This is a genomic window from Amycolatopsis sp. NPDC104863 (assembly GCF_055582965.1).
The window spans coordinates 76,132-121,855 of the sequence record NZ_JBVJOW010000009.1; the positions used below are offsets into that span (position 1 = coordinate 76,132).

The 45,724-nt window shown below is 70.4% G+C and carries 32 protein-coding genes (1 of these 32 cut by a window edge); 21 read left to right on the forward strand and 11 right to left on the reverse strand.

Features of this window, described 5'->3' with window-relative positions:
* Positions 1-4,410 carry the 3' portion of a ricin-type beta-trefoil lectin domain protein gene (locus tag ACZ63J_RS38980; protein ID WP_465407684.1) on the forward strand. It extends 69 nt beyond the left edge of the window, so only the last 4,410 of its 4,479 coding nucleotides appear in the window; the start codon falls outside the window, past its left edge; it ends in the stop codon at positions 4,408-4,410.
* Between the two features lie 1,160 nt (positions 4,411-5,570).
* Here ACZ63J_RS38980 and ACZ63J_RS38985 read toward each other — a convergent pair.
* Complete coding sequence (locus ACZ63J_RS38985; protein ID WP_465439856.1) at positions 5,571-8,468, reverse strand: tetratricopeptide repeat protein; 2,898 nt, start codon at positions 8,466-8,468, stop codon at positions 5,571-5,573.
* Positions 8,469-9,293: 825 nt separating this feature from the next.
* Between ACZ63J_RS38985 and ACZ63J_RS38990 the strand changes: the two genes are divergently transcribed.
* Entirely contained in the window at positions 9,294-9,842 is a 549-nt protein-coding gene (locus ACZ63J_RS38990) for a YbaB/EbfC family nucleoid-associated protein (RefSeq protein ID WP_465407688.1), read from the forward strand.
* Positions 9,843-9,856: 14 nt separating this feature from the next.
* Here ACZ63J_RS38990 and ACZ63J_RS38995 read toward each other — a convergent pair whose 3' ends face one another.
* Entirely contained in the window at positions 9,857-10,711 is an 855-nt protein-coding gene (locus ACZ63J_RS38995; RefSeq protein ID WP_465407690.1) for a hypothetical protein, read from the reverse strand.
* Positions 10,705-11,229, reverse strand: coding sequence for a hypothetical protein (locus ACZ63J_RS39000; RefSeq protein WP_465407692.1), 525 nt, complete (start codon positions 11,227-11,229; stop codon positions 10,705-10,707). The genes ACZ63J_RS38995 and ACZ63J_RS39000 overlap by 7 nt, the downstream gene beginning before the upstream one ends.
* A 265-nt stretch (positions 11,230-11,494) precedes the next feature.
* On the opposite strand from ACZ63J_RS39000, the gene ACZ63J_RS39005 reads away from it, so the two are divergent.
* Positions 11,495-14,521: an AfsR/SARP family transcriptional regulator gene (locus tag ACZ63J_RS39005; RefSeq protein WP_465407694.1), complete on the forward strand. Its 3,027-nt coding sequence runs from the start codon at positions 11,495-11,497 to the stop codon at positions 14,519-14,521.
* A gap of 275 nt (positions 14,522-14,796) precedes the next feature.
* Here ACZ63J_RS39005 and ACZ63J_RS39010 read toward each other — a convergent pair whose 3' ends face one another.
* On the reverse strand, positions 14,797-15,036 hold the full coding sequence (locus tag ACZ63J_RS39010; RefSeq protein ID WP_465407696.1) for a hypothetical protein: 240 nt from the start codon (positions 15,034-15,036) through the stop codon (positions 14,797-14,799).
* A 335-nt stretch (positions 15,037-15,371) separates the two neighbouring features.
* Positions 15,372-16,433: an FkbM family methyltransferase gene (locus ACZ63J_RS39015; protein ID WP_465407698.1), complete on the reverse strand. Its 1,062-nt coding sequence runs from the start codon at positions 16,431-16,433 to the stop codon at positions 15,372-15,374.
* Positions 16,434-16,558: 125 nt separating this feature from the next.
* Between ACZ63J_RS39015 and ACZ63J_RS39020 the strand changes: the two genes are divergently transcribed.
* Both ACZ63J_RS39020 and ACZ63J_RS39025 read left to right on the forward strand, forming a co-directional pair.
* Positions 16,559-17,059 carry a SigE family RNA polymerase sigma factor gene (locus ACZ63J_RS39020; protein WP_465334958.1) on the forward strand — a complete coding sequence of 167 codons (501 nt, stop codon included), beginning with the start codon at positions 16,559-16,561 and terminating at the stop codon, positions 17,057-17,059.
* Entirely contained in the window at positions 17,059-18,102 is a 1,044-nt protein-coding gene (locus tag ACZ63J_RS39025; protein WP_465407700.1) for a hypothetical protein, read from the forward strand. Before ACZ63J_RS39020 ends, ACZ63J_RS39025 begins: the two co-directional genes overlap by 1 nt.
* 5 nt (positions 18,103-18,107) lie before the next feature.
* Here ACZ63J_RS39025 and ACZ63J_RS39030 read toward each other — a convergent pair whose 3' ends face one another.
* Positions 18,108-19,121, reverse strand: a complete 1,014-nt coding sequence (locus ACZ63J_RS39030; RefSeq protein WP_465407702.1) for a LacI family DNA-binding transcriptional regulator — start codon at positions 19,119-19,121, stop codon at positions 18,108-18,110.
* A 119-nt stretch (positions 19,122-19,240) separates the two neighbouring features.
* Here ACZ63J_RS39030 and ACZ63J_RS39035 point away from each other — a divergent pair, with 119 nt between their 5' ends.
* Positions 19,241-20,533, forward strand: a complete 1,293-nt coding sequence (locus ACZ63J_RS39035) for a polysaccharide lyase family 7 protein (protein WP_465407704.1) — start codon at positions 19,241-19,243, stop codon at positions 20,531-20,533.
* Positions 20,534-20,536: 3 nt separating this feature from the next.
* Here ACZ63J_RS39035 and ACZ63J_RS39040 read toward each other — a convergent pair whose 3' ends face one another.
* The 4 genes from ACZ63J_RS39040 to ACZ63J_RS39055 form a co-directional block, all read right to left on the reverse strand.
* On the reverse strand, positions 20,537-21,958 hold the full coding sequence (locus ACZ63J_RS39040; protein ID WP_465407706.1) for a M1 family metallopeptidase: 1,422 nt from the start codon (positions 21,956-21,958) through the stop codon (positions 20,537-20,539).
* 73 nt (positions 21,959-22,031) lie between these two features.
* A complete protein-coding gene (locus tag ACZ63J_RS39045; RefSeq protein ID WP_465407708.1) occupies positions 22,032-23,237 on the reverse strand; it encodes an RNA polymerase sigma factor in 1,206 nt (401 codons plus the stop codon).
* Positions 23,234-23,587 (reverse strand): YciI family protein, encoded by a 354-nt coding sequence (locus ACZ63J_RS39050; protein WP_465310207.1) that lies wholly within the window; start codon positions 23,585-23,587, stop codon positions 23,234-23,236. Before ACZ63J_RS39050 ends, ACZ63J_RS39045 begins: the two co-directional genes overlap by 4 nt.
* A 23-nt stretch (positions 23,588-23,610) precedes the next feature.
* Positions 23,611-24,327 (reverse strand): dihydrofolate reductase family protein, encoded by a 717-nt coding sequence (locus ACZ63J_RS39055; RefSeq protein ID WP_465407711.1) that lies wholly within the window; start codon positions 24,325-24,327, stop codon positions 23,611-23,613.
* A gap of 255 nt (positions 24,328-24,582) precedes the next feature.
* Here ACZ63J_RS39055 and ACZ63J_RS39060 point away from each other — a divergent pair, with 255 nt between their 5' ends.
* Positions 24,583-25,635, forward strand: coding sequence for a hypothetical protein (locus tag ACZ63J_RS39060; RefSeq protein ID WP_465407713.1), 1,053 nt, complete (start codon positions 24,583-24,585; stop codon positions 25,633-25,635).
* A 57-nt stretch (positions 25,636-25,692) separates the two neighbouring features.
* A complete protein-coding gene (locus tag ACZ63J_RS39065; RefSeq protein WP_465407715.1) occupies positions 25,693-27,405 on the forward strand; it encodes a beta strand repeat-containing protein in 1,713 nt (570 codons plus the stop codon).
* 81 nt (positions 27,406-27,486) lie between these two features.
* Here ACZ63J_RS39065 and ACZ63J_RS39070 read toward each other — a convergent pair whose 3' ends face one another.
* The gene (locus ACZ63J_RS39070) at positions 27,487-28,167 is read right to left on the reverse strand and encodes a maleylpyruvate isomerase family mycothiol-dependent enzyme (protein WP_465407717.1); all 681 of its coding nucleotides are present in this window, start codon (positions 28,165-28,167) and stop codon (positions 27,487-27,489) included.
* Positions 28,168-28,267: 100 nt separating this feature from the next.
* On the opposite strand from ACZ63J_RS39070, the gene ACZ63J_RS39075 reads away from it, so the two are divergent.
* From ACZ63J_RS39075 to ACZ63J_RS39135, 13 genes are all read left to right on the forward strand, one after another.
* Positions 28,268-28,639, forward strand: a complete 372-nt coding sequence (locus ACZ63J_RS39075) for a hypothetical protein (RefSeq protein WP_465309623.1) — start codon at positions 28,268-28,270, stop codon at positions 28,637-28,639.
* A gap of 4 nt (positions 28,640-28,643) precedes the next feature.
* Positions 28,644-30,413: a hypothetical protein gene (locus ACZ63J_RS39080; protein ID WP_465407719.1), complete on the forward strand. Its 1,770-nt coding sequence runs from the start codon at positions 28,644-28,646 to the stop codon at positions 30,411-30,413.
* 18 nt (positions 30,414-30,431) lie between these two features.
* The gene (locus ACZ63J_RS39085; RefSeq protein WP_465407720.1) at positions 30,432-31,244 is read left to right on the forward strand and encodes a hypothetical protein; all 813 of its coding nucleotides are present in this window, start codon (positions 30,432-30,434) and stop codon (positions 31,242-31,244) included.
* A 106-nt stretch (positions 31,245-31,350) separates the two neighbouring features.
* Complete coding sequence (locus ACZ63J_RS39090; RefSeq protein WP_465335509.1) at positions 31,351-32,523, forward strand: ROK family transcriptional regulator; 1,173 nt, start codon at positions 31,351-31,353, stop codon at positions 32,521-32,523.
* 350 nt (positions 32,524-32,873) lie between these two features.
* Positions 32,874-34,034 (forward strand): ROK family protein, encoded by a 1,161-nt coding sequence (locus ACZ63J_RS39095; protein ID WP_465408969.1) that lies wholly within the window; start codon positions 32,874-32,876, stop codon positions 34,032-34,034.
* Entirely contained in the window at positions 34,031-35,533 is a 1,503-nt protein-coding gene (locus ACZ63J_RS39100) for a sugar ABC transporter ATP-binding protein (protein WP_465334983.1), read from the forward strand. Before ACZ63J_RS39095 ends, ACZ63J_RS39100 begins: the two co-directional genes overlap by 4 nt.
* The gene (locus ACZ63J_RS39105) at positions 35,530-36,528 is read left to right on the forward strand and encodes an ABC transporter permease (protein ID WP_465309635.1); all 999 of its coding nucleotides are present in this window, start codon (positions 35,530-35,532) and stop codon (positions 36,526-36,528) included. Before ACZ63J_RS39100 ends, ACZ63J_RS39105 begins: the two co-directional genes overlap by 4 nt.
* Before the next feature lie 20 nt (positions 36,529-36,548).
* A complete protein-coding gene (locus ACZ63J_RS39110) occupies positions 36,549-37,604 on the forward strand; it encodes a substrate-binding domain-containing protein (RefSeq protein ID WP_465408971.1) in 1,056 nt (351 codons plus the stop codon).
* A 34-nt stretch (positions 37,605-37,638) separates the two neighbouring features.
* Positions 37,639-38,787, forward strand: coding sequence for a Gfo/Idh/MocA family protein (locus tag ACZ63J_RS39115; protein WP_465408973.1), 1,149 nt, complete (start codon positions 37,639-37,641; stop codon positions 38,785-38,787).
* Positions 38,784-39,788 carry a sugar phosphate isomerase/epimerase family protein gene (locus ACZ63J_RS39120; RefSeq protein WP_465408975.1) on the forward strand — a complete coding sequence of 335 codons (1,005 nt, stop codon included), beginning with the start codon at positions 38,784-38,786 and terminating at the stop codon, positions 39,786-39,788. Before ACZ63J_RS39115 ends, ACZ63J_RS39120 begins: the two co-directional genes overlap by 4 nt.
* A gap of 9 nt (positions 39,789-39,797) precedes the next feature.
* Entirely contained in the window at positions 39,798-40,652 is an 855-nt protein-coding gene (locus ACZ63J_RS39125) for a TIM barrel protein (protein WP_465408977.1), read from the forward strand.
* 19 nt (positions 40,653-40,671) lie between these two features.
* Positions 40,672-41,652, forward strand: a complete 981-nt coding sequence (locus tag ACZ63J_RS39130; protein WP_465334992.1) for a multicopper oxidase domain-containing protein — start codon at positions 40,672-40,674, stop codon at positions 41,650-41,652.
* Positions 41,653-41,665: 13 nt separating this feature from the next.
* Positions 41,666-45,613: a ThuA domain-containing protein gene (locus ACZ63J_RS39135; RefSeq protein ID WP_465408979.1), complete on the forward strand. Its 3,948-nt coding sequence runs from the start codon at positions 41,666-41,668 to the stop codon at positions 45,611-45,613.
* The last annotated feature ends 111 nt before the right edge of the window (positions 45,614-45,724 follow it).

The window sequence follows — 45,724 nt, forward strand, 5'->3', positions numbered from 1 at the left end:
CCCGCGCAGGCGGCCGCGCCGCCCTCCGCGCCGGTCGCGCCGGCGCTCGCCGCGCCGCGGCCACAGCAGTCCGTGCCGAAGACGCCGGGCGGGGACCTCGTGGTCTTCGCCGATGGCGCTCCCGACGCCGTCGCCAAGGCGGCGGCCGCGGCGGGCGGGCGGGTCGTCACCGCGCGCGGTGACCGCACTGAACTGACCCTGCCCGCGGCGAAGCTCGCCGCGCTCGCCGGGCGACCGGGCGTGACCGGCCTTCGCCAGCCCGACCGAGCGGTGCCGATGGAGATCGACCCGCAGGGCCTGCAGGCCTCCGGCGCCCGGACGTGGCTGGCCACCGCGGGTGCGAAGAAGGGCGACGGCGTCAAGATCGGCGTCATCGACCCCGGATTCGACCAGCTCGCCGACTCACAGGCCGCCGGTGCGCTGCCCGCGGGCGCGTCGCTCACGGTGCACAGGAACACCTGTGCCGACGGCGGCGAGACCACCCCGCACGGCACGTCGATCGCCGAGGTCGAGCACGCGATGGCGCCGAACGCGCAGCTCTACCTTGTGTGCGCGGGCACGTCGATGGAGTTCGGGCCGGCCGCGGACTGGCTGCGGGACCAGCACGTGGACGTGATCGTCGCCGCGCTGGGCTTCTTCGGCTCCGGCCGTGGCGACGGCACCGGCGTGGCGGGCAGTCCCGCCGACGTCGTCCGGCAGAGCAGCCAGTCCGGCATCTTCTGGTCGGTCGCGGCGGGCAACACCGCCACCACCCACTACGCCGGCCCGGCGCGGACCGCGGGCGACGGCTTCGTGACGTTCAACGGATCCGGCACCGAGGGTGCCGGGTTCTCGGTGCCGGGCGGGGCGAAGGCGACCATCGGCGTGCGCTGGGACGACTGGCCGTCCACGAAGCAGCAGCTGGACCTTTACATCTCGACCGAACCGTCGCCGCCGAAGAGCCCGTCCGACCTCGGTGTCGTCGCGTTCGCGAGCAACAGCCAGAAGACCGCGGGCGGCGAGCCGACCGTCGAGGCGACCGTGAGCGCGCCGGCCGACAACGCCGTGCACGGGTACTACGCCTACCTCAAGAACGTCAGCACGATGCAGACCACACGGTTCGACCTGTTCGCGAGCGGGCTCGTCGGCGGACTGCAGGGCTACACCTCCGCCGGCAGCATCACCGAGCCCGCGACGTCACCGTGGGTCGTGACGGCCGGCGCCGTCGACGCGGTGTCCGGCGGGTTCGAGGCGCAGTACAGCGCGCAGGGCCCGACGATCGACGGGCGGATGAAGCCCGACCTCGTCGGCCAGGACAACGTGTCCACGCAGACGACCTATGACGGCGGGGGCTTCACCGGGACCTCGGTCGCGGCCGCGCACCTCGGCGCCGCCGCGGCGTTGCTGAAGTCGCAGTACCCCGCGCTGGACAGCGTCCGGTTGCGGGATGAACTGCTGAGGCGGATTCCCGCGGTGTCGGCGCACTCGGACAACCAGTGGGGCCACGGCCCGCTCTGGGTCGGCTCGCCCACGGCCGCGGCCGGCGCCGCCGGGCAGGGCTACGGCGCGCTCGACCCGAGCGACCGCCAGGACGCCGGGTACCAGGCGCCCGGTTCGGTGACGGGCACGAAGATCGCCAAGATCCCGGCTGACGCGACCGCCGTCGAGGTCACGGTGACCGCGCGCAGCGCCCCGGAGATGAACCACGACGTCGACGCGCCCAGCTCGGTCGACGTGCTGCCGGCAGGCCCCGCCGGTGCCACGACGAGGGCGACCACGCTCGCCGTGCCGGCCGGGCAGCGGTTCACCTCGGTCACGCAGGTCCTCACGCTCGGCCCGGACCAGTCGCTGCAGCTGCGGGTCGGCGGTGGCTGGGTGTTCGCGCTCCTGGACGTACGCGGGTACTTCAGCCCCTCGTCGGCGACCGGCTACACCCCGCTGGCGACACCGGTGCGGGCACTCGACACGCGCGTCCCCAATCCCGTGCGGCAGAACGCGGTGCATGGCGGGGAAACCGTGACTCTGCCGATGCGCGGCGCCAACGGCGTGCCGTCGGGCGCGACCGCCGTCGCGGTGGACGTGACCACCGTCGAGTCGACGCAGGAGACCGCGATCGACGCCTACGGGCAGAACGATGCGGGCACGACGTTGGTCACCGCGCAAAGCGGGCAGCGGCGCAGCAACACCGCGATCGTGCCGATCGGGAACGACGGGGCGATCCACCTGAAGAACCAGAACGCCGGCACCACCCAGCTCGTCGTCGACCTGGCCGGCTGGTTCGCCGGGGGAACGGGCGCGCGGTACGTCCCGCTGCCGGTGCCGGAACGGATCGCCGACACGACGACGGGCACCGGCGTGCGCCCGAGCCCGCTCGCCGCCGGCGAGGTGGCCGGGATCGCGGTCGCGGGCGTGGCGGGCATCCCGGCCGAGGCCACCGGCGCGGTGCTCACCACGACGCTGAAGGACGACAACGTCGACACCGAGCTCTCGGCCTACCCGGAGGAAGCGCGGTGGACACCGTCGACCGCGCTGGCGGCCCGTCAAGGCGAACCGGCGGCGACGACGGTGCTGACCGGGCTCGGCGCGAGCGGCCGGCTGGACCTGCGGTCCGAGCGCACCCGCGCGGACGTGACCGTCGACGCCTGGGGCTACTTCACGGGCGGCGCGAAGGTCACTGCCCCGGCGAACGACTGCACCGAACCCACCGGTGAGGCGGGCTACACCGCGGCGTTCGACGGGCGTGCCGAGTCCGGTCTCGAGGGCTGGCAATCGACCGGCACCGCCGCGACGGCGTCAGGCTGCGTGCTGCAGACGGGCACCGGCAACACCGATCTGACGTGGTACGCCCGGCACCACCTCGGCAACGACTACACGCTGAAGCTCGATTGGCGCGCGGACACGGCGAACGCGGTGTCGAACGTCGTGCTGGGGTTCGCCAACCCCGGCACGAACGCCAACCCGCCGGGTGCCGTGTCGATCCGCATCGCTCCGGGCGGCACCGGCGCGCAGGCCACCGGCGCGGTCAACGGCCAAGCGTCCGCCGGCACCGGGGCGAATCCGGTGGGGCAGTGGAACACCTTCGAGATCAAGGTGTCCTGGAACATGGTCCTCGTGTCGCTCAACGGCACTCGGATCAACGGCTACGTCTCGCCCGACCCGTCGGCGCTGGCCGCGGCCACCTATCTCGGCGTGTCCAACAGCGGGACCGGGGATGCGGTGAAGTTCCGCGACATCCGGATCCGGCGTGACGAGCCGGTCGCTTCCGGTGCCGTGACGAGCGTCGGCGGCGCCTGCCTGGACCTGCGCAACTACGACATCACGCAGCTGTCACTGTGGACCTACACCTGCAACGGGACGCCGGCGCAGACCTTCAGCCGTCCCGGTGACGGCACGCTGCAGGTGGCCAGCCGCTGCGTGGACGCCGCAGGCAGCACCGTGGGATCGCCGGTCCGCCTGGCCCCCTGCTCGGGAAGCACCGCGCAGCAATGGGTCGCCCGCGACGACGGGTCGCTCATCGGTGCCGGGTCCGGGCGATGCCTGTCCGCGGAGAACGCGTCGCCCCAGGCGGGCGTGACCTTGCAGGACTGCGCGTCCGGCAGCAGCTCGACGCAGGGGTGGCGGTTGCCCGGCCAGCACGGCATCGTGGGGGCGATCGTCGCGGCTGGCGGTCGATGTGTCGACCTGCCGAACAACGACCCGACGCAGGACTCGGTGTTCCTGCACGACTGCAACCGCACCCCCGCCCAGCAGTGGCTGGCGATCGGCGATGGAACCCTCCGTGTCGGGGGCAAGTGCCTGGACTCCGGCGGCGATGCGCAGACCGGCGCGGTACCGGCCGGCCACGGGGTGCCGCAGCTGGCGTGCACGGGCGGCGTCACGCAGCAGTGGGTGACCGGAGCGGCCGGCTCGCTCGTGAACCCGGTGTCGGGGTTCTGCCTCACCGCGGTCGGGGACGGCAACGGCGCCGGGATCACCGTGGACACCTGTGATGGCCGACCGCACCAGCGGTGGCGTCAGGGTGAACAGGATCTGCAGCGCGGCTCGATCGTCGGCATCGGCGGCAAGTGCGTCGACGTGGCGGGCAACACCCCGGACAGCTCGGGGGTCTGGCTGTGGACCTGCTACGGCCCGCCGGGCCAGGCGTGGAGCACCGATGGCGACGGCACGTTCCGGGCCTTCGGCAAGTGCCTCGACGTGGCGAGCGCGGCTCCGTCGAGCGCGACGACGCTGATGCCGTGCGACGGGGGAAGTGTGACACAGCGATGGGTGCAACAGCCGACCGGCTACCTCGTCAACGTCGGTTCACAGCTTGTCCTGGACGATGACGGGCTGAGCACGGCCGACGGAAACAGGCTGATGATCCATGGCGGAAACGGCGGTGTGAACCAGAAATGGTCGACCCCGCTGGAGGCCGGTCTCGCGGGGGCGTGAGTGGTGCGGGTGGTTCCGGTCCCGGAACCACCCGCACATCTCGGCGCATGTCGCATCCGCGCGGTTCAGCGGCCGGCAGGATGCGCTGGTCTGGGTCGACGTTGAACGCATGAACCTCGCCGCCGCAGTAACTCTCGCCCGCCACGACGACCTGGATTTGCATCTCGCAGCCGAGCTGGGCGCATATTTGGAATCGTGGCCCTACTTGGTCGACCGTCTGGCCGTCGCCGGGCAGTTCCTCGCAACTGCCCGGCACGTCAACATCTCCCGCACCCTCGCCGATGCTTGGAATCAACTTGGGGGCGCATTGCGAGCGGTGCAGGGTTCGAGGAGGCCGCGGGGATCTTCTGCACCGGGCCGAAGACCTCGAGTCGGAGATCGGAGTCTGCGACGCCTGCGCGGATTGCTGCTTCGACCACGAGCGCCGCACACCGGAGAGCGTCACTGCGTTGCTGCCGATCTGTGGCAGGTCGAATGCCACCAGATTCGGGTGCAGGACATCGAACAGTCCTTGCGCAGCCAAACCCGCAACCGCGGCTCCTGGGGGCGGCCGGTCGGCTGGGAGGCCACGCTGCCGGTCGGTCCGCTGGCGCGCACCGACACGATTCCGGCGGAACCGGCAGGGCCGATCCCCCCCCCCGCTGCGGCAGCACTTTTTCCGGGCCGAGGTTCTCGGGATGTCGTTGGCCGGGTGGGACGATCTGATGGGGTTGGTCGCCGTGGTGTGTCCGGAGTTCGTCGGCCAACCGGATCCCGGGGCGCCGAGGCCGAAGCTGACGCCGGAGACGATTCGCCGGTGGATCGTGGCGGCTGCGGACGCTCTGGAGAGCATCGGGTTCGTCGTCGACGACCCGGCATCACCGTGCGCACCGTCGGTGCCTTGCAGCGCTGGCTCGACACCACGTCAGCGGAAGCTCCGTCGGAGCCGGTCTGCTGACCTGTCAGCCCGCCGCCGTGATGGCGGTGGACACCAGCGTCCTCGCCGCCCCGCGTGAGTCGGCTGAATCCCGCCGACGACCTACCTTGAACAATTTTTTGTCAGCGGTCTGTGCGACGTGGCACGACCTGCGGCACCCGGGGGTGTCCTCGTCACGGGTTCCTCGGGGCGCTCAGCGCCATCGCCATTCATGACACGACTCCCGCGATGAACTATGCCATCGTTAACTGCCGGCCTCCGGATCTTGATGTCCCTGGAGCCTGCTGATGCCGTCGTTCGGCACATCACTACGAGAGGTTTCCGTGCGAGATCGGCTTGCGTCAGCTGCCCGGCGCGACCAGAACTCGGCCTCGTCGCCGTCGCCTCGCATGTGCCGTAGCAGGCCGAGGTTGCGCATCGCGTCAGGATGGCCGGCATCGGCTGCCCGCCGGTACCAGCGTTCCGCTTCGGTGACGTCGCCGCGCTCATTCACCACAACCCCGAGGTTGAACATGGCGCCGAGGTGCCCCGCATCGGCGGCTTGCCGCCACCAACTCTCGGACTCGGCGACGGCGTCACCCCGCTCGCGCAGTAACACTCCGAGGTTGTACATCGCGTGGAGGTCGCCGGCATTGGCTGCCTGGCGCGACCAATGCTCGGCTTCGGCGGTGCGCCCTTGTGCGTGCAGCACGATCACGAGATTGTGGATCGCGTCGGGCTGGCCGGCATCGGCTGCCTGTCGCCACCAGCGTTCCGCCTCGGCGATGTCGCCGCGTTCCTTCGCCACAACCCCGAGGTTGAACATCGCCTTGAGATGGCCGGCATCGGCTGCCTGGCGCCACAAGCCTTCTGCCTCGGCGACGTTGCCGCGCTCATTCACCACAACCCCGAGGTCAAACGTCGCGTCGAGATCGCCGGCATCTGACGCCTGGCGCCACCAGCGCTCGGCTCCGACCATGTCTCCCCGCCCATGACGTAGCACGCCGAGTTCATACATCGCGTCAGGCTGGCCGGCATCGGCTGCCTGTCGCCACCAGCGTTCCGCCTCGGCGACGTCGCCGTGCTCACTCAACGAAAGCCCGAGGTTGAACATCGCCTCAAGGTGGCCGGCATTGGCTGCCTTGCGATACCAGTGCTCGGCCTCGTCGGTGCTTCCCTGCTCGCCCAGGAGGACGCCAAGGTTGTAGGTCGCCTCGAGGTGGTCGGCCTCAGCTGCCTCGCGGTACCAGCGTTCGGCTCCTGCAGTGTCGCTGCGCCCCTTCAACAGCGCGCCGAGGTTGAACATCGCGCCGAGGTAAAGGTCATCGGCTGACTGGGAAGGCGAATACTCCATCTCTACAGCGGTCTCCCGCTCGTCCGGACGAACAACAAGACCAGATATCCCGTGACATTGTCGGGTACTGACTACCTGGCGGTACCAGTGCTCGGCCTCGGTGGTGACACCGCGATTGCCGAGCAGCACGCCGAGTTGGAATATCGCGCGGAGATCGCCGGCGTTGGCGGCTTGTCGGTACCAGTGTTCGGCTTCGTCGGTGTCGCCGTGGTCCTTCAGCAAACCGCCCAGGTTGGACATCGCGCGGAGATGACCGGCGTTGGCGGCTTGTCGGTACCAGTGTTCGGCTTCGTCGGTGTTGCCGAGTTCCCGCAGCAGGACGCCGAGGTTGTACATCGCACCGAGATCGCCGGCGTTGGCGGCTTGTCGGTACCAGTGTTCGGCCTCCTCGATGTCACCGCGTTCCTTCAGCAGGACACCGAGGTTGGACATCGCACGGAGGTGACCGCGGTGTGCGGCTTGGCGGCACCAGTGCTCGGCCTGGGCGTCGTCTCGGTGCTCCGGCGGGAGGGCGCCAAGATTGGACATGGCATCGACCTGGCCTTCTTGGGCCGCCTTTCTCCAGGCTGCGCCCGCGACATCCGGCAGCTGGTGAATCATGGCTTGGTACCCGATCGAAGTCAGCTCGTCGGCTGCCGCCTCGTCGATGACCAGTTGCCAGGAGGCGGTGGGGACGTTTCGGTCGGTCGCTGTGGCGAGGTGATCAAGGGCGAGGTCATACACCCGGTAGGTTCTGTCGACCGGTTCCAGCAGGGCCACTGTCGGGTTGATTTCTCGGGTCGCCCAGTCGAGCGCAGCTCGAAGTTTTTCGTCGTCGTCGAGTTCGGCGCGTCGCCGCCCGGCCAGCCGAGCTCGCGCGAGCGGGGGCAGGAGCTGGGCTGGAACGGGCCGGGTGAGGCCCATGGCCGACCAGTCAGCCGCGCCTGCGACCAGGGCGTAGCCGAGAGGGTTGGCGCTCTCGCCGATGGTGAGCTGGTCACGGACATGCTGGGCGGCGCCGACGTATTCGCCGATTCCGGTACGCGTGATCCGTTCGCGAATGTCGTTATCGGGCACGGCGCGGCGGAGATCGGCCTCGGCGGGCCGGTCGCGGTCGCGGTCGAGCAGCACCAGTGTGAACAGGCGTAGCACGTCCCACTCGGGAGGGCGGAGCTGGTCTGTGGGCTGGAATCGGTCCCATTCGTGGGCCCGCAGGGTGGCCACGATCCAGTTCGCGGCGCTCAGCTGCTGGATGAGCCCGGCGGTCACACCGCCGCCGGTGAAGAAGCGGTCCAGATCGTCGAGCCAGATCACATGCTCGGTGGCGGTGATGTCGGCCTTGTCGAGGTCAGCCAGCGCGGTCGGGGTGTCCGGCAGCAGCAACGGCGTCTCTGGCAGGACCCGGCCGAGAGCGGCGACGGCGAGCCGGGTCTTGCCGACCATCGACGGACCAACGATCAGCACCGGCCTGCGGGCCCGCAGATGCTCGCCGACCTCGTTTTCCTTGGCCGCCCGCGGCAGGTAGGGGATGTCGACCACAGCGGGATGTACGCGGAGATCGTCCAAGTTCACCGCGGTGACCGGTCGACCGGTCGTGCGGACGCTCCGGCGCACCACGACCGCGTCGGCGGTGCGCTGGTCACGCGAGCGCTGCCACAGCGGTCCCAGCCCGCCGGCGACCGCGGCCAAGGCGGCAGCGCCGCCGACGACCCACCACGCAGCGCCGGGCCATTTCTGCGCCAGAGCTAGCCCGCCGGCCAAGACCAGCAGGCCGGACAAAACGGTGACTACGAGCCACTGCCTGCGCCGTCGAAGCCTGCCCCTGCCCACGGCACCCTCCTCCGGCCTTGCCCAACCAGTCGCCCAGATACGGCTCAGCGTAACGACGTTTGTCGCCATTCGCGGCGCCTCGATGCCGCCCGTCTGGCTGCCAGCGAGCCACTGAGTCGCTCCAGGCGAGAGGAACACCTCGGCTCGTCCGACCGGGCCGGGCACGATCCAGTCAGTAACGCCGGGGCCGTGATTGCCTGTGCGCGCCCCGGTGCCGAGGAGCGCAAGGCGCGGCCTGCGGCTCTGCCGTGTCCGCATGGAGGCAAGTACGGGGAATGAAGCATTTTTCGACTTCGAGCTGGGTAATTTCTGCGCCCCCGGTCGCTTCCCGCAGGTGGACTGACGCTCGAAACAGGTTCTTGCCGGCCGGAGGTCGTTCTTACCCGGGCGGGGGGGGGGGATACCCCCGGCCGCTCGCGGCGTCGATTCGCGGCGGTTCGGAGCCGATCCCGATGATCGGCCGGTGGCGCCGCCTGTTCGGCTGGCCACGAGCCGTCTCACGATCGCTCTGTTCCTGGCGCCTCTGGTCTGGAATCCCGGTGGTACCTGTAGTGAGCGATTCGTGTGGCTCGGGTGCGATCGTCGGACCGTACGCCACTGTGAGATCGCAGGTGGTCGGGTCCCGAAAGCGGGGGAGTCGTGATAGGGCAAGCGGTGTCGAGCTGCTTGCCACTGTCAGCGCGGAGTAACGGTAAGTGCCCATCGGCGCGAGCTTCGATCAGCTACGCTGACCTGCGTGGGGTCACCAGCATGCGACCACCGGTGATGGCCGCAGGTCCTGACCTCGCAAACTGCGTGTCGGGAACGTGGGGAGGCGACACCGACGTGGTGTTCAACGCGGACGTGATGCGGCAGCAAGCCGCAGATCTCGATGAGGAACTCGAGCGGGTCCGGTTCACCGGCCAGTCCCGCGACGGTGCGGTGACCGCGATCGTGAGCGGCCACGGCAGGCTCATGGACCTGAAGATCAGTACCGCCGCGGTGCGCGGCCCCCACCCGCAGACCGTCGGGCCCGACGTCGTCGCGGCGGTGGCGGCCGCCCGCCGGCAAGCCAGCACTGTCGCCGCCGCGAAGATGCGCGCGGTCCTGGACAAGGATCAGGTGTGGCAGCCCGCTCCGGCCCCGCCACCAGGCCGCGTCGCCGTCAACCACTGGGTCGGGCCCGTCCACGACGAGCGTGCGCAACCCGGCCCAGCCTCGCCGTCGGCGTCCGCGCGACCCCGGTGGCGGCGACAGGCCGCAGTCGAGCAGCAGCTCGGTGACCGAGCCCCCGAAGCAGTGGCGGACGACGATCGGCAGCCGGTCGAGCTCGGAGACGTTCGCCCCGCCGTCGAGCCGTGCGCTCTGGTTGAACGTCTCCGGCTATTCGTCTGAACCGGACCTCGTTGTCAGCGCCGGCTTGCGCCGCCGCCTCGTGTCTGAAGCGCCGGCACCCGGCGGTCCCGCAGCAGCGCGCTCACGCACAACAACCCGATCATCGTCATTCCGAAGCTGACCAAACCGAGCACCACGGCGATGGCGACGTGCAGTGCCACGCCCACGAGGATCGCCCATCCCCGAATCCGGTCGCTCGCGAACGCGGACAACGCCAGCAGCGCTTCGGCCGCCATCGCGCCCCACGTCATCGCCGGAACGACGGCTTCGAGCAAGGCTGCCGTCGACGGCGTCGCACCGAAGTAGGGGTCTTGGAGAACGAAGTGCATCGCGTCGCCGTCACGCCACGCCGCCTCGATCAGCTTGGTCACCAACGTTTGCAAGTAGACCGAGACGACCAATGCGCGAACCAGGAGATGGCCGGCCGCGGCTGCACCGCGCCAGCGGGGCGCCATCGGTGCCGATGGCTTCGCCCAGTGCCACGTCCGATCGTCGCCGAGCAGGATCGGGATCAGCAGCAGGGTGGCCACCTTCACGATCTGCTCGCCGCCGTTGGGCGTCACCAGCACCGCGCCGAGACTGAACGCCACGTACCAGTGCGGAACGCACGTCCATCGAGGCCGGAAGCCGATGACCACCGAGGCCAGCACGACGATGGCCGGGTATCTCGCCGCTTCCTGCCATTCACTGCCGGGCCCCAGACACCACAGGGAGACGGCGGACAGGCCGCCGCAGCGTTCGTTGATCCCGGGAAACAGGTCGTGGTCGGAGGTGAGCACCAGGGTGAGCAACTCGCCCAGCGCAAGCAGTGACCGGCCCGTTCCGAGCGTCGGCGTCCTGGGCTCGAAATCGAGCAGGCCCTTCAGCACCTCAGGTCGACCGAAGCCACACGACGGATCTGCCGCGCTTCACCGGCTGACACGTGTTCGAGCGCCAGGAGGAAGTGTCCACAGGCCTGTGGTAGTTGGCTGGGAACCGGTGTGACGGGCGTCGATTCGAGCAGTCGTGCGCATGACAGGAGGTCGTCGGCGACGCAGTCCCGCCACGTGGCGGGCGGGATTTCCTGCGCAGTGGCGCGTAATCGCGCGTAGTCGCCGTAGATCGAACGGTTCAGCCCCCATTGGCGCTCGACCGCCGGCGGAAGCAACGACACGAGCGGTTCGCCCGGCAACCGGTACAGCACAATATATTCGCGATCACTCTCCCCGGTGTAGAAGTGCCACCGCATCGGCCACAGGAGTTCCGCGACGTCCTGACGGGCGCGGACCGCTTTGCCCACGACGCCTTCCGGCAGGTAGGTGACTGCCAGCGCCGCGACGAACACGAGCAGGGCAGCGGCGGTGAAGCCGAATCCGCGTCGTGCCGCTTCGTCGTCGGACCGCGTCACCTGATGGGAGGCGGGTCGCCGGCTTGGGTGAATTCGGTCGATCCGGTGTGAGGATCGACCGGGCCGGAGGCAGAGTCGGGCACCAGAAGTACCAGGACCAGCACTACCAGGAGTCCGAGCAGCCCGCCGAGCGCGCAGTAGACTTTCAACGCCCCTCCTCCCCGATGGTGCAGGTGAATAACAGACAAGCGTACGGAATTTACCGTGTCAATACGTCGCCACGGCGAGATTCACTCGGTAGAGATGCGGGCGGGAGTGGTCGATCGTGCGTTTCGCGGTGCTCGGGTCACTGGAACTGCGCTCCGCGAGCTCGGTGGCGCCCCTCGGCGGTGAACGCCAGCGCAAACTGCTCGCGGTACTGCTGCTCAACGCGAACTCGGTGGTAACCCACGACCGGCTGATCGACGAGCTGTGGCCGGAGCCGCCGTCCACCGCGCGGCGGCAGGTTGCCAACGCGGCATCCGGCGTCCGGCGGGTAGTCGGCGAGTGCCTGGTCACCACACCCCACGGCTACCTGGTTCGCGCCTCCGACGACGAGTTGGACTTGACGGTCTTCCGCACGCTGCTGCGCGACGCGGTGTCCCAGCCCCCGGACGTGGCGGCAAGGTTACTGGGCGACGCGCTGAAGCTGTGGCGTGGGCCGCTGCTCGACGGCCTCGACTCCCCGACGATCAACGCCGTCCGCAGCGGTCTGGCCGAACAGCGGCTGACCGCGGTGGAGCGCTACGCCGAGGCGGCAGCGGAGGTCCTCGACGCCGAGGTCGTCATCGGTGAGCTCGTCGCGTTGGTCGCGGAGTATCCGCTGCGGGAATCGCTGCGAGCGACCTTGACACGGGCCTTGCGCCGCGCCGGCAGGCACGCCGACGCGCTCGAGGTTTTCGAAGAGGGAAAGCGGCTGCTCGCCGAACAGCTGGGTGTCGACCCCGGCCCCGTGCTGCGCGCGGCACACGCCGAGGTCCTGCAGGCGGATCAAGCCCCGGACCCGGACCCGGTACCGCCGAGCGCAGTTCTGCCGCCGGAGAACGCGCACTTCGTTGGCCGTGACGCGATCATCGACCGGGTGTTGTCGCTCGTGCCGTCGGCCTCGCCCGGCCACGCGCGAGTGATCGTGCTGGAAGGCATGGGCGGCGTCGGCAAGACGTCGCTGGCCGTCCGGGTGGCCGCTCTTGTGCGTGACCGCTACCCGGACGGTGTCCGATTCCTGGATCTGCGCGGATTCACCGACGGGGAGGCCCCGACGCCGATCCAGGTCGCGCTCGAGACCCTGCTCTGGCAAAGCGGCGTGCCCGCGAACCGCGTCGCCGCAGACCCGGAGGCCAGGCTCGGGCAATGGCGCAAGGTTGCCGAGGGCAAGCGGCTGCTCTTGGTACTGGACAACGCCGCCAGCGCGGCGCAGGCCCGGCCTCTCCTGACCGGAGGTTCCGGTTCACTCGTGCTGGTCACCAGCAGGCGGCACCTCGTGGAACTGGCCGACGCCGTCCCGGTTCCCGTCGACGTGCTGGAACCGCGAGAGGCGGCCGAGCTCTTCCGCCGAGTCGCAGCCGACGGCCGGGCAGACGCGGAGCCGGAGGTGACCGAAGCCGTGGCGCGGCTCTGCGGCCACCTGCCGCTCGCCATCCGGATCGCGGCGGCCCGATTCCGTCGGCGCCCGGGATGGACGATGGCCCACCTGGCCGACCAGCTCAGCGACCGGCGAGGGCGCGAGCGCACGTTCTCCGTCGACGACAGCGGTGTGTCCGCCACGATCACCTTGTCCTACCGGGACCTGTCACCCCGGACGCAACGCGTGTTCCGGCTGCTCGGTGTCGTGCCAGGCCCGGACTTCGACTCCGGCGCCGTGGCGGCGATGGCTGCCGTGCCGGTGGCGGAGGCACAGGACGCCCTCGAGTCCCTGTTCGAGCGCAGCCTTGTGCTCGAGCGCGGACGGGACCGCTACGCCTGCCACGACCTGGTTCGCGACTACGTGCGGGCGAAGTCAGCCGATGAGGACACCGAAGCCGACCGTCGAGCGGCCTTCGGACGGTTGTCCGGCTACTACGCGCGGATGGCCAGGGCACAGTGTTCCGCCCTGGCCGCGGGACGGCCGATGCCCCACATCGAGCTCGACGAGACGGCGAGTCCGGTAACGGATCCCGCGACTCCTTTCGAGGCAGTCGCCCGCCTGCGCGCGGACTACGCCAACCTGGTCGCGGCGACCGAATACGCGAGTGAGCGCGGCTGGTGGGAGCACGCCTGGCCGCTGCCCTGCCTGCTCTTGCCCTACTTCATCTCGATCGGCCAGCGGACCGGTGTCGGCGCGCTGGCCGAACGGGCGGTGTCCGCCGCGCGTCACCTGCGGGACTCGCGCGCCGAAGCGTATGCCCTGCTCACCAGCGCCTTTGCCCTAGGCGAACAAGGACGTCACGATGAGGTGCGCGAGCTGATCGAGTCGGCGATCCGGCTCAGCAAGGCGAGCGGAGACCTCTCGCTCGCCGCGGTGGCACGCCGGGATCTGGGCGGATCGGCGCTGGAGGCAGGCAGGCTCGACGAGGCCGAGCAGCAGTTTCTCGAAGCCCGGAAGTTGGCCGCGGCCGCAGGTGACAAGGGGAGTGAAGTCGGCGCTACCGGAGATCTTGCGCTCACGCTGGCCCAGGCTGGACGCCACGGCGAGGCCCGGCTGCTGTTCGAGGCGGCTCTTCGGCACCACCGCAGCGAGAAGGCGACGGGCAGCGAGGCCGTCACCCTGATCAATCTGGGCTGGCTGCATCATCTGGACGGCGAGGACACCTTGGGGCTGGCGGCGTTGCAGCGAGCGTTGCCCCTGAGCCGCGTCTCCGGATACGTCCGGGCCGAGGTCACCGCGTTGGCGTGGCTGGCGGTCACCCACCGTCGGCTCGGCGATCTCGGGGAGGCGATCGCCGCCGGGTTGCAGGCGTGCGAAGCCGCCGGGAAGTCGGAGATGCAGGAATCCGAATGCGAGGCCCTCAATGGCCTCGGCGAGGCCTATGTGGCCGCGGGCAGGCTCGAGGACGCGGCGCCCGCCTTCGAACGCGCGGAGCGGATCGCTTCGACCGGTGACCTTCCGATGGCGCTGGCGCGGGCTTGGGAGGGGTTCGCGCACGTCGCGGCAGGCCGGGGCGACCACGAACGGGCGGCCCGCCTCTGGGAGCGTGCGCTGAACCTCTACCCGCGGACCACCCCGGACGCGGACCAGCCGCGGGCGCATCTCGCGGCGCCGGGTGACCCAGGTGTGCGTTGTTCTCGGTGCCAGACGCGGCCGGCCGAAGTTCGTCGGAGCGTCGACCAGCACTGACCGAGCCCCGGAGTCGGATGTCGAACGGATGTTGTTTCGATGAAGCCGGCTGGGAGGGTCGTCGTAGCAGCGTGTACCACGCTCACGGCACCGACCACGCGAGCGGAAATCGCCCGCCCAGACTCCCCTGGGGGGACCATGGTGACTCAGTTCATCCAAGAAAATTGAGCCCCCGTGATCGAAGGCGCGGGTTCGTCACCGGCCTGGCGGCCTGGTGCCCGGGGCGGGTGTAGGTCATGTCCGGCACCACGATCGCCGTGTCGCCGACCGTCCATTCACGACGGACAATGTGGCGGAGCTCCGCGATGGTCCGTGCCGCCGTCGAGGTCGGTCGAGATCGGCGGCGAGCCGAGGAACGCAGTGGTCAGGACTACGGCCAGATGTTCCCTGGAACGCACCTTGAGCCGGGCTGCCCCTTCGACGCCGAGGGCGCCGATAACTTCGCCGACCGCGGCCCACACCGTCTGGTGCGCGATCGCGACAACGTGGCTACCAGCGGGGTCTTTGTCCGTCATCGCTGCAGCATGCCACCCGAGATCGGCGGCGACCGCAGGGCGGACGCGGGCGTGCATGTTTGTCGAACTAGGGGCGATTTAAGGGCGATATTGCAGGTCGAACGAGGTCGATTGACATCGACCGAGAGCATGAGCGATTGCAAACATCCCAGCTAGATCGACTGACATCGACTCGAAACGACTCGAACCAATAATCCGGAGGGCTCTTGGTTCGAGTCCAAGCGGGGGAGCAAAAGCCCAGGCCAATGGCCTGGGCTTCTTTGTGTCCGGGCACCGAAACCCCAGACGGTCCAGAAACTGTCCAGATTCACGAGCCCGTCACCGGCGGCTCATCCCTAGCTCGGCTTCGGGTTTGCCGCGCTGCGTGACGTTGTCAGCTCGTCGCGTTCGGCGGTGGTGCGGGCCAGTTCTTGCTCGAGATGCTTCGCGTACTCGTCGGCGGACTTCCAGGCTTGCTCGGCGTTGTCCCTTGCCGACAGGGCGGCGGCGAGGTCGTGTTCCAGTTCGCCGAACAGGGACTCGCGGTAACGAGCGTGGCTGACGGGGACGGTGAAGTCCTTGTCACGCGGGTCGAAAGAGACGGCGATCAAGCCGTCCCCGCTGAAGGACTCGCCGACGCTGTGTTCGGCGATGATGTGGGCGCCGGCGTCGAGCAGGGAGTGCAGGGCCTTCTGGTGGGTGAGCGGGTCGCCGGAGATTGCGTGGTGGTGGGTCGACACGACCAGGAAACGCACGCGGCCGGCTTCGAGGTCACCTCGGGCGCGCTCGAGCAGCAGCGTCTCCGCGCCCTGGACGTCGGCCAGGACGAGGTCGACTCGGGCCAGATCGGCTTCGTGCATCAGGGAAGCTAGGTCGTGCTGGGCGACTGGGTAGGTCTGTCCGTCGCTTTCGGCTTTGAAGTCCAGGTGTCCGCCGGGTTCGCCGATTGCGGCCTGGACGAACCGGACGCGGTCCTGGTAGCCGTTGAGTACTGCGTTGCGGCGGCCGACGTCGAGGTACGCGGGGTCGGGCTCGAGCGCGACGACGCGGCCGGTCGGAAAGGCGTGGCAGAACCAGAGGCCGTAGTACGTCCAGAAGCTGCCGAACTCGATCATGGCCGGTGTGCCGCCGTCGCCGGCCAGGCGTTCGATGATCCGGTGGAAGACCAGCTCTTCCTGGGGTTCGTGATGGCCGCGCAGCGCGCGGATGATCTCGGTCATCCAGCCGCCGTAGTAGCCGCCTTCCTCGACGAGCAGGCCGTTGTGCATGACCTGGACCCGGCCGCCGTTGTGGTCGCGGGTCCGGCCGGCGTCCTCGACCTTGGCGATGTCGTCGGCGTCCGTGCAGCCGGCCGTGGCCAGCATCCGGCGGCCCAGCGCGGGATCGAACCCTGTGATGTCCGGAACCAGCCGCTCCACGAAACCTCCAAGAAAGTAACCGCGGATCGAACCTTAGATCTTGCCGGCCGGGTCGCCTCAGCGGCCTGGCGAGAAAGTTCTGCGTGGAGGTACACGGATCGTGCACCGCGGCAGTCTTCCTAGTGATGGCTGACTACGAGGACTTCGTCCGGGCGCACCTGCCGCGGCTGCTGCGCTACGCGACGATGCTGGCCGGGGAGCGGGAACAGGCCGCCGACCTGGTGCAGGACGTGCTGGTCAAGGTGTACCGGCGGTGGTCGCGGATCAGCGACGCCGAGCACCCCGACCGCTACGTCCTGCGGATGGTCACCAACGACTACCTGTCCTGGCGGCGCAGCCGGTCAGCGCGGCTGATCGCCGTGGGCGACCCGCCGGACGAGGCGCGGCCGGACGACTTCGCGTCGGACCACGCGGCGCGCGAGGACATGTGGCAGCGCCTCGCGCGGCTGCCCCGGCGGCAGCGCGCGGTGGTGGTGCTCCGGTACTACGAGCAGCTCGCCGACGCCGACATCGCGGACCTGCTCGGCTGCGCCCAGGCGACCGTGCGGGCCCACGCCCGCAAAGCCCTGACGACCCTGCGACACGGCCTGAGCACCGACCGGATGGCCCAGGCGAAGGAGAGCTGATGGACCTCGAGAACCTGATCAAGGACACCTTCACCGCCCACGAGCAGGACGCCCCCGACAGCGACCAGGTCCTGGCGGCCACGCGGCAGCGCCTCGACCGCGGGCGCGCCGTGGTGAGCCGTCCGCTCGCGGCCGGCGCCGGGGTGGTCCTGCTCGTCCTGGCCGCGGTTGCCGTCGTCGCGCTGAACCGGCCCTCGCACGACAACCAGGTCGCGACGGGCGCCAGCCCGAGCAGCGGTCCGGTCGCCGTCGAGGCGCCGGCCAAGGCGGGCGTCGCGGAGCTGGCCATGCCCTACTCGCTCGGCTGGCTGCCGCCGGGCAAGGTCGACTACCTCGCGCGCCGGATCAACATCGGTGGCAGCGCGGCGAACCCCGACAAGCCGGTGTACGGCGGCGAGTACATGCTGACCGTCACGTCCGGGCCCCAGGTCCTGTTCGTGGACGTGCAGGAAATGCGGATGATGCCGGTCAAGCAGGCCGCCTTCAAGTCCGGTCCGGGGCAGCCCGTCACCATCGGCGGGCGGGCCGGCGTGGAGAGCTCGCGCTCCGGCGGCCCGGGCGGCTACGAGGTGTACCTGACCCACCCCGACGGCGGCTCGCTGTACGTCAACGTGGCCGCGCAGCCGGGCAGCACGGCGTCGGCGCAGCAGCTGGCCGACGCGGGCCGCCGCGTCGCGGGGAGCGTCGCCTTCCCCGGCGCCACCACCGTCACCCCGGCGTTCGGCCTCGGCAAGCTGCCCGACGGCCTGCGGATGTGCGCGTTCGACGTCGAGCAGGACGGCCCGGGCGGTGTGCGCACGAACTACTCACTGGGCACGTGCAGCGTCCTGCCGCCGGTCCAGGTGCGCAGTGACGAGGCCGGCCAGGTGCGCGGCACCGCGGGGAAACCGGTCCAGGGACACGCGACCCGCTACCTGGACGAGAACGGTTACCGCACGCTCTGGATCCTCAAGGCGGTTCACGACGCGCCGATCGCCGTCGCGGGCTCCAGCGCGCAGGCGGAGCTGTACGCCATCGCCGAGCACCTCGTCCTGCCCCGCTGACGGCTTCACGCCACGTTCGGTCCGGTCGAGCCGCGGATGACGAGCTCGGGGCGGAAGAGCTGGGACTCGGGTGCTTCCCCTTCGACCCGGGCGCGGAGGTGGGTGAAAGCGGTCGCGGCCATCCGGGCGACCGGCTGGCGCACGGTCGTGAGCGGCGGCGCGGCCAGGTCGGCGAGCATGATGTCGTCGAAGCCGGTGACCGAGACGTCGGCGCCGACTTCGAGGCCGGCGTCGCGGATGCCTGCGCAGACTCCGAGCGCGCAGAGGTCGTTGATCGCGACGATCGCCGTCGGTGGTGTGGGTTCGGCCAGGAGCTCGGCGGCGGCCGCGCGGCCGAGGCCGGCCATGTCCGTGTCGCCGTAGGAGCGGCCGTCCCACACCGTGCTTTCCGACACGGCCTCGTCGAGTGCGGTGCGGAACCCGCGGAGGCGTTCGGTCCGGTTGACGCTGCCCAGCGACCCCGAGACGAACGCGAGCCGGCGGTGGCCCAGGCCGAGCAGGTGCCGGGTGGCCAGACCCGTGCCCATCGCGTTGTCCACCGCGATGTTCACCAGGCCCGGCGGGTCGTCGGCCTGCGCGGTGCGGTCGAAGGCGACCACCTGCATGCCGCGCTCGGTCAAGGGCGTCACGTGGGCTAGGGAGGGGAGCGCCGAGCAGAGCACCACACCCCGGACGCCGTCGTCCCACAGTTCCTCGAGGTAGGTGCGCTCGCGTTCGGGGTCGCGCTCGCTGTTGCACAGCAGGACGTGGTAACCCGCGGCCAGCGCGGCGCCTTCCAGGTGCCGGGCGAAAGTGCCCCAGAAGGGGTTCGCCACCGACGGGACGATCAGGCCGGCCACCTGGGTGCGCCCGGTGCGCAGCTGCCGGGCCGCGCGGTTCGGGCGGTACCCCAGCCGGGTGATCGCGTGCTCGATCCGGGTCCGGGTGCCGGCCTGCATGCGGCTCGTGCGGCCGTTGAGGTAGTTGGACACCGTGCTCGGCGAGACGCCGGCTTCCTCGGCCACCTGGTAGATCGTCACCACATCGTCAGTGTATCGATCTACCCGCAAACATACTGCTCTTGACGGTGATCAATTTCCGACTTAGCGTGTTTTCCGATCAACTTGGTAAATCGATGCACCACGTGATCGGGGGAACGATGAAGCTTCGAGCCATCCTGACGGGGTCGTGTGTGACGGCCGCGTGCCTGTCCGGGGTCGCCGGCGGAACGGCCGCCGCGGCGCAGTGCCAGTACCCCGCCCAGGTGCTGGACCTGGCGAACTGGAAGGAGACGCTGCCGATCGGGTCGGCCGGCAGCCCCACCGAAGTCAAGCAGCCCGCGCTGGCCACCTACGCGCGCTCGCCGTGGTTCACCACGACGCCGTCGTGTGACGGCGTCCAGTTCCGTGCCGCGGTCAACGGCGTGACGACGAGCGGGTCGAAGAACCCGCGGTCCGAGCTGCGCGAGATGACGAACAACGGGCGGGACAACGCCTCCTGGTCGTCGACGTCGGGCACGCACACGATGACGATCTCGCAGTCGATCACGAACCTGCCGGCCGGGCGGCCGTACGTCGTGGCCGGGCAGATCCACGACGCCGACGACGACGTGGCGGTGTTCCGGCTCGAAGGCAGCAAGCTGTACGTCACCAACGGGGACGACAGCCACTACCAGCTCGTCACGTCCGACTACGCGCTCGGCACGACGTTCGAGGCCAAGTTCGTCGTGGCCGGCGGCAAGATCCGGGCCTACTACAACGGCGTCCTGAAGGCGACCATCTCGAAGAAGTTCTCGGGCGCCTACTTCAAGGCCGGCGCCTACACCCAGGCGAACTGCGACACCACGTCTCCGTGTGACGACGGCAATTTCGGCCAGGTCGTGCTCCACCGCGTCACCGTCACCCACGAGAAGGCCGACGTCGCGACCGCGGGGAGCCAGGGCAGCTGCACCGCGCCGGACGGCCTGAAGCTGAAAGACCAGGACTACGAAGACGACCAGCTCCCGTGGCAGCGCAAGAACGGCGAGGAGGTCGTCGTCTACTTCGCCACCCAGGGCCTGCCCGCCGAGTACCTCGACGACGTGAAGCAGGGTGTCGCGTCGTGGGACCGCAGCCCGTGCGTCCAGCCGCGGCTCACCGAAACCTGCGCGACGGGGACGAACTGCGTCACGATCGGCCTCAAGGGCTCTGACAAGGATGACGACGACGGCAACTTCGACGCCGTGGAAAAGGGAAAGTTCACCGTCGGCGGTCACATCACGTACTACACCAAGCCGCTCGCCGAGGAAGGCCCCGTCGCCACGCTCAACGTCGTCAAGCACGAGATGGGCCACGCCATCGGCCTGCGCCACCGTGCGACCAAAGGTGTCCTGATGTACGCGGACACGAACCACACGACCGAACCGGACAACGTCGACTACGACAACCTGCTCGTCCTCTACGGCAGGCAATAAGGGTCAGAGGGTCGGCTTTCCCGGCTGGTAGAGCCACTTCTGGAAGAACGAGTCGAGGTTGCGGTCGGTCAGCCGCTCGACGAACTGGATGAACTGCCGCGTCGAGACGTTGCCGTACCGGTGGGTCGTCGGCCATTGCGTCAGGACCTTGAAGAACGCGCGGTCGCCGATCTTCAGGCGCAGGGCCTGCAGGGTCATCGCGCCGCGGTTGTAGACCAGGTCGTCGAAGATGCGGTCGCGGCCCGGGTCGGCGACCTGGCCGGTCCAGTCCTTCTCGTCGGCGTAGGTCTTCGCGAAGGTCTGCTGCACCGGGACGCCGTTGAACTTCTCCTGGTAGAGCCATTCCGAGTAGGTCGCGAAACCCTCGTTGAGCCAGATGTCCGCCCAGCGCACCGGGGTGAGGCTGTCGCCGAACCACTGGTGGCCCAGCTCGTGGGCGAGCAGGTCGCCGTCGACGTCGCTGGTGGTCTGGTCGTAGACCGGGCGGCTCTGGGTCTCGAGGGCGTAGTCGACGCCGACGTCGGCGAGGATGCCGCCGGTCGAGTCGAACGGGTACGGCCCGTACATCGAGGATTCCCACTTGATGATCTGCGCGGTGGTTTCGTTGAACACCTTGCCCTGACCGGGTTTGGTGGTGATCGACTTGCCGATCGCGGTGATGTTCGGCAGGCCGCCGGCCGCCACGCCGCGGGTGACGTCGTAGTTGCCGATCGCGAGCATGCTCAGCTCGCTGGACATCGGCCGGTTCATCGACCAGCGGAAGGTGGTCTGGTGATCGCGCGTGGTGGTGGGCCCGGGTTCGCCGTTGGCCAGCACGGTGAGCCCGGCCGGGACGGTGATGGTCTGGGTGTAGGTCGCCTTGTCGTTCGTCGTGTCGTTCACGGGGTAGTAGGTCGCCGCGCCGATCGGCTGGTTGAGCGCGACCGCGCCGTCCTTGGTGGTGACCCAGCCGGAGACGCCCAGCGCGGGGTCGTCGATCTTCTGCGGGACGCCCGCGTAGGTCACCGAGACGACGAAGGGGCTGCCCTTCCGCAGCCCGAACGGCGGGGTGATCACCAGCTCCTGGGCGCCGCTGCGGGTGAACGCGGCGTTCAGGCCGTTCACCGAGAGCCGGCTGATCTTCAGCGGTCCCTGGAAGTCCAGGTCGAAGCGCGAGAGGTCCTGCGTGGCCGTGGCGAGAATCGTCGTGGTCGCGTTGATGGCCTGGGTTTGGGGGTTGTACGCCAGCCGGATGTCGTAGTGGCCGACGTCGTAACCGCCGTTGCCCATGTCCGGGAAGTACGGATCGCCGGCGCCGGGCGCACCGGGGGAGAACCGCGACGCTGGGGCCGCCTCCGCCGCCGGGCCCGTCGCGGCCAGCAGACCGGCGGACAGCGCGCAGGAGATGATCACCAGGTGGACACGGCTACGGTGGGCGCCTCGCATGGGTCCTCCTCGGCAGTCATCGACGCTGAAGAGTAGGACCGAGGCGACAGGCGGATCAAGCGGCAGCGCCCGCTCACCCCAGCCGGGCCGCCCGCGTCAGCAGGTGACGCCGCTCGGGCTCGCTGGTCGTGCGCCGGGCCGCCTCCTGGTACCCCGCGCGGGCCGCGGTGGGGTCGCCCGCCATCTCGAGCAGGTGCGCTCGCACCGACACCAGGTGATGGGACGCCGAAATGCGCTCGTCCGCCGACAGGGCGTCCAGTACCGCCAGCCCGGCCGCCGGGCCGCGCACCATCGCCACGGCCACCGCCCGGTTGAGCGTCACGGTCGGGTTCGGGGCCACGCGCTCCAGAACCGTGTACAGCGCCAGGATCTGCGGCCAGTCGGTGACGTCCGCGGTGGGCGCCTCGTCGTGGACGGCGGCGATCGCGGCCTGCAGCTGGTACGGCCCGATCGGGCCCTTTGCCAGGGCCTCGGTCACCAGCGCCACGCCTTCGGTGACGGCTTCGGCGTCCCAGAGCGTCCGGTCCTGCTCGCTCAGCGGCACCAGCGACCCGTCCGGGGCCGTGCGGGCCCGGCGGCGGGCGTCGGTCAGCAGCAGGAGGCTCAGGAGCCCGGCCACCTCGCCGTCGCCGGGGACCAGGCGGTGCAGGTCGCGGGCCAGGCGGATGGCCTCGGCCGTCAGGTCGGCGCGCACCAGCCGTGTTCCCGAGGTGGCCGTGTACCCCTCGTTGAACACGAGGTAGACCACCTGGAGCACGACGGCGAGCCGGTCCGCCTGCTCGGCCGGCGGCGGCAGGGCGAAGACGGCTCCGGCGGCCTTGATGCGTTGCTTCGCACGGCTGATGCGTTGCGCCATGGTCGCTTCGGGCACGAGGAACGCCCTGGCGATCTCGGCGGTCGACAGGCCGCCGACGGCCCGCAGCGTCAACGCGATCTGCGACGGCGGTGTCAGCGCCGGGTGACAGCAGAGGAACAGCAGCGTGAGCGTGTCGTCGTCGGGGTACGGCTCGCCGCCGGCGGGCGGAGTGCCGAGGGCGTCGGCCTCCTCCCGCCGGCGACGGGCGACGTCGCTGCGCACCTGGTCGGCGAGCCGCCGCGACGCCACCGTCACCAGCCAGCTGCGGGGGTTTTCCGGCCACCCGTCGGCCGGCCACTGGGCCGCGGCCGCCGCCAGCGCCTCCTGGACGGCGTCCTCGCAGGCGTCGAACTGGCCGTAGCGGCGCACCAGCGTGCCGAGCACCTCCGGGACCAGCCGCCGGACGGCCCGCCACTCGGTCACGGCGCGACTTCGGCCTCGTGCATCAGCGGCCGGACCTCGACACCCCAGTGGCGCGCCGACGGGTTGCGCGCCGCGATCTCCAGGGCCCGGTCCAGGCTGTCGCAGTCGAGGATCGTGAAGCTGCCCAGGAACTCCTTGGCCTCGGCGTACGGGCCGTCGGTCACCGCCGGCGTCGCGCCGGAGACCCGGACCATCTTGGCGTTCACCTGGTCGGCCACCCCGTAGGCGCCGACCAGCTCACCCGACTCGAACAGCTCCTGGTTGAGGGCGTCGGTCTCGCGGATGAGCTCGGCGAGGGCCTCCGCGCCGATCGAGGTGAAGGCCTCTTCGTTGCCGTAGATCAGCAGCATGAACTTCACGGCTCGCTCCTCTCTCAGTGCGCCGGCCCGACCAGCTCGCCGCCCGCGCCACGATCGTCCAGCACCAGCTTCGCCCGTCCGGTGACGGTATAGCGGAGGTGGGTGACCCCGGGCGCGTCGACGACCCGCGTCGGGACCAGTTCGACACCGTCGTCCGCGCCGAGGCCGAGACCGGCGTCGAACAGGCGCTGGCCGTCGCCCAGCAGCACCGGGGCGACGTGCAGCTCGAGCTGGTCGAGCAGCCCGGCGGTCAGCACCTGGCGCAGCAGCTCGCCGCCGCCGGCCACCGCCACGTCCTTGTCACCGGCGGCGGCCCGGGCCAGCTCGATCGCCCGCGCGGGGCCGTCGGTGACGAAGGTGAAGGACGTGCCGCCCCGGCGTTCGAGCACCTCCCGCGGCCGGTGGGTGACCACGAACACCGGGGCGCGGAACGGCGGCTCGTCACCCCAGGGGACCTCACCGGCGTCGAACATGCGCCGGCCCATGACGTAGGCGCCGGCGGCGGCGAACGTCTCCGCGACGATGTCCGAATCGACCGACTGGGCGCCACCGGCGAAGCCCTGGCGCTCGCGCCAGGCCATGGCGTCGACGGCCCAGCGCGTGACGCGGAAGAAGCCGGGCGCTTCGGGGCCGCGCATCCAACCGCTCATGTCCTGGGGCTCGGCGGTGTCCCGCGGTCCGGTGTAGAAGCCGTCGAGGGACACCGACATCTGGGCGGTCACTCGGGTCATGGTTCCTGCTCCTCGGGGGGTACGGGGCGGCCCTGGTGGCCGCCCGTGCCCCTGAGTCGGAGCCGATCGTGGGTTCTCGACACGCGCCACGGGTTGGCTTTTCGGGAGAAAAACTCGACAGGTTTACCCGCTACTCAGCGGTAGAAACCTCGTTGGAGGAAAAGAAAAAACTTCGATCTACACCCAATCCGGTGAGGGTTGCCGCGCCGAAATCTGACTGACGGTGAAGTCCCCACTCGAAAGGGGGTGAGATGGATGGATACTTCCCTGACGGACACGACCCCGGCCGGGCCGCCGCTGATACTGCGGATGCTCGTGCTGGCCGGGGCGTTGTTCGGGTTCACCCTGCTGGCCATGGCCCTGTCCGGGACCGCGCACGCGGCCGAAGGCGGGTCGCCGGATCGGCCCGGGCTGCTCGATCGGGCCGGGAGCACCGTGCACGGCGTGCTCGATGGTCCGGCCCTCGGGCCGGTCACGGACACGGTGCACACGGTGTCGTCGCAGGTGGCGCCGGTCGCCAAGCCGGTGACGGACACTGTGAACGGTGTGTCGTCGCAGGTGGCGCCGGTCGCTAAGCCGGTGACAGACACCGTGCACGGCGTGTCGTCGCAGGTGGCGCCGGTGGCCAAGCCGGTCACGGGCACGGTGCACGGTGTGCTCGATGGTCCGGCCCTCGGGCCGGTAACCAACACCGTGTACGTGGTGTCGTCGCAGGTGGGAACGGTGATCGAGCCGGTGACGAACGGGCTGGCGCCCGTGGTTTCCGCGGTCACCCGTCCGGTGCTGGAAACAGCGGAACCCGTGCTTTCGGCCTTGCGGCCGGTGGTGCACGCGGTGTCGCCGGTCCTGCACGCCACGGCCCCGGTGACCGCACCGGTGGTGCGGGCGATCGGGGGCGAGCGGGCTGATCCGGTGGTGATCGGACAGCCGGTCACCCCGGCCGAACCGGTCGCCGGAAGCGCGGCGGTTCCCGTGCCGCGCGGTGCGGTCAGTGCCTCGCCGGTGGTGACCGTCCTGACGCGGGCTCACGAACCGCCGCGTGACCGGACGGCCGTGGCCGGCCAGGCCGATGCTGAGGCCGGTGTTGCCGGTCCCGCGTCCGGCTCCGGGGGCAGCGGGCTGCCCGCGAACCTCGCCGGCATGAGCGGTGCGATGTCGGTGAGCGGCGGGAGCGCGCACGGCGGCGAGTTCGCCGTGACCGCGTCCGGCTCGGTCATCCCGGGCACGGACCGGACCTGGCGGGCTCCGCCGGGCGGCCGGGCGTCGCCGTACTGGCTGGTCTTCTACGGAAACGACCATCCGAGCTGATTTTCCCCTTCCATCCCAAAAATCCATAAAGGACACAGGGCACGGAAAGGGAAGTTCATGCACAAGTACGTACGACGCGGCCTGACCGCCGCGTTCATCTCCGGCGGGTTCGTCCTGCTGGGCAGCGCGGTGGCCAGTGCGGACACCGGTAACTCGGGCCCGCTCGGCGGGCTCGGGAACACCCTGCACTCGGTCGTCTCCGGAACCGCCACCGGCGGCAACGGCGGCGACTCCGGTTCCGGCGGGAACGCCACCAGCGGCAACAACGCTGTCAGCGGGAACTCCGGAAACTCGGGCAACTCCGGTTCGACCGGCGGGAACAGCGCCTACGGCGTCTGCGTCCTGGCGAAGTGCAGCACCTCGGTGTCCTCGGGCAACTCCGGGAACACGGGCGCGACCGGCTCGACCGGGAACGCCTCGAACACCAGCAGCACCACCGGTGGCAACTCCGGGAACGCCGGCCACGGCGGCTCCGGAACGTCGGCGGCGGCCGGGAAGAACACCGCGGACTCGCGGGGCGCCCGCGGCGGCCTGACCGGTGTCCTCGGCTCGGTGACGGGCACCGCCAAGGGCGGCAACGGTGGCAACTCCGGCGACGCCGGGAACGCCACCAGCTCCAACTCGGCGGTCTCGGGGAACTCGGGCAACTCCGGGAACTCCGGCTCCACCGGCGGGAACAGCGCCTACGGCCTGTGCCTGCTGGCGCAGTGCTCCACCACGGTGTCCTCGGGCAACTCCGGGAACACCGGCGCCACCGGGTCGACCGGCGACGCGACCAACACCAGCAGCACCACCGGCGGGAACTCCGGCTCGGCGGGCAACGGCGGCGACGCCACGGTTGTCAGCGAAGGCCGGAACTCCGCCACGAACAATGGTGGGCACGGCTGGGGCTGGAACCGGCACGAGCAGGGCGGCACCACGGGCGTCCTGGGTCTGGTGACCGGCACCGCCAAGGGCGGCAACGGTGGCAACTCCGGCGACGCCGGGAACGCCACCAGCCACAACAACGCGGTGACCGGGAACTCCGGCAACTCGGGTGACTCCGGTTCGACCGGTGGCAACTCCGCCATCGTGTGGACGCTCGGCGGCCAGAACAACGGCCGCGGGAACCACGGTTGTGGCTGCTACCACGGTGGCGGCTGGAACAACGGCAGTGGCACGAAGTCGGCCACCACGGTGACTTCGGGCAACTCGGGTGACACCGGTGCCACCGGCTGGACCGGTGACGCGACCAACACCAGCACGACCACCGGCGGGAACTCCGGCTCGGCGGGCAACGGCGGCGACGCCACGGTTGTCAGCACCGGCCACAACTCCGCCACGAACAGCGGTGGGCACAGCTGGAAGCGTCACGAGCAGGGCGGCACCACGGGCGTCCTGGGTGTCGTGACCGGCACCGCCAAGGGCGGCAACGGTGGCAACTCCGGCGACGCCGGAAACGCCACCAGCCACAACAACGCGGTGACGGGCAAGTCCGGCAACTCGGGCGACTCGGGCTCGACCGGCGGCAACACCGCCGTCACGTCGACCCGCGGGCACGAGCAGCAGGGCCGCCACCACGGTGGCTGGAAGCACGAGAACGGCACGACGTCGCACACCGCGGTGACTTCGGGCCACTCGGGTGACACCGGCGCCACCGGTTCGACCGGCGACGCCTGGAACACCAGCAGCACGACCGGCGGGAACTCCGGCTGGGCGGGCAACGGCGGCAACGCCGACGTCCTCACCTCCGGCTGGAACACCGTCGCGCACACCCCGCACACCGTCTGACGGAGAGCGGGTTCAGCAGTACAGGGAGCGGGGCACCGGGATCATCCCGGTGCCCCGCTTTCGTTTCCGGGCCACGACCGGTCAGCCGCTGACGTGCGCCGTGTTGTCCAGCCAGTGCCGCACGAGACCGGCGTCGCCCTCGACGGTGACGCCCTCGGTGGGCGGGAGGCGCCGGGTCAACGTCAGCAGCAGGGACCGTGCCGGGCCGGTCACCGTGACGTCGGCCGGGCCGGTGGTGGGCTGCCACGTCGCCCCGTCGCGCCACTGCAGGGACTGGCCGGTGCCGCGGATCGCGTGGGCGGACGCCGGCCGTTGCAGCTCCCACGTGGGGGAGGTGAGCATCGCGAAGTGGTTGCCGATGAGCGCCGCCGCGATGTCGGCGTCGACGTCGGCCGGGCGGTTCGCCGCGGCGGCCGCGTCGAAGCCGTGGACGACCGCCTCGTTGAGCATGCCGGACAGCCAGAACGCGCCCCGGTCCGCCCGTCCGCCGCGGGGTTGAACACCGGCGCGTCGAGCGCGTCGGCGGTGAACGCGTCCGCGGCCCGTCGCGCGGACCCGGCCAGCCACGCCGGCCACTCGCCGCTCGATCATCTCCGCGACCCAGTGCTGGGTCTGGCCCACGTGCTCGACCAGGGCGGTGACGGTCCACTCCGGAGCCGTCGGGACCGCGGCGTCCGGCCCGGCCGCCGCGGCCGACTCCGCCAGCCGGCGGGTGTGCTCGACGATCGCCCGCCGGGCCCGGTCCGCGTTCGGTTCGGTCATCGGGGGTCCTTCCTCGGGGGTGTGCGGTCAGGAATTAACGCTATTGAACCGAGACTGCGCAAGGGGGCCGGGCCCGTTCTTCGCGAGCTATCGTTCGGGCATGGAACCGCCGCGAATAAGACTGGCCGGTCTCGGCTACGACGACAAGCTGGAGATCGAAGAACAGATCGCCGAAGCGGGCGGGGGCGACGTCGAGTTCGAAGAGGCGGCCGTTCCCGACGGCTCGTCCGGGGAACCGGTCACCCTCGCCGTCATCGTCGGAGGGTTGGCGATTAAAGGGCTGATCACCTATTTGGTCCTTCGCAACCGGCCGGACCGTTTCCGGGAGAAGGTCGAAATCGTCTACCCGGACGGGACGCGGGTCGTGCGTGCGGTCGACATTTCCCTTTCGAAGGACCGGCCGGCCTCCGAGCAGGTGCTGGGCGAGCTCGGCAAGCTGGCCGAGGTCCCGGTCGCGGACCTCATCGGCTAGGCCGGTGGCTGCCCAGGAGTTCCGGAGCTTCACCCACCCGGTGACCAACTTCGGCGAGCTGAGCGCGGGTGACGCCCGGTCGCAGCTGGCCGGCTTGCTCGAGGGCGAGCTGCCGGACTCGACCTGGCCGGCGTTCGTCCACGAGCTGACGCACCACTGGTGCTTCACCTCCCCGGTCGGCACGGCCTTGACGTACTTGTACTTCCGGCCCGTCCTTCCCCTGATCACCGAAGAATCGGCGGGCTCCGAAGAGGTGATCTTCAGTTCCGGGCTGGATTTCGTGGCCTACGACATCGCGTCGGGCATGCTGTGGCCGATCATCGAAGGCCTGGCGTTGTTCGCCGAATTCGACACGATTCCCAGCCGGGCGGCCGACGTTTGTTCCACACCCATGAAATGGACGTTCCTCCTCTACGCGCGGCGCCTGCTCAAGAGCGTGCCGGCCACCGGGAACGCGTCGGAACAGCTCGACGAAGCGGTGATGTTCTACCTCATCAAGAACCGGACCAGTCCCCGGCTCGTCAAGCGCAAGTCGAACGTGCTGGCCCAACCGCTCCTCGCGGCCCGGGAGGGGTACCTCGGCGGTTACCTCCTGGTCAAGAACCTCTGGATCTCGCTGGCGCTGCGCGACGAACGCCTGGCCGACACCGACGTCTTCCTGCTCTTCGCCGTGCACTACTTCTTCTCCGACTTCGTTCTGGTGGCACGTCTGCTGGAGCCGGACGACGGCCGGAACGAACGGTGGCTCGTGGTCCGCAAGCACCTCTTCGACTCCCTGGACCGCCTCGCGACCATCACCGCGGCCGAGCTCCGGCCGATGGTCGACTACGTGCTGACCGCCGGACCGTCCGGCCCGGGCGCCTACCTGCCGTGGCGGTCGCGGGCCGAGCAGCGGGCCGGTTTCGAGGGGCTGCTGCACGCTTCCGGTGACTCCGAGCTGTGGCGGCAGGGTGTCGAGCACCTGCTCGACGAGTACGCCTCGCTCGTCGAGCTGGCCGACCACAGCGACCACGGCGCGTTCGGGAGCCGCCTGATGTGGCTGATGACGCAGCGGGACGCGTTCTGCGTCATCCACGAGCCGGTCCGGGTCCACGTCAGCGCGAGCGGCCGCCTCGCCGCCCAGCTGCGCGGCTCGCCGGTCATGTCCGCGCCGGCCGTCGACGGCTTCCACCGGGCGGCGGGAACCTACGACGGGACCATCAGCGGGTACGTCCTGCCCGGGATGGACACCGTTTTCGTGTCGATCGCCGTGGACGGCGAGATCGGCGCGCTGGTGCTGCCCGGGCCCCTGCCCGAGCCGGTCGAACGGCAGCTCCGCGGCTACCACATGGACGGACCCGGCACGCTGGAGAGCCTTCGCGAACTGCGGCGGTTCGCGCGCGACCGCGTCGCCGCCGACCCGGTCGTGCAGGCCCTCATCGACGTCGGCGCGCGGAACGTCACCGAGTGGCAGCAGCGGCTCGCCGCCGACCACGCGCTGCCGCACGTCGAGGCGGAGCGCCGCGACGAGGTGACGAAGCTGTTGAACGAGGCCGGGTTCGGCGGAGTGCTGGGCTCGGCGGGCCGGCTGCGCGGCCTCGCCATGGCTTCCCTGCTGGCGTCCGTCCGGCTGACGAGGAAGAACAGCGCCGCGCTGTTCGACGCCCAGCGGCAGAGCCACCGGTGCCCGGACGACTTCGCCACGCTGGTCGAGTTCGTCCGGAAGCGGGGACGCGCGGTGCTCAACGACCCGCTGCTCGCCGACTGGGGCTCGGGGCTGCTCAGCATGGTGTGACCGGAGAGGTGGTGGCAGATGACGGACCTGACGCGGCGGATCGACGCCCTGCGGGCCGAGCTGGGACTGGTGACCGAAGACGACCGCGCCGTCGTCGTCGACGAGCTCGGCCGGCTCAACCGGGAAAAGGTGCTGGCGCCCCGGGAACCGCCCGATCCGGCGGACTGGATGCCGCTGTCCGTCGTGACGTACCGCCGGCCGGTCGGCACGGTTCCCTTGCGAGAGACCAAAGACGTGGTGAAGGCGTTCTTCTGGGCCTTCGCCGCCGGCCTTGCGTCGGGCCCGGTGCCCGACCAGTTCGTGGCGCTCGTCCGGCTGCGGATCGACGACGAAGCGTTGAGCTTGACCCTGATGTGCCCCTACGAAGCTCCGGTGCGCTTCGTGCACGACATGTCCACTGTGGACCTGACCGGTCCGGCCGGCGCCGCGGTCGAGCGCCGCGTCCACGACCTGGAGATCCACCACAGGTACAGCCTCACCGACGACCTCCTGCTGCCGGTCGTGGTCGACCGCGACCGGTCGGCGAACCGGTTGTCCCTGCTCAACCGCAACCAGTTCGACGACCCCGACCAGTTCATCACCCCGGCGTCGCTCGGGACGACGTCCGGGTTCCTGAACTTCGTCGGCGCGATCCAGATCGCGTACGGGGTGCAGGGGCGCCGGAAGGTGGTTTTCGAGAATCCGGAAGCGCTGATGAACCAGGGGTTCGACGACTGGTTCCGGTGGATGTACTCGTTCGTCGAGGAGGGGGCGCTTTTCGAACCCGAGCGGCTGTACGTGAACCGGGAGGACCCCGAGAAGTACCGGTACGCCGTGCGCGCCGAAACGTAGCTGAGCGCGCTGCTCGACCAGAGCGATGAGGGTCGTTCCGCCACCGCCGGAAGCGGGGACCCGTACGCTGAGGCGAATGAGCGCGGTATCCACCCCGGAGCAGTCGATGGTCGAAACCCGGCACCAGACCCGGTTGCTCACGCTGCTTCGCGACGAGGGCCCGATGTCGCGGGTCGAGCTGGGCGAGCGGCTCGAGCTGCCGCGTGCCCGCGTCGGGGCCGAAGTGGCCCGGCTCGACGAGGTCGGCCTCGTCGAAACCGCCGGGCCGTCCGCCAGCCGGGGCGGGCGCCGGTCGACCTTGGTGCGGCTTTCGGGTGAACTGCGGGTGCTCGCGGTGGACGTCGGCGCGACGTCGGTCGGGGTGGCCGTCACCGACGCTTCGTGCGAGGTGCTCGCGCACACCGTCGAAGACTGCGACGTCCGGCAGGGGCCGCACCCGGTGCTGCGGCGGGTGGCCGAGCTGGCGGCGAAGGTCCGGGACGCCGCGCCCGGCAAGCTGGTCGCCGCGGGCATCGGGCTGCCGGGGCCGGTCAGCTTCGCCGAAGGCATGGCCGTCGCCCCGCCGATCATGCCCGGCTGGGACCGGTTCAACGTGCGGGACCACCTCGGCGGACTCTGGGGCTGCCCGGTGGCGGTCGACAACGACGTCAACGCGATGGCGCTCGGCGAACGGCACGCCGGGGTCGCGCGCTCGACCGACGACCTGATGTTCGTCAAGATCGGCACCGGGATCGGCTGCGGGATCGTGCTCGGCGGCAAGGTCTACCGCGGGGTCGCCGGCACGGCGGGCGACATCGGGCACATCCGCCTCGACGACTACGGCCCGACCTGCGCCTGCGGGGAGGTCGGCTGCCTGGAGGCCTACTTCGGCGGGGCCGCGCTGGCCCGCGACGGGCTGGCCCTGGCCCGCAGCGGCCGCTCGGCCCACCTCGCCGAGGTGGCCGCCGAACACGGGGCGGTCACCGCCCGCGACGTCGGCCGCGCGGCCGCGGCGGGCGATTTCGGCGCGGTCAACCTGATCCGCGACGGCGGGCGCCGGCTCGGCCAGGTCGTCGCGTCGCTGGTCTCGTTCATCAACCCGGGCATGGTGGTGATCGGCGGCGGGGTCGCGCAGCTCGGGCACCAGTTGCTCGCCGAGCTGCGCAGCGCGGTGTACCGCCGGTCGCTGCCGCTGGCGACGGGCAACCTGCCGATCGTGCTGTCCGAGCTGGGGGACACGGCTGGGGTCATCGGTGCGGCTTGGTCGGCGACGGATCGGGCGTTCACGCTCAGCAGCTGACCCTGGCAAGAGGTCTGCCGCGGCTGGGGGGGGGGGGGGGGGGGGGGGGGGGAGGGCCCCCCCCCCCCCCCCCCCCCCCCCCCCCCCCCCCTGCGGTAGGAGTCTCACCCTCGGTTGCTGACCCTGTCCTCGCAGTAGCGCTCAAACCGGACAGACTTTTGCACTCTCGAATCGAAAGTCTGCACACTTCCGCGCGTCTATCCGGGTGAAAACGGGACTTAACACGCCGTCTTCACCTTGACGGGTGATGGCCGTCACCCTACTTTCGCATCCTGCGTGACAAAGTCCGTTCAAAGCGCAGCTTAGGTGAGGGCAATGTGGCCAAGACCGGTGCCAGGCGAGCCGAACCGGTGAGCCCGCGTACGGCCAACCTGGCCGCCGTCCTGCGGGCGCTCCGCGGCGGACCGCTCTCGCGCACGCAGCTGGCAGCCCGCTGCGGGGTCGCGAAGTCGGCGGTTCCCGGCCTGCTCGCCGAGCTCGCCGAGCGGGGTCTCGTCCGGCCCGCCGGGGTCCTCCCCGGCAATGGCCGCCCGAGCCGGCTGGTCGAGCTGGACGGCGAAGACGCGTACGCGCTGGCGCTGAGCATCGAGGCCGACCGGCTGTCGGCCGTGGTCACCGACCTGTCCGGCCGGGTCCTGGCCGAGCACGCCGAGACCGTCGACGTCGCCGCGGCCGGGCTGCAGCGGGGCATGGACGAGCTCGCCCACCTCGCCCACCGCGTGCTGCCCGGCCCGCCCGTCGGCGTCGCGATCTCGGTGCCCGGGCTGGTCGACTCGGCCGCCGCCGTGCTGCGGTTCGCCCCCGCCCTGCGGTGGCGCGACGCGGAGATCGCCGGTCTGATGGCGGCGCGCCTGAACCTGCCCGTCGACGCGGTCGCCGTCGACAACGAAGCCAACCTGGGCGCGCTCGCCGAGTCGCTCACCGGGCCTGGCGAGCTGTTCTACCTCAGCGGCGGGACGGCCGTCGGCGGCGGGCTCGTGTCCGGCGGGGCGATCCTGCGCGGCGCGCGGGGTTTCGCGGGCGAGGTCGGGCACATCAACGTCGACCCGTCCGGCGAGCGCTGCGCCTGCGGCCGGACCGGCTGCCTCGAGACCAAGGCGAACCTGGCCGCCGTTCTGCGCGCGGCGGCGGCGCCGGGGGACCGGCTGCAGGACCCCGCGCTCGGCGTGGCCGAGCGGGTCGCGCTGCTCACCGAGCGCGTCCGCCTCGGCGACCAGCGGGCCGTCACCGCGGTGCACGAGCTGGGTGTCGCACTCGGCGTCGCACTGTCCACTGTGGTCGACGTGCTCGACCCGGACGTCGTGGTGCTGGGCGGGTACTTCGCCGAGCTCGGGCCGTGGCTGGTCGAACCGGTCCGCGTCGAGCTCTCCGCCCGGCCCCTGGGCCACGCCCGGGTGGTGCCGTCCGAGCTCGGCCTCGAAGCTCCCCTGCGGGGCGCCGCGCACGTCGCGGCCGAACGGCTCTTCGCCGACCCGACCCTCGTCCCCGCCACCGAGGAGGCCTCGGTATGAGCCTGCTTTCCGTCCGCGGGATCGTGAAGTCCTTCCCGGGGGTGCGCGCGCTCGACGGGGTCGACCTCGACGTCGAACCCGGCGAGGTGCACTGCCTGCTCGGCCAGAACGGCGCCGGGAAGTCGACGCTGATCAAGGTCCTCGCCGGCGCGCACCAGCCGGACGCGGGGGAGATCACCTGGCAGGGCGAGCCGGCCAACCTCGGCTCCCCGGTCGACGCGCTGCGCCTGGGCATCGCCACCATGTACCAGGAGCTCGACCTCGTGCCCGGGCTTTCGGTGGCGGACAACATCTTCCTCGGCCACGAGCGCGCCCGCTTCGGGTTCACGCGGATCTCCCAGGCCCGCGACGAAGCCGCCCGGCTGATGGCTCGGCTGGGACACCCCGGCATCCGGCCGTCGGACGAGGTCGGCCGGCTCTCGGCGGCGGGCCAGCAGCTCGTCTCGATGGCCCGCGCGCTGGCCCACGACGCCAAGCTGCTCGTGATGGACGAGCCCACCGCCGCGCTGGCCGGCGAGGAGGTCGACAACCTCTTCCGCATCGTCGGCGAGCTGACCGCGGACGGCGTCGCGGTCGTCTACATCTCGCACCGGCTCGAGGAGCTGCGCCGGATCGGGCACCGGGTGACCGTGCTCAAGGACGGCCGGACCGTCGGCACCGGGCTCGACGCGCGCACCACGCCGACCGCCGATCTCGTCGCGCTGATGGCCGGACGCAAGGTGGAGACGGTCTTCGGGCCGCGTCACGACGGCCACGCCGACCGGAGCAAGCGGGCACTCGAGGTCGAGGGCCTGTCCCGCGCCGGGGAGTTCGAGAACGTGAGCTTCACCGTCCACGCCGGGGAGGTCGTCGGGATCGCCGGCCTGGTCGGGTCCGGCCGCAGCGAGCTGCTGGAGACGATCTTCGGCGCGCGCAAGGCCGACCGCGGAACCGTCGCGGTGGACGGGAAGCCGCTGAGCCCGGGCGACATCCGGGCCGCCGTCAAGGCCGGTGTCGGGCTCGCCCCGGAGGAGCGCAAGAGCCAGGGCCTGCTGCTCGACCTGCCGGTGGTGCACAACGTGACCCTCGCGAGCCTCGGCCGCTACGCGAAGCTCGGGTTCACCGAGCGCGGCAAGGAGCTCGACGACGCCGGCGCCAGCCTGCGCCGTCTCGACCTGCGCCCGGCCGACCCGCGCCGGATCGTCCGCACGCTCTCGGGCGGCAACCAGCAGAAGGCGGTGCTCGCCCGCTGGCTGGTCCGCGGCTGCCGGGTGCTGCTGCTGGACGAGCCCACGCGCGGGGTCGACGTCGGCGCGCGCGCCGAGCTGTACCGGCTGATCGACGAGCTGGCCGCGACCGGCGTCGCGATCGTGCTGGTGTCCAGTGAGATCCCCGAGGTGCTGGGGCTGTCCGACCGGGTGCTGGTGCTGCGCGAGGGCCGGGTCCTCGCCGACCGGCCCTCCGGCGGGCTGACCGAGGCCGCGGTGCTCGACGTGATTCTCGAGGGGAGTGCGGCATGACCGACACCGAAGCGCCACCACGCAAGGCGGTGACCACCGAAGGACGGCGGTTCGCCTTCCGGGCCGACCCGCGGCTGCTCGGCCTGGCCGCCGTGCTCGTCGTGCTGTGCCTGGTCGGTCAGTTCACCCGGCCCGAGCTGTTCTTCACCGAAAGCAACATCTCCACGATCCTGCGGCTGGCCGCGGCGATCGGGGTGGTGAGCGTCGGGATGACGTTCGTGATCATCAGCGGCGGCATCGACCTGTCCGTCGGCTCGATCGTCGCGCTCTCCAGCGTCTGGCTGACGACCCTGGCCACGCAGTCCTACGGGCCGTGGGTGATGGTCCTCTGTGGACTCGCCGTCGGCCTCGGCTGCGGGCTGGTCAACGGCGTGCTCGTCTCCTACGGCAAGGTCGTGCCGTTCATCGCGACGCTCGCGATGTACGTCTCGGCGCGCGGGCTCGCCGAACGGCTCAGCGGCCGCCGCACGCAGGTGGTCGCCGACCAGGACTTCCTCACCTTCTTCCGCGGTGACCTGCTGGGCATCCCGGTGCTGATCTGGCTGTTCGCGCTCGTGTTCGCGGTCGGCTGGGTGGTGCTCAACCGCACCACCTTCGGGCGGCGGACCTACGCGGTCGGCGGCAACGCCGAGGCGTCGCGGCTGGCCGGCATCAACGTCAAGCGCCACCTCGCGCTCGTGTACGGCGTCGCCGGGCTGTGCTGCGGGATCGCCGCGCTCATGGTCGTCGCGCGGACGACCGCCGGCGCGTCGACCAACGGCATGTTCTACGAGCTCGACGCGATCGCGGCGGTGGTCATCGGCGGCACGCTGCTCACCGGCGGCCGCGGCTCGCTGATCGGCACCCTGATCGGCGTGCTGATCTTCACCGTGCTGTCCAACCTCTTCACGCTCAACAACCTGGACACCGACATCCAGAACATCGCCAAGGGCGTGATCATCGTCCTCGCCGTGCTCTTGCAGTTCCGGGCCAGGAAAGCCAGGACCGGTCCGTAGTACCACCTTTGGAGGCCGTCATGACCGAACAACCCTTCCTCGGCCGCCGGGGATTCCTGCTGGGCGGGGCCGCCGTCGGCGCCGGCGCGCTGCTGGCCGGCTGCACGTCGAACACGCCCGCGAACTCGGAGTCCAACGCGCCGGTCGCCAACGCGGGCAACAACGCCCAGCCCGGAAAGCCCGTCACCATCGGCTTTTCCGCGCCGGCCGCCGACCACGGCTGGATCGCGGCGATCACCAAGAACGCCAAGGCCCAGGCGCAGAAGTTCACCGAGGTGAAGTTCAACGCCACCGAGGGCACCAACGACGTCAACCAGCAGATCTCCCAGGTGGAGACGCTGATCAACGCCAAGGTCGACGTCCTGGTGATCCTGCCCTTCGACGGCAAGGCGCTCACCTCGGCCGGGCAGCAGGCGATGGACGCCGGCATCCCGGTCATCAACCTCGACCGCGTCTTCGACACCCCGCTCGCGTATAGAACCTGGATCGGCGGCGACAACTACCGGATGGGCGTCAACGCGGGCAACTACCTCGTCGCGGAGCTCAAGAAGAAGAACGTCGCGAACCCGATCATCGGCGAGGTCGCCGGGATCGACTCGCTGCCGCTGACCCAGGAACGCAGCAAGGGCTTCGCGGACGCGCTCGGGCGGGCCGGGTTCAAGGTCGGGCCGCGGGTTTCGGCGCAGTTCACCTCGGAGTCTGGTGAGCAGCAGACGGCGAACCTGCTCCAGGGCGCGCCCAAGCTGGACGCGCTGTGGAACCACGACGACGACCAGGGCATCGGCGTCAACGCGGCGATCGACACCGCGGGCCGCAAGGAGTTCATCATGGTCGGCGGCGCCGGCTCGAAGAACATGATGAACCTGATCAAGGCCGACAGCTCGCCGATCAAGGCGACCGTGCTCTACAGCCCGTCGATGGCCTCGACGGCGATCGCCCTCGCGCGCCTGCTCGGGCAGGGCAAGGGGATCGGCGACCTGGCCGAGCACGACATCCCGGCCGAGATCACCACCTATTCCGCGGTGGTCACCAAGGAGAACGTCGACCAGTACCTCGACGTCGGCTTCGACTCCTGACCTGGTTCTCGCACGCACGTATCAAAGGAGGGGTATGAGCCCGGCACGGGAAACCATCGGGATCGGGATGGTGGGCCACGCGTTCATGGGTGCGGTGCATTCGCACGCCTGGCGCAGCGTCCACCGGTTCTTCGACCCACCGCTGGTGCCGCGACTCGCCGTCCTCGCCGGTCGCGACGAGAAGCGGGCCAGTGACGCGGCGGCCAAGTTCGGCTGGGAGGCCGTCGAGACCGACTGGCGGAAGCTGATCGCCCGCGACGACGTCGGCCTGGTCGACGTCTGCACCCCGGGGGACAGCCACGCGGAGATCGCGATCGCCGCGCTGGACGCCGGGAAGCACGTGCTGTGCGAGAAACCCCTGGCCAACTCGGTCGCGGAGGCCGAGGCGATGGCCGAGGCGGCGCGGAAGGCCCGGGAACGCGGGGTCCGGGCCATGGTCGCCTTCAACTACCGCCGGGTGCCCGCGCTCGCGCACGCCAGGAAACTGGTCGCGAGCGGGGCGCTCGGCGAGATCCGGCACGTGCGGTCGGTGTACCTGCAGGACTGGCTGTCGGACCCGCAGGCGCCGATGACCTGGCGGCTGCGGCGCGAATCGGCCGGCTCGGGCGCGCTGGGCGACCTCGGCGCGCACATCGTCGACGCCGCGCAGTTCGTCACCGGCGAGACGATCACCGGGGTTTCCGCGCTGACGAACACCTTCGTGAAGCAGCGGCCGTCCGAGACCGGCGGGACGGACGACGTGACGGTCGACGACACCGCGTTGTTCCTGGCCCGGCTGTCCGGGGGAGCCGTGGCGAGCTTCGAGGCGACGCGGTTCGCGCTCGGCCGCAAGAACGCGATGCGGCTGGAGGTCAACGGGTCGAAGGCGAGCCTGGCGTTCGACTTCGAGTCGATGAACGAGCTGCAGTGGTACGAGGGCGGCGGCACCGAGGCCGGTTTCCGCCGCATCCTCGTCACCGAGCCCGAGCACCCGTACGTCGGGGTGTGGTGGCCGCCGGGCCACCTCCTCGGGTACGAGCACACGTTCACCAACGAGGTCGCGGATCTCCTGCAGGCCATCGGCACGGGCACCGATCCCGAGCCGAGCTTCGAGGACGGCCTGCGGGTCCAGCGCGTGCTGCACGCGGTGGAGGTAAGCGCTTCCGCCGAAGCCGCCTGGACCGCGGTGGAGGCGTCCGCATGAGCCGTCCGGTCACGCTCTTCACCGGCCAGTGGGCGGACCTGCCGTTCACCGAAGTCTGCAAGCTCGCCTCGGAGTGGGGGTACGACGGCCTCGAGATCGCCTGCTCCGGCGACCACTTCGAGGTCGACCGGGCACTGTCCGAAGAGGACTACGTGCCGGGACGGCTGGCGCTGCTCGCCGAGCACGGGCTCAAGGTGTGGGCGATCTCGAACCACCTCGTCGGGCAGGCCGTCTGCGACGACCCGATCGACCACCGGCACCGCGCGATCCTCCCGTCCCGGATCTGGGGTGACGGCGAACCCGAGGGCGTCCGGCAGCGGGCGGCCGCGGAAATGGCCGACACCGCGCGGGCGGCGGCGAAGCTCGGCGTGGACACCGTCATCGGCTTCACCGGGTCGAAGATCTGGCAGTACGTCGCGATGTTTCCGCCGGTCACGGCCGATGTCATCGTTGACGGTTACGACGACTTCGCGCGCCGCTGGAACCCGATCCTCGACGTCTTCGACGAGGTCGGCGTCCGGTTCGCGCACGAGGTGCACCCGTCGGAGATCGCGTACGACTACTGGACGACCAAGCGGGCTCTCGAGGCCGTGGACCACCGGCCCGCGTTCGGGCTGAACTGGGACCCGTCGCACTTCGTCTGGCAGGACCTCGACCCGGTCGGGTTCATCCTCGACTTCGCCGACCGGATCTACCACGTCGACTGCAAGGACACGAGGAAGCGCTTCGACGGCCGCAACGGCCGGCTCGGCTCGCACCTGGCGTGGGCCGATCCGCGGCGGGGCTGGGACTTCGTGTCCGTCGGCCACGGCGACGTCCCCTGGGAGGACTGCTTCCGGGCGCTGAACTCGATCGGCTACACCGGTCCCGTCTCGGTGGAGTGGGAAGACGCCGGGATGGACCGCCTCCGCGGCGCGGCGGAGGCGGTGAAGTACCTGCGCGAGCACCTGTTCGACCAGCCGTCGGCGGCTTTCGACGCGGCTTTCAGCAACCAGAGATGAGGGAGTTCCATGTGCGGTGACAGGCCAGAGCAGCACTCCCGAAGGACGTTCCTGAACGTGGCGACGGCGGCCCTCACGGTGGGGGCCGCGGCCATCGTGCTGCCCGGCACCGCGGACGCGGCCCAGGCCCGGCAGCGGGTCCCGATCGACAAGATCAGCATCCAGCTCTACTCGCTGCGGTCCCTGCTGCAGAACGACCCCGAAGGCACGCTCTCCGCGCTGGCCGACATCGGCTACCGGAAGGTCGAGCTGGCCGGGACGTACGGCCGCAGCGCCGCCGAGTTCCGCGCCATCCTCGACCGCAACCACATCAAGGCGTCCTCGACGCACGTCGGCATCGACGGCGACCTGAACCAGACCATCGCCGACGCGAAGGTCCTCGGCAACCGCTCCGTCGTGGTGCCGTACGCGAACTTCGGCACCATCGCCGAGTGGGAGGCCTTCGCGGGGCGCATGAACACCGCGGCCGTCGCCTTCAAGAAGGCCGGGCTCAAGCTCGGTTACCACAACCACGACCACGAGTTCGCCCCGATCGGCGGGGTGGTCCCGTACGACGTCCTCACGAAGAACACGAACAAGCGGGACGTGCACCTGGAGATCGACCTCTTCTGGGCGGTCAACGGCGGCGCGGACCCGGTCGAGCTGTTCCGGCGCAACTACCCGCGCGTCACCCAGTACCACGTGAAGGACCGGACCGCGGACGGCCAGATGGTCGACCCCGGCGCCGGCGTCATCAACTTCCCGCGCATCTTCGCCGCGTCCTGTCACAACATCGGCGAGTACATCGTCGAGCACGACCAGCCGGCCGACCCGCTCAACACCGCCAAGGTCGGCTTCGAGTACCTCCGCACCGTACGGTTCTGAGACCCCGGGGGAAATCCACATGCGAGTGTCACGTCGGTCGATGCTGGCCGGAACCGCCGCGGGGGTGCTCGTGCCCGCCATCGGCGTGGGCGCCGACTCGGCGTCGGCGGCGGGTCTGACCCGCAAGATCACGATCTACGCGGAAGCGCTTCCCGGCGGCCTCTACGGCTACGGCCTCGAGCCGGGCAAGGCCACGATCCCGGGGCCGCTGCTGGAGATCTACGAGGCCGACACCCTCGAGATCGAACTGGTCAACCGGACCGACCAGCGGCTGTCGATCCACCCGCACGGCGTCAACTACGACACCGCGTCCGACGGCGCCCCGCTCAACGCGTCGTTCAACAACCCGGGTGAGACGCGGACCTACACCTGGAAGACGCGGACCCGCTACGAGGCGAGCGGCGGGTTCTGGATGCCGGGCAGCGCCGGCTACTGGCACTACCACGACCACGCGATGGGCACCGACCACGGCACCGCCGGGCTCGCGCGCGGGCTCTACGGCGGGCTGATCGTGCGCAAGCGCGGGGACCTGTTGCCCAGCAGGCAGTACACGGTCGTGTTCAACGAGATGATGATCAACCACAAGATGGCGCCCGACACCCCGATCCTCGAGGCGCGGCTCGGCGAGCGCGTCGAGTGGGTGTGCGTCGGGTACGGCAGCCTGCCGCACACGTTCCACCTGCACGGGCACCGCTGGGCCGACACCCGGACCGGGATGTTGAGCAGTGCCACCGACAACGTGCAGGCCGTCGACAACAAGAACCTCGACCCCGGCAGCTCGTTCGGCTTCCAGATCATCGCCGGCGAGGGTGTCGGGCCGGGGGTGTGGATGTACCACTGCCACGTCCAGACCCACTCCGACGGCGGGATGGTGGGCGTGTTCCTGGTCCGCAACGCCGACGGCAGCCTGCCGGACGGCGCGCAGGAGGCGCTCGACCGGTTCAAGGAGCACGGCCACGCCGGGCACGACATGAACCCCGACGGCCGCACCCATGCTTAGGAGGGAACGGATCATGAAGAGACGATGGTTCGGCAGGCGCGGGGCGCTCGTGCTCGCCATCGGGGCGGTGCTCGCGGCCGGGGCCCCGCTGATCGTGCAGCCGGTGGCCCAGGCGGCGCCCGCCGCGGTGAACGTCCCGGTCAACGTGCTGGTCTTCCACGGCGCGGCGGGCGACCAGAAGGACCCGGTGCTGCGCGCGGCGGACGCGATCGCGCGGCTCGGGTCGGACAACGGCATCACGGTGACGGCGTCGTCCGACCCCGCCGTGTTCAGCGCGGCCAACCTCGCGCGGTACCGCGGTGTGGTGTTCCTGTCCGCGCAGGGTGTCACGCTCGCGCGGGAGCAGGAAGCCGCGCTGCAGGCCTACATGAAGGCCGGCGGCGGGTTCCTCGGCATCTCCGACGCGGCCCGCGCGCAGGACTCGTCCCAGTGGTTCACCGGCCTGATCGGCGCCCGCCCGGTCGGCGCGCGGCCGACCCCCGAGGCCGTGGCTTCGGTGACGGCCAGCGCGGAGAACCCGCCGAACGAGACCAAGGAGAAACTGGCCGACAACAACGAGAACACCAAGTGGCTGACGTTCGCGACGACCGGCTGGGCGGCCTACAAGCTGGCCACCCCGGTCGCGGTCAGCAGCTACTCGCTGGTGTCGGCGAACGACTTCCCGGGCCGCGACCCGAAGAGCTGGACCCTGCAGGGCTCGGCCGACGGGCAGACCTGGACCGACCTGGACACCCGCACGAACGAGGTGTTCACCGACCGGTTCCAGACCCGGACCTTCACCTTCGCCAATACGACGGTCTACCCGAACTACCGGCTGAACATCACCGCGAACTCGGGTGAGCCGCTCATCCAGCTCGCCGACCTCAAGCTGTTCAAGGACACCTCGACGACCCCGCCGCCGCCCGAGCCGGCGCCGCAGCAGGCCGTCGTCGACGTCCTCGACGCCCAGCACCCGGCCACCGCCGGGCTGCCGCAGAACTGGACGCGCACGGACCGCTGGCTCAACTGGGAGTCCAACCCGGTCGGCACCGTCCACACGGTCGCGCAGGTCGAGGAGAAGGGCTACAACCCGGGGGTCGGCGCGAACGGCGCGTTCCACCCGATCTCCTGGTGCCGTGACTACGACGGCGGCCGCTCCTTCTACACCGGCATGGGCCGCACCGAAGGATCGTACGGCGAAGCGCAGTTCCGCAACCACCTGCTCGGCGCGCTGCGCTGGACGACCGGCATGGTGCGCGGCGACTGCCAGGCCGGCATCGCGGCGAACTACAAGGTCGAGCGGCTGACCGGCAAGAACGCGGCCGGGCAGCTCGACCAGATCGGCGAGCCGCACGGGCTGACCATCGCGCCGGACGGCAAGGTGTTCTACATCGGCAAGGCGGCCTGCCCGACCGGGCCGATCGTCAGCTGGGACGACCCGAACGTCGGCCTCGGCTGCGGCACGGTCCACCAGTGGGACCCGGTCACCAAGAAGGTCAAGCTGCTCACGACCTTGCCGGTGATGGGCAACCGCGGCAGCGGTGACGAGCTCGTCAAGAACGAAGAGGGCCTGCTCGGGCTGACGCTGGACCCGAAGTTCACCGAAAACGGCTACATGTACGCCTACTGGATGCCGCACGCGTCGATCGACCGCGACAAGCGGATCGGCAAGCGCACGGTGTCCCGCTTCACCTACGACCTGGCGAAGCAGACGCTCGACCAGGCCACCCGCAAGGACCTGCTGTCCTGGGACGTCCAGATCCACAGCTGCTGCCACGCGGGCGGCGGCATGGCGTTCGACAAGGACGGCAACCTCTACGTCGGGTCCGGGGACAACAACTCCTCGGGCGGCTCGAACGGCTACTCGGGCAACAACTGGACGCTCGACTACAAGGGCATCTCGTTCCAGGACGCCCGCCGCACCGCGGGCAACACGAACGACCTCGACGGCAAGATCCTGCGCATCCACCCGGAGGCGAACGGGACGTACACCATCCCGCAGGGCAACCTCTTCCCGAACGGGCCGGCGGACAAGACGCGCCCGGAGATCTACGTGATGGGCGTCCGCAACATCTCCCGGTTGCAGATCGACCCGGTGCACAACTGGATGACCGCGGGCTGGGTCGGCCCCGACGCGTCTTCGCCGAGCCCGGAGCTCGGGCCGGCGAAGTACGAGACGGCGACGATCATCACCGAAGCGGGTAACCACGGCTGGCCGTACTGCATGGGCAACCGGCAGCCCTACCGCGACCGCAGCAGCACGAACGCCGCGGAGCTGACCGGCTGGTACGACTGCAACAACCCGGTCAACACCTCGCCGCGCAACACCGGCCTGGTGAACCTGCCGCCGATCAAGGACAACATGATCTGGTACTCGCCCGACGGCGGTGGCCCGGTCTTCCCCAACCGTCCCAACAGCTCCATCCCGACGTACAACGCGGCGGACGCCACCTACACCCAGCCGTACCTGCGGGGCGGCGGCCAGGCGGTCATGTCCGGGCCGACGTACCACCGCTCGCTCGTCAACACGAACAGCGGCGTCGCGTGGCCGGCGTACTGGGACAACAAGTGGTTCATCGGCGACGAGTCGAACTCCCAGAACCGGGTCGCGGTGACCGTCGACCCGGCGGGCGTGCCGACGCACCAGCCGCCGGTGTTCGCCGAGACGTTCCGCCAGATCATCCCGGGCGGCTCGGGGGACACCAAAGTGCAGAGCTGGATGGACGCCAAGTTCGGGCCGGACGGCGCGCTGTACGTGCTCGACTACGGCAACGGCTTCTTCTCGCTGGACGCCAACCAGAAGCTGCTCAAGATCAGCTACACCGGCGGCGCGCCGACCCCGGCGCCGGCCGCGTCGTCGACGCTGGTGCAGAACAAGGCGCTGACGGCGGCGTTCACCGGGTCGAAGTCCGGTGGCGTGTCCTACCGCTGGGAGTTCGGCGACGGCTCGGTGTCGACGCAGGCCGACCCGCGTCACACCTACCCGCGCACCGGGATCTTCACCGCCAAGCTGACCGTGACCTACGCGAACGGTGAGGCGGTGACCACGCGGACCGCGGTGAACGTCGGCTGCCTCGTGGCCGATCCGGGTCCGGTGGTGACCTTGGGCGACACGATCACGAAGGTGGTCAACCGCAACGCGGGTGGTGGCTGCACGGTCGACGACTTCATCGACGACGAAAGCACGTGGAGCACCCACGCGGCGTTCGTCAACCACGTCGAGCAGGCCACCGAAACGCTGTCCGACCTCGGGGTGCTCAACGACGCCGAGGTGACCGAGCTGAACTCCGCCGCCGAGGCGTCCCCGATCGGGAAGCCGGGCACCACCGGCTACGACGCGCTCTTCGACGGCACGGCGGAGTCGTTGCGCGGCTGGGAACAGGCGCCGTCGGGGCAGTTCGCGCTGCAACCCGACGGGTCGATCCGGTCGGCCGGCGGGCTCGGCATGCTCTGGTACGCCCAGCGGCAGTTCGGCGACTTCTCGGTGAAGGTCCAGTTCAAGGACATCGCGCCGGACACCTTCCGGGCCAACAGCGGCGTCTTCGTCCGGTTCCCGGACCCGCGGACCCCGCTGGAGCAGCGGCCACCGGGCAGCTGCGGCACGGTCGGCTCGGCGCGGACGTCGCAGGCGTGGGTCGCGATCTACTGCGGTCACGAGATCCAGATCTACGACGGTGACAGCGGTGAGCCGCAGAAGACCGGGTCGGTCTACAACTTCGACCCGCGCCCGCTCGACCAGGCGGGGGCGCGGCCGAAGGGGACCTGGAACGAGTACGAGATCAAGGTGGTCGGGCAGCACTACACGATGACCCGCAACGGCGTGGTGATCAACGAGTTCGACAACACGCCCGGCCAGCAGTCCTCCCGGGCCGGCGATCCGCCGACCGACCTGCGGCAGTTCGTCAGCGGGTTCATCGGGCTGCAGAACCACAGTGACAACGACCTGATCGAGTTCCGCAACATCCGGGTGCGGCAGCTGTAGTTCGGCCGCGGCGGGGGGGGGGGGGGGGGGGGGGGGGGGGGGGGGGGGGGGGGGGGGGGAAAGGACCGACCCCCCCAAAGAGGAGGGCGGCGGCGGGGTGGAATAGAAAGA

Excerpts from the sequence above, each read along its gene's own strand:
- ACZ63J_RS39135 (WP_465408979.1), top strand. The coding sequence starts at position 41,666 with ATGAAGAGACGATGGTTCGGCAGGCGCGGGGCGCTCGTGCTCGCCATC.
- ACZ63J_RS39105 (WP_465309635.1), top strand. The coding sequence starts at position 35,530 with ATGACCGACACCGAAGCGCCACCACGCAAGGCGGTGACCACCGAAGGA.
- ACZ63J_RS39025 (WP_465407700.1), top strand. The coding sequence starts at position 17,059 with ATGGACCTCGAGAACCTGATCAAGGACACCTTCACCGCCCACGAGCAG.
- ACZ63J_RS39065 (WP_465407715.1), top strand. The coding sequence starts at position 25,693 with ATGCACAAGTACGTACGACGCGGCCTGACCGCCGCGTTCATCTCCGGC.
- ACZ63J_RS39020 (WP_465334958.1), top strand. The coding sequence starts at position 16,559 with ATGGCTGACTACGAGGACTTCGTCCGGGCGCACCTGCCGCGGCTGCTG.
- ACZ63J_RS39060 (WP_465407713.1), top strand. The coding sequence starts at position 24,583 with ATGGATACTTCCCTGACGGACACGACCCCGGCCGGGCCGCCGCTGATA.
- ACZ63J_RS39075 (WP_465309623.1), top strand. The coding sequence starts at position 28,268 with ATGGAACCGCCGCGAATAAGACTGGCCGGTCTCGGCTACGACGACAAG.
- ACZ63J_RS39120 (WP_465408975.1), top strand. The coding sequence starts at position 38,784 with ATGAGCCGTCCGGTCACGCTCTTCACCGGCCAGTGGGCGGACCTGCCG.
- ACZ63J_RS39035 (WP_465407704.1), top strand. The coding sequence starts at position 19,241 with ATGAAGCTTCGAGCCATCCTGACGGGGTCGTGTGTGACGGCCGCGTGC.
- ACZ63J_RS39070 (WP_465407717.1), bottom strand. The coding sequence starts at position 28,167 with ATGACCGAACCGAACGCGGACCGGGCCCGGCGGGCGATCGTCGAGCAC.
- ACZ63J_RS39085 (WP_465407720.1), top strand. The coding sequence starts at position 30,432 with ATGACGGACCTGACGCGGCGGATCGACGCCCTGCGGGCCGAGCTGGGA.
- ACZ63J_RS39010 (WP_465407696.1), bottom strand. The coding sequence starts at position 15,036 with ATGACGGACAAAGACCCCGCTGGTAGCCACGTTGTCGCGATCGCGCAC.
- ACZ63J_RS39110 (WP_465408971.1), top strand. The coding sequence starts at position 36,549 with ATGACCGAACAACCCTTCCTCGGCCGCCGGGGATTCCTGCTGGGCGGG.
- ACZ63J_RS39055 (WP_465407711.1), bottom strand. The coding sequence starts at position 24,327 with ATGACCCGAGTGACCGCCCAGATGTCGGTGTCCCTCGACGGCTTCTAC.
- ACZ63J_RS39050 (WP_465310207.1), bottom strand. The coding sequence starts at position 23,587 with ATGCTGCTGATCTACGGCAACGAAGAGGCCTTCACCTCGATCGGCGCG.
- ACZ63J_RS39130 (WP_465334992.1), top strand. The coding sequence starts at position 40,672 with ATGCGAGTGTCACGTCGGTCGATGCTGGCCGGAACCGCCGCGGGGGTG.
- ACZ63J_RS39115 (WP_465408973.1), top strand. The coding sequence starts at position 37,639 with ATGAGCCCGGCACGGGAAACCATCGGGATCGGGATGGTGGGCCACGCG.
- ACZ63J_RS39100 (WP_465334983.1), top strand. The coding sequence starts at position 34,031 with ATGAGCCTGCTTTCCGTCCGCGGGATCGTGAAGTCCTTCCCGGGGGTG.
- ACZ63J_RS39125 (WP_465408977.1), top strand. The coding sequence starts at position 39,798 with ATGTGCGGTGACAGGCCAGAGCAGCACTCCCGAAGGACGTTCCTGAAC.
- ACZ63J_RS39090 (WP_465335509.1), top strand. The coding sequence starts at position 31,351 with ATGGTCGAAACCCGGCACCAGACCCGGTTGCTCACGCTGCTTCGCGAC.
- ACZ63J_RS39040 (WP_465407706.1), bottom strand. The coding sequence starts at position 21,958 with ATGCGAGGCGCCCACCGTAGCCGTGTCCACCTGGTGATCATCTCCTGC.